We start from the raw sequence: 57,671 nt of genomic DNA on the forward strand, positions 1-57,671 counted from the left end.
CCCCAGCCCCAGGCCGGGCCGACGCCGATCGCCACGGCGCCGGGTCCCCAGCCCCAGCCGTCATCATAATCGTCGTAATAGACCGGCGCCGGCTGCACCACGACGCGCGTGCCGCCGCCGAAGCTGAGGTAGCGCGCACTGGCGAAGCCGCCCGCGACGCGGCACCAGCTGCCGGTACATGAGTCGACATTCACGCTCTGGCCCGCCCGCAGCGAGCCAATCACGGCATAGCCGGTGCCGGGACCGCTGCGGACATTGAGATCGGTGGTAACCACCGCCGGCCGAGCCGAGGCGGCGACGCTGCCGGCAAGCAGTAAGCCCGCCGCCAGCAAGAGGGATTTGGGAAACCGCATTGCACTCTCCTCACCAGCGCGGCGAGCATCGCCGCGACGTCCGCGCCTTCCCGGACCGGGAGGCGTCGACGCATGCACCTGATGAGCATGGCAACTATTTCAGGCGGAATTTGTTGCAGCTTCCCCTGCGATAGCCGCTCGTGGCTCAGAACAGGCCCGCACGCGGCCGCCAGACTACAGGACGGCCGTTGTAGCGGGGTCCGGCATCATACGGACCCTGCCAGCGCGGCCCGAGCCCGTTCGCACCGCCGCCATACCAGCGCGCCGGCTGCGGGCGCAGGCCCTCATTGCGGGTCGACCAGTAGTAATTGCCGCGCCGGTCGCCGCGATAGGCCTGCACCGGGTAGCCGGGATGCATGTTCCAGTAGGTCGGGCGCCCGCCCCAATAGCTTGGCCGCGCGCCCCAGTTGCTGGGAATGTTGCGGCCATAGAGCGAGGGCCCCCAATAGCCCGGCCCCCGGTCGCGGGTGCCGTAGGAATATTGCGGGCCGAGGCTCACGCGCCAGTTGGCGCCGATCGGGGCCGTGGCCGGCGCATTGTACCAGCCGCCGCCCCAGCCGCCTTCGCCGAAGCCGTAGCTGGCGGCGGTGGCGATCGCCTCGAAGGGCGCGGCGATATCGGCGGCGAGATTGGCGAGCGGGGACGTGTAGGTCGGGTAGGTCGCGCCGGGAATGTAGCGCGAGCCGGTATAGGCGCCGCCGAAAGTCGGGTCCGGAGCATAGGCATTGCCGTAGCCGGGCTGGGCATAGGCCTGAGCGTAGGCCGGCTGGGCATAAGCGGGCTGGGCGTAGCTCGTGCGGCCATAGCTGGCCGTCGCCGGCGCGCTGTAGCTGGCGCGGGCGTAGGTCGCGGGCTGGGCCGCGGGCGTCGGGTAGTTCGCGCCGGGCGCGCCAGAGCCCCCGGTGGAAATGTGGCGGGCGCTGACATAGCCGTACTGCGTCTGGCACCAGCTTCCCGCGCAGGACACCACGTTCACCGCCGAGCCGGCCGGCAGCGTGCCGAGAAGGTCGTAGCCGACGCCGGGACCCGAGCGCACATTGAGCGCGGAGACGGTGGTGGCGGAATAGCCCGGCCCGGTCGGCGCCGCAGCATTGTAGCGGCGCGGATCCTGATAGGCCGTGCCCGGATAGGCGGCGTTCTGCGGAAGAGCGGGCGCGGCCGGCGCCGTGGTGCCATAGGGCTGGCGGTAATTGGTGCCGAGGGTCGGCGCGGTGCCGGGGGTGATGCCGGGCGTCGCGCCCGCCTGCGCCGGCAGGAACGGGCGCTGCTGCACCGGCTGCGGCGCGAGCTGCGCGGCGGCGGGCTGGCGGTAATTCGTGCCCGGCGAGGCCAGCGCGTAGTTCGGCGCGGCATAGGCCCGCGCGGCGGCCGGCTGCGCGCCGGTATAGAGCGCGCCCTGCGCGACGAGGCGGGCGCTGACATAGCCGTACTGGGTCTGGCACCAGCTGCCGGTGCAGCTCATGATGTCGACCGGCGAGCCGGCCGGCAGCGAGCCGATCACGCCGTAGCGTGTGCCGGGACCGGAGCGGACATTGACATTGGCGCGCACGGTGGCCTGCCCGCCGGCGACGCCATAGGCGTTCGGCGCGTAGCCCGGCGCGAGGTTCGCCACGGGCTGCGCCGCGAGGCGCTGGGCGGCCGGAACGCGGTAATTGGTGTTGGAGGCGGCATAGGGAATGCCCGGGACGCCGGTGGGTACGCCACCCGCGCCGGCCATCGGCACGCCACCCTGCCCGGCCGCGCCATAGCCCATGGTGGCTTGCGCGGCGAGATTTCCGGCGTAATAGGCGGAATCCCGCGAGCCGGAGCCTGGCAGCAGCGGCTGCGCCGCCGAACTCAGCACCTGTTGCACCGGGCCACGCGACAGATGGAACAGGCTGATATAGCCCTCGTCGGTCTGGCACCAGGTATTGGCGCAGGACTGCACTTCGACCTTGGTGAAGTCCGGCAGGGTCTTGATGATGGAATATTCGACGCCGGGACCGGAGCGGACATTGGTCTCGCCGATCGTGGTGCGCGCGCCCTTCATGGTGCCGAAGCTGCCCGGCGCCCCGGTCGTCACCGGCGCCGCCGCGAGCGCGGTCGCGGCATTGGCGTCATAGCCCGGCGCGGGCGCGGCCGGCGCCGTGGTGCCATAGGGCTGGCGGTAGTTGGTGCCGAGGGTCGGCGCGGTGCCGGGGGTGATGCCGGGCGTCGCGCCCGCCTGCGCCGGCAGGAACGGGCGCTGCTGCACCGGCTGCGGGGCAAGCTGCGCGGCGGCGGGCTGTCGGTAGTTCGTGCCCGGCGAGGCCAGCGCGTAATTCGCCGCGGCATAGGCCCGCGCGGCGGCCGGCTGTGCGCCGGTATAGAGCGCGCCCTGCGCGACGAGGCGGGCGCTGACATAGCCGTACTGGGTCTGGCACCAGCTGCCGGTGCAGCTCATGATGTCGACCGGCGAGCCGGCCGGCAGCGAGCCGATCACGCCGTAGCGTGTGCCGGGACCGGAGCGGACATTGACATTGGCGCGCACGGTGGCCTGCCCGCCGGCGACGCCATAGGCATTCGGCGCGTAGCCCGGCGCGAGGTTCGCCACGGGCTGCGCCGCGAGGCGCTGGGCGGCCGGAACGCGGTAATTGGTGTTGGAGGCGGCATAGGGAATGCCCGGGACGCCGGAGGGTACGCCACCCGCGCCGGCCATCGGCACGCCACCCTGCCCGGCCGCGCCATAGCCCATGGTGGCCTGCGCGGCGAGATTTCCGGCGTAATAGGCGGAATCCCGCGAGCCGGAGCCTGGCAGCAGCGGCTGCGCCGCCGAACTCAGCACCTGTTGCACCGGGCCACGCGACAGATGGAACAGGCTGATATAGCCCTCGTCGGTCTGGCACCAGGTATTGGCGCAGGACTGCACTTCGACCTTGGTGAAGTCCGGCAGGGTCTTGATGATGGAATATTCGACGCCGGGACCGGAGCGGACATTGGTCTCGCCGATTGTGGTGCGCGCGCCCTTCATGGTGCCGAAGCTGCCCGGCGCCCCGGTCGTCACCGGCGCCGCCGCGAGCGCGCTCGCGGCATTGGCGTCATAGCCCGGCGCGGGCGCGGCCGGCGCCGTGGTGCCATAGGGCTGGCGGTAATTGGTGCCGAGGGTGGGCGCGGTGCCGGGGGTGATACCGGGGGTCGCGCCTGCCTGCGCCGGCAGGAACGGGCGCTGCTGCACCGGCTGCGGCGCGAGCTGGGCGGCGGCGGGCTGGCGGTAATTCGTGCCCGGCGAGGCCAGCGCGTAGTTCGGCACGCTGTAATTGGGCGCGGCATAGGCGCCGACCCCGTAGGCCGCGCCGGCATAGCCGCCCTGCGACAACATCCGGGCGCTGACATAGCCGTATTGCGTCTGGCACCAGCTGCCGGTGCAGCCGAGAATATCGACCGGCGATCCCGCCGGCAGCGAGGCGATGACGCTGTAGCGCGCCCCCGGACCCGAGCGCACGTTCACATTCGCCGTCGTCGTCGCAGGCACCGCCGCGGCGTGCATCGTGCCGGCCAGAACCAGCCCGGCGGACAGCGCGAAGGATGTCGTGAACCTCATAAGGTCCTCCTCGTCGCCGGGCTGCACCAGGGCGCGCAGCATCGGCAGCGTCACGCTGCCCGGAAAAGGGATTGACGGCAATCAAATGCCGCAAAGATGGTTGCCAAGGTGCAACCCGAATCAGCGAAATCCCGGGTTGCGGATCAACGCGAGGGAAGGCCATGGCCTGACGCAGCGGCGCCGGACAATGATACCGCCATGGCCGTCCCCGCTTCTCGCGCAAACGAAAATGCCCGGAGGAACCTGTCGGTCTCCGGGTCATTTCGTTTGAAAGATCAATAGCTTATCGCGAGTTCTTCCGCCATTTCACAACGGAGGGAGAGGCGCGGCGGCAGGCTCAGCCTTCCGCCTTCAGGCTCGCAATGGCGTCGGCGAGCAGCTCTTCCATGGTGCGGCGGATGCGGTGCTCGGAAATATCGAGGCCCTTGGCGTCGAAATCCGCCTTAACCTTCCGGTAGACGTCCTCGTCGCCCGCCTCTTCGAGATCGGCCTCGATCAGGGACTTGGCATAGGCCGCGGCTTCGTCGCCGGACAGGCCGAGCTTGTCGGCCGCCCACAGGCCCAGCGCGCGGTTGCGGCGGGCGCTTGCCTTGAAGCGCAGCGTCGCGTCATGCGCGAACTTGGCTTCAAAGGCATCTTCACGATTGTCGAACGTGCTCATGTCTCGCCCTCGTGCATGACTGGTCGCGGGCTTGATTATCGCGAGCCCGCCCCCAAATCAACGTCGCTGGCGTACCCAAGTGCCCCCTACGTCAATGTGACGCCGGGGCGTGGGTTGCGCGGCACGCGCGGCCGCGTTGCATACCGTCCTGTTTGTATCCGCTTCGCCAATCGGCTAGTGTCGGCGCGGGTGCTGGTGCAATGCGATACGAATCGATAAAGCGCGTCTCGTTACGCATGCGCCCGAAGCACTCAGCCGTGGACCTGCAACACCGGAGCCCCGGCATCAATGGATTTCCTCAACCGACGGTACCCCCCCATGAGCCGCCGCCGCCGCATTTACGAAGGTAAGGCGAAGGTCCTTTATGAAGGCCCCGAGCCCGGCACCTTGATCCAGCACTTCAAGGATGACGCCACCGCGTTCAACGCGAAGAAGCACGACGTCATCGACGGCAAAGGCGTGCTGAACAACCGCATCTCGGAATACGTCTTCCTGAAGCTGAACGAGATCGGCGTTCCCACCCACTTCATCAAGCGGCTGAACATGCGCGAGCAGCTCATCCGCGAAGTGGAGATCATTCCGCTCGAAGTCGTGGTGCGCAACGTTGCCGCCGGCTCGCTGTCGACCCGCCTCGGTATCGAGGAAGGCACGCAGCTCCCGCGCTCGATCATCGAGTTCTACTATAAGAACGACCAGCTCAACGACCCGATGGTGTCGGAAGAGCACATCACGGCGTTCGGCTGGGCGACGACCCAGGAGATCGACGACATCATCGCGCTCGCGATCCGCGTCAACGATTTCCTCTCGGGCCTGTTCCTCGGCGTCGGCATCCGTCTCGTCGACTTCAAGATGGAATGCGGCCGCCTGTGGGAAAACGACATGATGCGCATCGTCGTCGCCGACGAGATCAGCCCGGACTCGTGCCGGCTGTGGGACATCAAGTCGAACGACAAGCTCGACAAGGACCGCTTCCGCCGCGACATGGGCGGGCTGGTCGAAGCCTATTCGGAAGTCGCCCGCCGTCTCGGCATCATGTCCGAGAACGAGCGCTCGCCGACCGGCGGGCCGGTGCTGGTGAAGTCCGAACCCGAGAAATGAGCCGTTGAGCCGCACGCGGCGCAATGCTAGGCGGGGGCGGTAAGCCCCCGCTTTACGTTTCTGACACCCGATGCGGGTGGCTGGAGGCCCGAAAGGTTTCCCGCGGCCCGTCGCAAAGCGATGCAAAGAGCTGACCCATGAAGGCGCGCGTTCTCGTCACCCTGAAATCCGCCGTGCTCGACCCGCAGGGCAAAGCCATTGAGGGCGCGCTGCGCTCGCTCGGCGTGCCGGGTGTCGCCAGCGTCCGGCAGGGCAAGGTCTTCGATGTCGAGCTCGACGGCGACGACAAGGTCCGCGCCGAGGCGACGCTGAAGGATGCCTGCGAGAAGCTGCTCGCCAATACGGTGATCGAAAGCTACCGCATCGAGTTCGTGGGTTAGACCGATGAAATCCGCCGTCCTCGTCTTCCCCGGCTCCAATCGCGAGGGTGACGCCAAGCACGCGCTGGAGAAGGTCTCCGGCAGCCGCGTCAGCCTGGTCTGGCACGCCGAGACCGAGCTTCCGACCGGCACCGACCTCGTGGTGCTGCCCGGCGGCTTCTCCTATGGCGATTATCTGCGCTGCGGCGCCATTGCGGCCCGCGCCTCGATCATGGACGCGGTGCGCGCCCACGCCGCGCGCGGCGGCCTGGTGCTCGGCATCTGCAACGGCTTCCAGATCCTGTGCGAAAGCGGCCTGCTGCCGGGCGTGCTGGTGCGCAATGCGCGGCTGCGTTTCGTCTGCCGCGAGGCGCTGCTGAAGGTCGAGCGCACCGATACGCCTTTCACCCGCAAATACGCCAAGGGCGCCGTGGTGCGCTACCCGGTGGCGCATGGCGAGGGCAATTACGCGGCCGATGCCGAGACGCTGAAGCGGCTGGAAGGCGATGGGCGGGTGATCTTCCGCTATGTGACCGCGGACGGTCGGCGCGACGACACGCAGGTGCTGAACGGCGCGGCCAACTCCATCGCCGGCATCGCCTCGGAAAAGCTGAACGTGCTCGGCCTGATGCCGCACCCCGAGAACCATGTCGACCCGCTGCTCGGCCCGACCGACGGGCGCGGCCTGTTCGAGAGCATTGCCGGCGTGCTGGAAAAGGCGTGAGCCCCGCGCTCACCGCCCTGCCCCGCATGACGCGAAACGGAATGACGGCCCTCGCATGACCTCCCCTGAACCGAAGATCACTCCCCAGCTCGTCGCCGACCATGGGCTCAAGCCCGACGAGTATGAGCGCATCCTAAAGCTGATCGGCCGCGAGCCGAGCTTCACCGAGCTTGGCATCTTCTCGGCGATGTGGAACGAGCACTGTTCCTACAAATCCTCGCGCCTGCACCTGAAGGGCCTGCCGACCAAGGCACCCTGGGTGATCCAGGGTCCCGGCGAGAATGCCGGCGTGATCGACATCGGCGACGGGCAGGCCGCCGTGTTCAAGATGGAGAGCCACAACCACCCGTCCTATATCGAGCCCTATCAGGGCGCGGGCACGGGTGTTGGCGGCATTCTGCGCGACGTGTTCACCATGGGCGCGCGCCCCATCGCGGCGCTGAACGCGCTGCGCTTCGGCGACCCCAAGCACCCGCGCACGCGGCACCTCGTCGCCGGCGTGGTGGCGGGCATTGGCGGTTATGGCAATTCCTTCGGCGTGCCGACCGTCGGCGGCCTCGTCGGCTTCCACACCCGCTATGACGGCAACTGCCTGGTCAACGCCATGGCGGTCGGCCTCGCGGACGCCGACAAGATCTTCTACGCCAAGGCGACGGGCGTCGGCCTGCCGGTGGTTTATCTCGGTTCCAAAACCGGGCGCGACGGTATTCATGGCGCCACCATGGCCTCGGCCGAGTTCGGCGAGGGCGCGGAGGAGAAGCGGCCCACCGTGCAGGTCGGCGACCCCTTCGCCGAGAAGCTGCTGCTGGAAGCCTGCCTCGAAATCATGGAAGCGGGCTGCGTGGTCGCGATCCAGGACATGGGCGCGGCCGGCCTCACCTGCTCGGCGGTCGAGATGGGCGCCAAGGGCGACCTCGGCATTGAGCTGGACCTCGACAAGCTGCCCTGCCGCGAGGCGGGCATGAGCGCCTATGAAATGATGCTCTCCGAGAGCCAGGAGCGCATGCTCATGGTGATCGCGCCCGGCAAGGAAGCGCAGGCCGAGGCCATCTTCCGCAAATGGGGGCTCGACTTCGCCATTGTCGGGCGCACCACCGACACGCTGCGCTTCGTGGTCAAGCACAAGGGCGAAGTGAAGGCCGATCTGCCGATCAAGGAACTGGGCGACGAGGCCCCGCTCTATGACCGTCCGTGGGTCGAGACGCCCAAGCAGCAGAATGTCGATCCCGCCTCGCTGGAGATTTCCGCCACCGTGCCGGGCGCGCTGGAGCGGCTGATCGGCTCGCCGGACTTCGCCTCCAAGCGCTGGATCTGGGAGCAGTACGACCACCTCATCCTCAACAACACCGTGCAGCGCCCCGGCGGCGACGCGGCCGTGGTGCGCGTCGAGGACGGCCCGAAGGGTCTGGTCATGGCCTGCGACGTCACCCCGCGCTATTGCGAGGCCGACCCGTTCGAGGGCGGCAAGCAGGCGGTCGCGGAAGTGTGGCGCAACATCACCGCCGTCGGCGGCAAGCCGCTGGCGCTGACCGACAATCTGAACTTCGGCAACCCCGAGCGGCCCGAGATCATGGGCCAGCTCGTCGGCTGCCTGCGCGGCATCGGCGCCGCGGCGCTGGCGCTCGACTTCCCGGTCGTCTCCGGCAATGTCAGCCTCTACAACGAGACCAATGGCCGCGCGATCCTGCCGACCCCGACCATTGGCGGCGTCGGCGTGGTGGCCGATGTCGCGAAGACGGCGACGCTGGCGTTCAAGGACGATGGCGAGACCATCCTCGTGATCGGCGCCACCACCGGCTGGCTTGGCCAGTCGGCCTTCCTCTCGGAGATTCTCGACCGCGAGGATGGTGCCCCGCCCCCGGTCGATCTCGCGCTGGAGCGCAAGCACGGCGACTTCGTGCGCACGCTGATCGAGGAGGGTCTGGTGACCGCCGTGCATGACGTCTCCGATGGCGGCCTGCTGGTCGCCGTGGCCGAGATGGCGATGGCCTCTAGCATCGGCGCCACGCTGGTCGCCCCGCCCGCCGGCACGGTGCCGCACGCCTTCTGGTTCGGCGAGGATCAGGCGCGCTACATCGTGACGGTGAGCCACGCCAAGGCGCTCGTGCTGAAGCGCGCGGAAACCGCCGGAATCACGGTGGCAAAGCTCGGCGTCACCGGCTCCGACCGATTGAATATCCCCGGCGAGCGCCCAATTATCGTGGATGCGCTGCGTGAGCGTCACGAGGCGTGGCTTCCCATCTATATGGGCGCCGGCTTTTGATGTGAGGGAGCACTGACCTATGGCGATGGAAGCGGCCGAGATCGAACGGCTGATCAAGCAGGGCCTTCCCGGCGCGGATGTGTCGATCCGCGACCTTGCCGGCGACGGCAATCATTATGCCGCCACGGTGACGTGCGAGAGCTTTCGCGGAAAGAGCCGGGTGCAGCAGCACCAGATGGTCTATGCCGCGCTTCAAGGCCAGATGGGCGGCATCTTGCACGCTCTGGCACTACAGACCAATGTACCGGAATGAACGCGGCTGAGATCGGCCGTCACCCGTATTTCTCAAGGGTTCCATCATGAGCATCCATGATTTCATTGACAGCCAGGTGAAGAGCAACGACGTCGTGGTCTTCATGAAGGGCACGCCGCAGTTCCCGATGTGCGGCTTCTCCGGCCAGGTGGCGCAGATCCTGAACCATCTCGGCGTCGACTTTAAGGGCGTGAACGTGCTGGATTCCGACGAAATCCGTAACGGGATCAAGGAATACACCAGCTGGCCGACCATCCCGCAGGTGTTCGTCAAGGGCGAGTTTATCGGCGGCTGCGATATCGTGCGCGAGATGTTCCAGGCCGGCGAGTTGCAGACGCTGCTGGAAGAAAAGGGCGTCCCGGTGATGGGCCGCGCCACCGCCTGAGGCGCACCCGCCCGACAGAAATGACGAAGCCGCCCCTCGGGGCGGCTTTTGTTTTGACTGATGCATAGCGCCTCTGGCTGGAGCCTCGCATTTCCGCCGGGTCGGCCAACAAAAAAGCCGCCCGAAAGGGCGGCTTTTCCGTCTGTCGCAATCCGTTGCCGGATCAGCGCGAATAGTATTCGACCACGAGGTTCGGTTCCATCACCACCGGGTACGGCACCTCGTTGAGGTCCGGGGTGCGGACATACTTGGCCGTCAGCTTGGAGTGATCGACCTCAAGATAGTCCGGCACGTCGCGCTCGCCGGAAGCGACGGCTTCGAGAACCAGGACCAGCTGGCGGGAGGCTTCCTTCACCTCGACCACGTCGCCGACCTTCACCTTATAGCTCGGGATGTTGACGCGGCGGCCGTTCACCTTGATGTGGCCGTGGCTCACGAACTGGCGGGCGGCGAACACCGTGGGAACGAACTTGGCGCGGTACACGACGGCGTCCAGACGGCTCTCCAGGAGGCCGATCAGGTTGGCGCCGGTGTCGCCCTTGAGGCGCGAGGCTTCCACATAGATGGCGTGGAACTGCTTCTCGCCGATCGAGGCGTAGTAGCCCTTCAGCTTCTGCTTGGCGCGCAACTGCACGCCGAAGTCGGACAGCTTGCCCTTACGGCGCTGGCCGTGCTGGCCGGGGCCATATTCACGCTTGTTGATGGGGCTCTTCGGGCGACCCCAAATATTCTCGCCCATACGGCGGTCAAGCTTGTGCTTGGCCGAAACGCGCTTGCTCATTGCGCTGGTCCTCTTCGCAAGGTTGCGGGTTGGATCGCGCCCCCTCCTCTTTGGCCACGAGGACCAATGACAGGCTCCGGTCGAACGCGCCGACCGGCACCACGGGTGCGTGAAACAGCTCACGGGGCCGTTGCCAGCCCCGCGAGTGATCGGGTGCATACGCGCGCCGGACGCAAAGGTCAAGCGCGCGCAAGCGATTCCACAGGGTTCAGCCCACCGCGCCGCCCTGCGACTGCGGCGAAATGCCGGCACTCTTCGCGACCGGCTCCTCGCCGCGCGCCATGAAGGCGCTGCGCACCGGCTTCAGCACGAACATGGCGAGCAGCGCCGCCGTGGCGTTGAGCCCGACCGCGATGGCGAACACAGCGTACCAGCCATAGGCCGCCGCCACCACGCTCGCCAGCGGCACCAGCAGCGCGGCCGTGCCCTTGGCGGTGTAGAGCATGCCGGCATTGGTGGCGGCGAACTTCGAGCCGAAGGTGTCGCCGCAGGTTGCGGGGAACAGGCTGTAGATTTCGCCGAACACGCCGAAGAAGCACGCCGTCGCGAGCACGAACACCAGCGGGTTCGAGCCGTGATAGACCAGCAGCAGCAACATGACCGCGGCGGTGCCGAAGGCGATGAACATAGTGTTCTCACGCCCGATCCGGTCCGAGACATAGCCGAAGATCGGCCGCCCGAAGCCGTCGAAGATGCGGTCCAGCGAGATCGCCAGCGTCAGCGCCACCGCCTGCAGGCCGAGCAGGTTCACCGGCACGTCGGCGACGCCGAGATCGTGGGCGATCGGGCCGATCTGCGCCGCCGCCATCAGGCCGCCGGACGCGACCATGACGAACATCAGGTACAGCAGCCAGAACACCGGCTTGGAGAGCGTCTTGCTCGGCGGATAGTCCACCTTGGTCTGCGGCAGACTCAGCGCCTTCTTGGGCGGGGCGATCTTCTGGCGGGGCGGATAGAGGAACTGGGCGGCGATCAGAACGACGATACCCTGCCCGATGCCGAACCAGAAGAACGCGGTCTCATAGCCCGACGAGGCGATGACATTGGCGATCGGCACCACGGTCAGCGCCGCGCCGGCGCCGAAACCCGCCGCCGTGGCGCCCGCCGCGAGCCCGCGCCGATAGGGGAACCACTTCAGCGCGTTGCCGACGCAGGTGCCGTAGACCGAGCCGGCACCGATGCCGCCCAGCACGGCGCCCAGATACAGCATGGGCAGCGAGCCGGCATAGGAATTGACCACCCACGACACCGCGATCATCACCGCGCCGAAGGTGAGCACGATGCGCGGGCCATAGCGGTCGACGAACCAGGCCTCGACCGGCACCAGCCAGGTCTCGGTCAGCACGAAGATGGTGAAGGCGGTCTGGATCGCCGCCCGGCCCCACTGGTGCTTGGCGTCGATCGGGTCGACGAACAGCGTCCAGCCATATTGAAGATTGGCGATCATCGCCATGCAGAGAATGCCGCATCCGAGCTGAACCCACGGTTCCCACGGACGCATCGCGACGTCTTGCCTGTTCATCTTGATTCCTCAACCTGTTCACGAAACGCGGCTCTTTTGTGCGGCCGCTTTTGGTTCTGACGGGCGTCTGGCCGCCCGGCCGGAATGAAGGCGATGCCCCGCCCGCATTTTTGGGGTGGCGGACATCGTTACCTTAAGTAAATATTCCCCTTGGTAAGGGTCTAACCTTTTAGATATTATGTATTTTCAATATGCACGTCAAATATCGCGCGCGACCGGTTACCCTATCGTCAGCTCGCATAATATTCATCGGACGAATATTTGAAGATTAGATGCGTGAATTTCCGCATGTCCGCGCGGTGCTGACGTTGTGTTTCGCGAACATGAGACAGATGTCTTTTCCGGTTCGCCCGAAACGCAGGCATCATCCCTGCGTCACATGACGCAGCATCCCGCATCTGGTGGCGGTCATCGCGGTGCGTCGGCAGAGAGATAGTCTGCGGCCGGGCGCTCTAAAGCTGTGCCGTCAGCGTGTGCCGCGCAGCGCGTTCAGCACATCGAGGCTGGCATAGCCGTCGGCGGGGGTGATTCCCGCCTTCTGCTGGAAGGCGCGCACCGCGCGCATGGTCATGTTGCCAACCCGCCCGTCCACGCCGCCGGTGTCGAAGCCGGCGCGGGTCAGGCGCTTCTGCACTTCCTGGACCTCGACGAGGGTGAGCGCCCGCTCGCCGCCGGGAAACGGCGTGACGAAGCCGGGCCCGCCGAGCACGCGGTCGCCGAGATGGCACACTGCGAGCGCGTAGTTCATCGACGGGTTGTAGGAGCGCACGGCGAAGAAGTTCTGGGTCAGCAGGAAGCACGGCCCCTCCGCCCCCGTCGGCGCCCACAGTCGCGCGCGGGCCTTGGGATGGGAGAAGCTGCCACCTTCCACCGGCCGAATGCCGAGCTTGCCCCAGTCCTCGACCGTGCGGTTGGTCTTGGCGTCCGCCGCCTTCTCGGCCGAGGGCGGCATCGCCACCTCGAAGCCCCAGGGCAGGCCGCGCTGGTAATTGCCACGCTTGATGAGATAGCGCGAGCTGCCGGCCAGTGCATCGCCGACTTCATAGGGCGAGACCCGGCCGTCGCCGTCATAGTCGATGCCGAGATTGAGCCAGACCTCGGGCATCCACTGGGTGTGGCCCATGGCGCCGGCCCAGGAGCCGAGCATGCCGTCCGGCTCCGCCCAGCCGCGCTGCACGATGGCGAGCGCGTTGAGCAACTCGGTCTCCCAATATTTGCGCCGCCGCGGCTCGCCCCAGGCCAGCGCCGCCAGCGAGGGGAACACCGGGCGCATGTGGTCGGGATCGTCCACCAGCTCGCCGAACGCGCTCTCCATGCCCCACAGGCCGAGCAGCACATCCGGTTCGACGCCGAAATCCTTCTCCAGCCGCTTCAGCAGCGCGGCGTTCTTCTTCAGCGCCGCCTGCCCGGTGACGATGCGCCATTCCGAGATGCGGCGATTGAGATATTGCCAGAGCTGCTCGCGGAATTCCGGCTGCGCGCTGTCTCTCGCATAGACCGAGGTGTCCGGCTCCAGCCCGCGCATGACCCGGTCATAGACCTGGTCGGAAATGCCCCGCGCCCGTGCCCGCGCCCGGAAGGTGGCGACCCAGGCGTCGAAAGGCTGCGCCGCCGTCTGTGCCCCGGCCACGGGAATGCCGAGCAGCAGGACACCGGCGCCGCCGACGAAGGCGCGGCGGGTCAGCGTGGCGGCATCGCCGGAACGATCGAACCGTAAGGCACTCACGGCGCGTGCAGGCTCCTTGTTGTCGGCGCTCGTGCCGCTACGGCATGCTGACAAGCGATCATGACGCAGGCAAGGCCTCGCGTCACCTCGCCGGCAGTTACGCAACCGCCGGGTCGAGGGAGACGATCTCGCCGGCACGCGCCTTGCGCCCGGTGAGCCGCTCCACCATCGCCGGATCGAGCGGCGCGCCGGTGGAGAACAGGCGCAGCGGCATCGGGCTGGCGGCGAACGCCACCGGACCGAGCAGCGAGCCCATGCGCCGCGCGATAGCGGGGGCGGGATCGACCCAGCGCACCGGCCAGGGCGCGGTGCGTTCCAGCCGGTCGAGCACCAGCGGATAATGCGTGCAGGCCAGCACCACCGTATCGGTACGCGCCCGCCCTTCCCGCACGAAGCACGGCGCGATCTCCTGCGCGAACGCTTCGTCCGGCACCGGTTCGCCGGCCATCGCCGCCTCGGCCAGCGTGGCGAGGCGGGTGGAGCCGACCAGCGTCACCCGGCAGTTGCCCGCGAAATCCCGGATCAGCGCCTGTGTATAGTCGCGGCGCACCGTGCCCGGCGTTGCCAGCACGCTGACCTGCCGCGTCAGCGAGCTCTCGCAGGCCGGCTTGATGGCGGGGACCGTGCCGACGAAGGGAATGGCATAGCGCGCCCGCAGCGCCGGCAGCACGGCGGTCGAGGCGGTGTTGCAGGCGATCACGACGGCATCGGGCGCCAGACGCGCGATCAGCGCGCCGACCACGGCCAGCACGCGCGCGATCAGCTCGGGCTCGGCGAGCGGGCCATAGGGAAAGCCGGCATCGTCGGCGGCATAGATGAAGCGGGCATCGGGCCGGGTCCGCGCCAGCTCGCGGAACACCGACAGCCCGCCAAGGCCCGAATCGAAGACCAGTATGGTGGGCGCGCGCAGCGCGGTGGCGGGGACATGGTCCGGAGTGAGAGGCGACACGACTGGCGGTCCGAAGGAGTGAGCCTGACCGTAACCGGAAACGGATGAAATCTCTGCGCCCATCTGTTGCCCTCCATCCCGGGCGGGATTGTGACGCAGTTTGGTGAACGGATCGTTGCCGACTATTCCTCGCCCTCACCGGCCTCGGCGGGCGCCGCGGCGCCTTTCCCGCTCGTTCCACCCTTGGCGCTCAGCCGTGCCTTGGTGCGGGCCTCGCGCAGTGCCCGCCCCTCCACCAAGGCGGTGACCATGCCGTGCAGCGTGGCGATGTCCTGCCGCGTCAGACCCACCCGGTGGAAGATGTCGCGGATGTTGCGGGTGGTGGAGGGCTGCTTCTCCTTGGAACGGAAGAATGCCGCCTGTTCCAGTTCCCGCTCCACATGGTCGAAGAAGGCCAGCAGGTCGCCCTTGTCGGCCATCTGATAGCGGTCCGGCTGCACGAACGGCAGCGCGCCGCCGGTCGCAAGCTTGAACCACTCGTAGCAGATCACCGTCACCGCCATGGCGAGATTGAGCGAGGCGAAGGCCGGGTTGACCGGCAGGGTGACGATGACGTCGGCCAGCGACACTTCGTCGGTATAGAGCCCCGTGCGCTCACGGCCGAACAGCAGCCCGACCTCGTTGCCCGCCGCTTTCCGCGAGATGATTTCGCCGGCGAGCTGGTCGGCGCCGAACACCGGCTTCTGCATGCCGCGCTCGCGCGCCGTGGTGGCGGCGACGAAGGACAGGTCGGCGATCGCCGAGCGCACGTCGGGAAACAGCTCGGCGCCTTCGAGAATCCGGTCGGCGCCGGAGGCGAAGGTGACCGCCTTCGGATTGGGCCAGCCCTCGCGCGGATTGACGAGCCGCAGCCGCGAGACGCCGAAATTGCCCATGGCGCGCACCGCAGAGCCGATATTCTCGCCAAGCTGCGGCTCGACGAGGATCACCACCGGGCCGCCCTCGGGCCAGGGCTTGGTGCTGTCGGTTCCGGCACCGGGCATGATCTTGCGCTCCACAGGCGTTTGGATGTCTGGCCGGTCCTATAGCCGCCCCTGCCCCGCTTGCGAAGCGTGGTTGCGCCGAGTCCAAGGCATTAGCCGCGCCCTGCCCCGAAAGTTGGCCTGTTGCGTGCTTTCACTTGAGCACGCGGCGCGCTATCAACCGCGCACCGGCTCTTTCCGTGCGGGCAGGCACTTCCGCGCGGAAGGTGCCGCGGCCCATTACGACATCCGTTCCGTGCGAGGGTTAGAATTCCATGGCGAAGATCAAGGTCGCGAATCCGGTCGTCGAGCTCGACGGCGACGAGATGACCCGCATCATCTGGCAGTACATCAAGGACAAGCTGATCCATCCCTATCTCGACATCGATCTCGAATATTATGATCTGAGCGTCGAGAACCGCGATGCCACCGATGACCAGGTGACGATCGACGCCGCCGAGGCGATCAAGCGGGTGGGCGTGGGCGTGAAATGCGCGACCATCACGCCCGACGAGGCCCGCGTGAAGGAATTCAACCTCAAGAAGATGTGGCGCTCGCCGAACGGCACGATCCGCAACATCCTCGGCGGTGTGATCTTCCGCGAGCCGATCATCGCCAAGAACGTGCCGCGCCTCGTTCCGGGCTGGACCCAGCCGATCATCGTCGGCCGCCATGCCTTCGGCGACCAGTACCGCGCCACCGACTTCAAGTTCCCCGGCAAGGGCACGCTCACCATCAAGTTCGTCGGCGAGGACGGCGCGGTGATCGAGCACGAGGTCTACAAGTCGCCCGGCTCCGGCGTCGCCATGGCGATGTACAACATCGACGAATCGATCATCGAATTCGCCCGCGCCTCCCTGAACTACGGCCTGATGCGCAACTATCCGGTCTATCTCTCCACGAAGAACACGATCCTCAAGCAGTATGACGGCCGCTTCAAGGACATCTTCCAGGAGATCTACGACAAGGAATTCAAGGCTGAGTTCGAGAAGCGGAAGATCTGGTACGAACACCGCCTGATCGACGACATGGTCGCTTCCGCCCTGAAGTGGTCCGGCGGCTATGTCTGGGCCTGTAAGAACTATGACGGCGACGTGCAGTCCGACATCGTGGCGCAGGGCTTCGGCTCGCTCGGCCTGATGACCTCGGTGCTGATGACGCCCGACGGCCAGACCGTCGAGGCCGAGGCCGCCCACGGCACCGTCACCCGCCACTACCGCGAGCACCAGAAGGGCAAGGAGACCTCGACCAACTCCATCGCCTCGATCTTCGCCTGGACCCGTGGCCTCGCTCATCGCGCCAAGCTCGACAACAATGCCGACCTCGCCGCCTTCGCCAACACGCTGGAGAAGGTCTGCGTCGACACGGTCGAGAGCGGTTACATGACCAAGGACCTGGCGCTGCTGGTCGGCGCGGACCAGAAGTGGCTTTCCACCACCGGCTTCCTCGACAAGGTGTCCGAGAACCTCAGCAAGGCGCTGAGCTGACGGCGCGACCGGCCGCCCTTCGCGGCCGGGTCGCCTGCCCTCGACGAAAGACTTTTCCTGGGCCGGGAGCATCGCTTCCGGCCCTTTGTCTTTCAGCTGGTGCCGGCGCCGCTGTCGGGCAGTTCGTCGCCGGCGATATCGGTGCGCCGGCCAACGGGCTGCGGGCCGTCGGCATCGCGCGCGACCGCCTGGATGCTGGCGCGAATTTGCGGGTGGCGCCGCATGATGTCGGCGAGGTCGGCGGAATCCAGCACCAGCAGCATCGAACGCTTGCGCGCCCGCGCCGTCGCCGCGCGCCGCGACACATGCAGGAGCGCCATCTCGCCAAAGAACTGGCCTTCCGAAAGCATCACGATCTCGTCGGCGAATTCGAGCTCCACCTCGCCCGAGGCGATGAAATACATCGAGCTCGCCTCCTCGCCGCGCCGCACGATCACCTCGCCGGGATGAGCGGTATGGGCGGACAGCGCGCGGTGAATCTCCCCGATGCTCGCGGCGTCGAGATCGGCGAACAGCGGCACGCGCGCGACCATGCCCCAGGTGATGATGAAATCGCGCCGCTTGATCACCTCCACAAAGGCGGTCGCGATGATGCCGACCGGCAGGGCGATCATGATGATGCCCGACAGCATGGTCAGCCCGGCGATGATGCGGCCCGGCACCGTGACCGGGTAGACGTCGCCATAGCCGACCGTGGTCACCGTCGCCATCGACCACCACATGGCGGCGGGGATCGAGCCCAGATGCTCGGGCTGGATATGGCCTTCCGCCACATACATCGCCGAGGCGGAGAGCAGCACGGCGCCGGCCAGCAGCCAGAAGCAGGCCATGAGCGACTGCGCCTCCGAGCGCAGCACTTCGAGGAGCGACTGCATGCCGGGCGAATAGCGCGCCAGCTTGATGAAGCGCAGCAGCCGCAGGATCGCCAGCGTGCGCAGGTTGATGCCCATCATCATCGAGATCAGGAACGGCATCCAGGCCAGCAGGTCGATGATCGCGACCGGCGTCCAGAAATGCAGCCAACGCGCGCGCGCGGCCGATAATCCGCGATAGCGCGGGTTTTCCGGCGCGACCCAGATGCGCGCCAGATACTCGACCGCGAAGACGACCAGCGAGAACATCTCGAAGGCACGGAACAGCATCATCTCGCGGAGCAGCAGGCTCTCCACGGTCTCCAGCACCGCGAAGATCACATTGGCGATGATGAGGGCGATGAGCCCGAGATTGACGATTTCGGCCGTGCGGTCCTGCGCCGCGTCGCGCTCCAGTATCTGATAGCAGCGCCGGCGCTGCTGGCGCCGCCACGACGCCGAAAGCCAGCCCGAATCCGGGGCACGCATTGTCATGCCGGCCGCTCCCTCACCTTCGCCACCGCGCCTGCGTCGCCGCCCGCCAGACGCACGCCGCGCCCCGCTGCCGTCCGGCTCCCGCCCCTTCCGGACGATCCGGTCAATGCGGTTCAATACATGGCATTACTAGCGCCGGACAAGAAGGCCGATCGCGAACGCAGTTCCGCCGGGCAACGCTGGAATGCGTCGCAGTCTATGACCTGATACTGGTGCCGGCGATGACGGCTCCACCACGCTAAAAGGCGCCTCGCATCCGAGGCTCGGAAGGTCATGCCAGCCGTTCCGCCACCTTAGTCACCACGCCTGAGACACCGCCGACCGGACGCGGCGCCGCTTCACGGCGGTGGCCCCCGCTCGCTCCGCCCCGCTGCCGCCGAGTCCGGATGATCCGGTCATCACGCTTCCACGTCCGCTGTCCTGGCTGCCGGATAGGAGGCGGAAAACGATCGCGGTTCGCCTTAAGTGACTGTCATGCCTCGCGGCCTGTAACTTGCTACCAGCCCTAGGACTGACAGCGCCACCACACCGACAATCGGCTCGAATCCGCCGCACGCACGTTATGTCGGCGGCACCTTCACTTTCGCCGCCCGCCAGATGTTCGCCGCTTCCCGCTTCCACCTACCTCCCGCACCGCCCGCACGATCCGGCCATGCGGATCAGTACCCGCCGCAACCGGCCCCCAACGAGGAGGCTGAATGCGATGGCGGTACGGCCGGGCAACGTGGGAATGCGTCACGTCTATGACCTGCTACTGGTGCCGGCGCTGATGGGGCCACCACGCGGAAGTCGACTCGCATCCTAGCCGCGGATCGTCATGACGGCCGTTCCGCCCCGTTAGACACCACGCCTGAGAGACCGCCGACCGGACGCAGCGCCGCCTCGCGGCCGTCCACCCCGCTGCTGCCGCGTTCCGGATGATCCGGCCATAATGTTTCCACGCTCACCGGTCCTCGGCACCCGATATGAGCCCAATCTCGATGGCGCTTCGGTCTTAAGTAACTGCCGCGCGTCGCGGTCTATGACCTGTTACTGGCGCCGGCGCTGACGGCGCCACCACGCGGAAAGTCGGATCAAGCCCCAGGCACCGATTGCCATACGGCTCCTGCGCCACATTAGACACCAAGCCTGCGACGCCGCCGACCGGACGCAACGCCGCCTCGCGGCCGTCCACCCCGCTGCCGCCGCGTTCCGGATGATCCGGCCATTAGGCTTCCACGTTCACCGCCCCCGGCGCCGAACAACGATGCCGATCTCGATGGCAATAGTGAGCGCGCTCATCACGCACCGAACACACGGCCGAACATCAGAGGCCATTGCCGAAGCGGCGTCGATGTCCACGCTCAGCTGTCCAACGGGCCATCCGGCAATGTGCCGGGTACTCACCACATCTAAGGTCGCCCCCGCCGCACAATCATGTCCGTGTTCAGGCATCGGCCGGCGCAGCCGAACCTTCGAGCGTTCACCGCTTCAGCCGCGAGCAATGTGACGGTATCGGTCGACTGCGCGCGGACCGACCGGGATGCCCACCGTATGGTCAGCGAGCGCCGTCCAGCCGCCCATCCATCGGACATGCGCCACGTAGATGCCCGATCTCCCGGGCGAAGGCATCTGGTAATCGAGTGGAATGCCGTCCGGAGAACGGGTGTCCAAGCTCCGGGTCACACATCCTGCGGCGAGATCCAGCCAACCCGCGCGATCCGTACCTTCGGTTCCGCGCGAAGCGCATCCTCCGTGCGGAACGCAGCGGGCATCGAGCTTCCGGCAAGGCGCTAACAAGTGACGCTGGAACGCGCGCCAGCAAGTCCTGTCGCAACTGTCCCGGCAGGTCTCGCCGCCCGTCAGTATAGTAGGGGCCGATCCCCCTGTTCGACACGGCCGCCGCGCCGGTTGGGCGGGCCGCCGACCGCACCTCCTTCGCAGCACTCCCAGCGGTGACGCCGCGCGTCGCGCGCGAGCCGGTGCTCGCGCGCCTGTCAGCCGGCCAGTGCGCTTTCCACGGCGGCCAGGGCTTCCGCCGCTCGCGATCCATCCGGGCCGCCGGCCTGCGCCATGTCGGGGCGACCGCCGCCGCCCTTGCCGCCCAGCGCCTCGGCACCGCGGCGGACCAGCGCGACCGCATCGAAGCGACCGGTGAGATCGGCGGTCACGCCGACCACCAGCACGCCCTTGCCGTCCGCCGCCGTGTTGACGATGGCGACGACGCCGGAGCCCACACGCTTCTTGGCCTCGTCGGCGATCGGCTTCATGTCCTTGGCATCGACGCCGGTGACCGCGATGGGCAGGAAGCTGACACCGTTCACCGTCGCGATGTCGGGGGCCGCGGAACTCCCGCCGCCGCCGAAGGCCAGTTGGCGCTTGACCTCGCCGAGCTCGCGCTCCAGCCGGCGCCGTTCCTCGACCAGCGTGGCAATGCGCTCGCCGACATCGCCGACCGGCGCCTTCAGCAGCCCCGCCGCGGCGTGGAGCGCGCGGCTTTCCTCGGAGAGATGATGGCGCGCGGCATCCCCGGTCATCGCCTCGATGCGGCGGACACCTGCCCCGACCGCGCTCTCGCCGAGCACGGTGACCAGCCCGATATCGCCGGTGCGCGCGACATGGGTGCCGCCGCACAGTTCCACCGAATACGGTGCGCCGTTCTCCGGGCCGGTGCCCATGGAGACCACGCGGACCTCCTCGCCATATTTCTCGCCGAACAGGGCGCGCGCGCCGGATTCAATCGCTTCATCCACCGCCATCAGGCGGGTGACGACCGGCTCGTTGCGCAGCACGATGCGGTTGGCGAGATCCTCGACCTGCTGGAGCTCATCTTCCGCCAGCGGCTTGGGGTGGCTGAAATCGAAGCGCAGCCGGTCCGGCGCCACCAGCGAGCCCTTCTGGGCGACATGATCGCCGAGCACGCGGCGCAGCGCCTCGTGCAGCAGATGGGTGGCGGAGTGATTGCCACGAATCGCGGAGCGCCGAGCCGCATCGACCTGGAGCGCCAGCGGCGTGCCGATGGCGAGCGTGCCGCTCTCCACCTCGACTTCGTGAACGAAGATGTCGCCGAGCTTCTTCTGGGTGCCGATCACGCGCACGCCCAGGCCATCCTCGCCGCTCATGCGCCCGGTATCGCCGACCTGGCCGCCGGATTCGCCATAGAATGGGGTCTGGTTCAGCACCACGAGGCCGCGCGAACCCGCGCCCAGCTTAGTGACGCGGGCGCCTTCAGCCACCAGCGCCGTCACCGCGCCCTCGGCGGTCTCGGTCTCGTAGCCGAGGAATTCGGTCGCGCCGACCTCCTCGCGCACGCCGAACCACACCGTATCGGTCGCCGCCTCGCCCGAGCCGGCCCACGAGGCGCGCGCATCGGCGCGCTGGCGCTCCATCGCGGCGTTGAACGCGGTCTCGTCGACGCTGATGCCGCGGGCGCGCAGCGCGTCCTCGGTCAGATCGAGCGGGAAGCCATAGGTGTCGTAGAGCTTGAATGCTGTCTCGCCGGAGAACTTGGCGCCGGAGGACAGGCCCTCGCTCTCGGTTTCGAGGATCGACAGGCCGCGCTCCAGCGTCTTGCGGAAGCGGGTCTCCTCAAGGCGCAGCGTCTCGGTGACGAGCGCCTCGGCGCGGACGATCTCGGGATAGGCGCGGCCCATCTCGCGCACCAGCACCGGCACCAGCCGGTGCATCAGCGGATCCTGCGCGCCGAGAAGCTGGGCATGGCGCATGGCGCGGCGCATGATGCGGCGCAGCACATAGCCGCGCCCTTCATTGGAGGGCAGCACCCCGTCGGCGACCAGGAAGGTCGCGGCGCGCAGATGGTCGGCGATCACGCGATGGCTGGCCTTGCGCGGGCCATTGGCCTCGACATTGGTCATTTCCTCGACCGCGCCGATCAGGGCGCGCATCAGGTCAATCTCGTAATTGTCGTGCGTGCCCTGCAGCACCGCGGAGATGCGCTCCAGCCCCATGCCGGTATCGATCGAGGGCCGGGGCAAGGTCACGCGCTCGCCGCCGGCAAGCTGCTCGAATTGCATGAAGACGAGATTCCAGATCTCGATGAAGCGGTCGCCATCCGCGTCCGGCGAGCCGGGAGGGCCGCCGGGAATGTGCGGGCCGTGGTCGAAGAAGATTTCCGAGCACGGGCCGCACGGGCCCGTATCGCCCATCTGCCAGAAATTGTCCGAGGTCGCGATGCGGATGATCTTCTCGTCCGGCAGCCCGGCGATGCGCTTCCACAAGGAGAACGCCTCGTCGTCCTCGTGATAGACGGTGACCAGGAGCCGGTCGACCGGCAGCTCGAATTCGCGGGTGATCAGGTTCCAGGCGAACTCGATCGCATTTTCCTTGAAATAATCGCCGAAGGAGAAATTCCCCAGCATTTCAAAGAAGGTGTGATGACGGGCCGTGTAGCCGACATTGTCGAGGTCGTTGTGCTTGCCGCCCGCGCGCACGCATTTCTGCGAGGTCGCCGCGCGCTGGTAAGGCCGCTTCTCGACGCCGGTGAAAACGTTCTTGAACTGCACCATGCCGGCATTGGTGAACATCAATGTCGGATCGTTGCGCGGAACAAGCGGCGAGGAATCGACCACCTGATGACCGTTCTTCGCAAAATAATCGAGAAAGGTCGCACGTATCTCGTTAACGCCGCTCATGAACTCGTCCGCCAACTCCAAACAGCCGGCGCTGCCGCCGGGACGCGCCCAAACGCGCGCCCCCGGTTCTAACGGCGCTCAAATGGCTTGTCCAGAACGCTTCCCGACGGCTTGCCGGGGGTACCGAATGCCGGCCATGCCGTGACGCGCGGACCCGCTCATTCGTCCGCCCGGGGCCTCGCGGAAGCTCACTCCGCCTCGTCTTCCGCGTCGCCGGAACCGGCCAGAATCTGCTCGGCGATCAGGCCGGCATTCTGCCGGATCGTCGCCTCGATGCGATTGGCCACTTCCGGGTTCTGGCGCAGGAAGTTCTTGGCGTTCTCGCGCCCCTGCCCCAGGCGCTGATTGTCGTGGGAGAACCAGGCGCCCGACTTCTCGACCACCCCGGCCTTGATGCCGAGATCGATCAGTTCGCCCATCTTGGAGACGCCCTCGCCATACATGATGTCGAACTCGACCTGCTTGAAGGGCGGCGCCAGCTTGTTCTTGACCACCTTCACGCGGGTCTGGTTGCCTACCACCTCGTCGCGCTCCTTGATCGAGCCGATGCGGCGAATGTCGAGGCGGACCGAGGCGTAGAATTTCAGCGCATTGCCGCCCGTAGTCGTCTCCGGGCTGCCATACATCACGCCGATCTTCATGCGGATCTGGTTGATGAAAATCACCATGGTATTGGAACGGCTGATCGAGGCGGTGAGCTTGCGCAGCGCCTGGCTCATCAGCCGCGCCTGCATGCCGGGCTGGGAATCGCCCATCTCGCCGTCGAGTTCGGCGCGCGGGGTCAGCGCCGCCACCGAATCCACCACCAGCACGTCGACCGCACCGGAGCGCACCAGCGTATCGGCGATTTCCAGCGCCTGCTCGCCAGCGTCCGGCTGCGAGATCAGCAGACTGTCGAGGTCCACGCCGAGCTTGCGCGCATAGATCGGGTCGAGCGCGTGCTCGGCGTCGATGAAGGCGCACACCCCGCCCTTCTTCTGCGCTTCCGCGATGGTGTGGAGCGCCAGCGTGGTCTTGCCCGAGGATTCCGGCCCGAAGATTTCCACCACGCGGCCGCGCGGCAGGCCGCCGACGCCCAGCGCGATATCAAGGCCGAGTGAGCCGGTCGACACGGTCTCGATCTCGAGCACCTTGTCGTTCTTGCCGAGCCGCATGATCGAGCCCTTGCCGAAGGCCCGTTCGATCTGGCTCAGCGCGGCATCCAGCGCCTTGGTCTTGTCCATTGAAGTTCCTTCGACGAGTCGCAACGTGGATTGAGTCATTGCCGGGCTCCGGGTTGCACGCAAGGGGTGCCAATGGATTTGTCGGGCTGAGGATGATTGAACGTACATGTTTTGTTCCATGTTCGCAATCTGTTCTTTTTGAATCAGGCAGAATGTCGGGCTCGTTCGTCAGCGAAATCCGCGCTACCACTCTGCGATGGCCCCGCCGGCCGCCGTCCTCTGCGAGAGCACCCATGTCGAATGATGAAAAGCTGGCCCGGCTGCGGGCGAAATATGCCGACGTCTCCGGCTCGGTGATCTACGATTCCGCCTTCAAGCGGGTGGCCGAGCTTCAGTTCAAGGGCGACCGGCGCGTGTGGCCCTGGGCCAATGCCGCCACGCTGCTCGGCGCGCCCTATCGCCCGGAGTTGCAGGACGCGCGGGATTTCGGCGGGCTCGACATGGCGCTGGTCGGCGTGCCGATGGACCTCGGCGTCACCAACCGCGCCGGCGCCCGGCTCGGGCCGCGCGCGGTGCGGGCGATCGAGCGCATCGGGCCTTATGAGCATGTGCTCGGCATGGTGCCGGCGGCCGAGGCGAGGATCGCCGATATTGGCGACGTGCCCTTCGCCAGCCGCTTCAGCCTGGAGAGCTGCCACGCCGATATCGAGGCGTTCTACCGCAAGATCGTCGCGGCCGGGGTGATCCCGCTCAGCGTCGGCGGCGATCACTCCATCACCGGCTCGATCCTCAAGGCGGTCGGCGAGACGCGGCCGGTCGGCATGCTGCACATCGACGCCCATTGCGACACCAGCGGCGTCTATGAGGGGTCGAAGTTCCATCATGGCGGGCCGTTCCGCCAGGCGGTGCTGGACGGCACGCTCGACCCGGAGCGCACCATCCAGATCGGTATTCGCGGCGGGGCGGAGTTCCTGTGGGAGTTCTCCTATGAGAGCGGCATGACGGTGATCCACGCCGAGGAGGTCACCGGCATGGGCATTCCCGCGATCATTGAAAAGGCGAGGCAGGTGCTCGGCACCGGGCCGGTCTATGTCTCATTCGACGTCGACAGCCTCGATCCCGCCTTCGCGCCCGGCACCGGGACGCCGGAGATCGGCGGGCTGACCTCGCGCGAGGTTCTGGAAATCCTGCGCGGGCTCAATGGGCTGGATGTAATTGGTGGCGACGTGGTTGAAGTCGCGCCCCAATATGACGCCACCTCAAACACGGCCCACGCCGCCGCGCAGGTGCTGTTCGAACTGTTCTGCATGGCGGTGACGGCGATGAAGGCGCGGCGCGGCGGCTGAGGGTGGTGTGGGCGCACCGTCCTGAAATATTAACCTTCAATTAACCTTTGAAGGGTTCTCGAATTCGATTCGCGAGCACTTTGCGGTCAAGGTTTTTTGCATGGTTTCTCTCGTCTAACGCGTTGAGATTCCCACGAATCAGCTATGCTGAGAAAAATTGGCTGGGAATCGAGACATGCAATCCAAATGGCGTGCGCCTGCGTGCTATATCGGGGTCGCGGCGCTGTGTGCGCTGTATCTCGCGATCGTTCCCGGCGTCACGCTCACGGATGTCGCGGCGGGTGCGGGTATCGGTGCCGCGCTGATGTGGGCGATCAATGAATGGGAAACCGGGAAGTGGGGCGTGAAGATCGCGTTCCAGCCGGTTGTCGCCGCGCCTCAGGCCGTCGCCGCTCAGCAGGCTCAGGTTCATGCGCAGCCCGCCGCGCTGGTCGCGCCGGCAGAAGCAGCCCAGCCTGTTGCCCAGCCCTCGGCCCATGCCGAGCCGGCTCCGGCCGTGGCGCGCGAGACCGCGCCGGAAGCCAAGCGTAGCAGCCCGCCGCCGGCCACCTCGGAAAGCTGGCAGATCGACGACGCCGAGCCGAGCTGGGACCCGTCCGCGCTGGCGGAAACCTGGGCGAAGCTCCGCCGCGAGCTTTCCATCAACCCCTCTTCCTCGCGCGCCGCGCCGCCGGCCCCGGACCTGCCGCGCACCGCGCAGCTCGCCAAGGGCTCGCAGCTCGCCAAGGCGCAGCTTCCGGGACTTGCCGCCCGTTCGGCGGGGGGAACTACGGCGCCGAAGCCCGGCGCCGACGCCCGTCCGGTGAACGGTGCCCGGTCTTCGGCCCCTGCCCCGCAGCCGGCTTCCAACCTGCGCAAGCCGGCTGCCGAGCCGCCGTCACGTCTGTCGCAGACCCCGCCGCCGTCCTTCCTGCGCGCCGGGGCGATGCGTCCGCGCTGAGCCGCGCCTTTCGCGTCGTGCGGCGCCATCTCAAAAAAAGCCGGGCACGTTGCCCGGCTTTTTCATTTCGTCGGCGGCGCATAGGCCCGCTCACTCGTCGGCGGAGTAGCGCTCTTCCTTCCATGGGTCGGCGTGGTTGTGATAGCCGTTCTCCTCCCAGAAGCCGCGCTTGTCGGAGGTGCGGAACTCGATCCGCTGCAGCCATTTGGCGCTCTTCCAGAAATAGAGATGCGGCACCACGAGGCGCATCGGCCCGCCATGGGCGACGGTGAGCGCCTCGCCCTCCCAGCGATGCACCAGCATGGCGTCCTCGGCCGCGAAATCCTCCAGCGCGAGATTGGTGGTGTAGCCGTCGAAGCTGTGCAGCATGACGTGGCTCGCGCCATCCTTCGGCATCACCATGTCGAGCAGGTCGCGCACCAGCAGCCCGTCCCAGCGATTATCGTAGCGCGACCAGGTGGTGACGCAGTGTATGTCGGTCACCAGTTGCGTCTGCGCATGGGAGAGGAAGGTCGGCCAGTCCCAGGAGATCGGATTTTCCACGGCCCCGGTCACGTCGAAGCGCCAGTGGTGAAGCGGGATTTCCGGCTGGAGGCCGAGGTCGAGCACCGGCCAATCCTTGACCAGATGCTGGCCGGGTGGCAGGCGCTCATCGTCGGCGCGGGTCACCTTGCCGGTCAGGAACTTTCCGGCCTGTGCCCAGGCGCGCTTGGTGCGGGTGAGCTTGCTGTCCGGGGGCAGGTCGCCGCCGGCAAGGTCGTCGGGCACGCGCGGTTTGGGCTCGTCAGTCATCGCTGGCTCCTCGGGCAGACGGTGAGGCGATGATAACATCGCCGCGCCATTCCGGCTTCGAGGATCGCACGCCTGCGGCGTCGCGAGAAAGAGAAACGGCGGGCACGAGGCCCGCCGTCCCGGTTCGTCAGTGGCCGCTGCCGGCCGGACGGCGGCGGCGCACCATCATGTTCAGCGCCTCGACGCCGGCGGAGAACGCCATGGCGGTGTAGATGTAGCCCTTCGAGACGTGGGCGCCGAAGCCTTCCGCGATCAGCGTGGTGCCGATCAGCAGCAGGAAGCCCAGAGCCAGCATCACGATCGACGGGTTGCGATTGATGAAGTTGGCAAGCGGGCCGGCGGCCAGCAGCATGGTGAGCACCGCCACGATGACCGCGATCACCATGATCGGAATATGCTCGGTCATGCCGACGGCGGTGATGATGCTGTCGACCGAGAACACCAGGTCGAGGATCAGGATCTGCACGATCGCCGCGCTGAAGGTCATCTGCAGCGTGCCACCGAGCGCCGCTTCCTGCTCTTCATGGGGCGCCATCGCGTGATGGATTTCCTTGGTCGCCTTCCACACCAGGAACAGGCCGCCGGCGATCAGGATCAGGTCGCGCCACGAGAAGGCGTGGCCGAACACCGAGAACACCGGGTGCACCAGCTGCACGATGATCGCGACCGTCGACAGCAGGCCGAGGCGCATGATCAGCGCGAGCCCGATGCCGATGCGCCGCGCGCGCGGGCGAATGTCTTCCGGCAGCTTGTTGGTGAGAATCGAGATGAACAGCAGGTTGTCGATGCCGAGCACGACTTCCATGGCCATCAGGGTGATCAGCGCCGCCCAGGCTTCGGGGCTGGCGGCAAGTTGCAGCAGATAATCCATCATGAGTGTCCCTCCCCCGCGCTTATCAGATACACGGACGAACGGAGGCAGGGAACGTCGGTTCCCCTAGGGCACAGGCAAATTTACGGTGCTGCGGTAGCATCGGACACGGTTCTCCAGCCGGCATGACGTCGGAAATCGATCCGACATCACGCGATCGCCGGCATGGCTCGCGTCAGAGGGGCCCGGATCATCGGGTAGGCGGAATTTAGAACAGAGCCGGCTTCTTTCCAGCTGCCTCGGGCCATGACAGATTGTCGCACCCGAGCCCGCGAGCCGAACCGGCCGCTCGGGCGGTTTTGAACAGATACGACAAGTCCACTGTTTGTGTGCGACGGACGCTTTCTAGGCTCGCGGGAGCGTGTCATCGTTCGTTCATCGCCCCGAACTACAGCGGACGCGGTTTCGCCCTTGGGGCCCCTGGGAGGTTAGAATGACCCGTTTTTCCCGCCGCGACATCATGAAGGCCGGTGCCTTCGCGCTCGCCGCTCCCGCCGTTCTTCGCGCCCATGACGCGCTGGCCAGCTCCGGCTCGGTCGCCGTCTATGCCTGGGGCGACTATTTCGACAAGAACACCATCCTCGCCGACTTCACCAATGCCACGGGCATCAAGGTGAACCTGTCGACCTACGGCTCCAACGAGGAGGCCGAGAACAAGCTGCGCGCCGCTGGCGGCAAGGGCTTCGACATCCTGTTCCCCTCGGTCGACACCGGCCCGAACTACTACAAGGACAACCTGCTGCAGCCGATCGACGAGGCCAAGTTCAAGTCGGCGCAGGTCATCCCCTCGATCTACCGCAACTCGCTGACGCTCGGCGCCGCCCATCGCGGCAAGCGCTACCTCGTTCCCTTCGACTGGGGCACGGAAGGCATTACCTGGGATTCCACCAAGTTCCCCGGCAAGGTGTCGGGTGAGATTTCCTATGGCGACATGTGGCTCGCCGACCACCCCAAGCAGACCGCCATCCGCCAGAAGTCGGTGTTCAACGGCGTGGCGCTCTATCTCGACGCCAACGGCACGCTCAAGAGCAACCGCGGCCTCGACCTCTACAAGTCGGAAGCCGAGAGCCGCCGCGTGTTCGAGGGCTGCCTGAAGTTCATCCTGGAACATAAGGGCAATATCGGCGCGTACTGGAATAACGCGACGGAGGCGACAGCCGCCTTCACCGACGCCGGCTGCACCATCGGCCAGACCTGGGACACCACGGGCATCATGCTCGGCCGCAAGACCAGCCCGAACTGGAAGTACGGCATGCCCAAGGAAGGCGGCCTCGCCTGGACCGACACGCTGGCGATTCCCTCGGGCGCGGCCAATCTCGATCAGGCCTATGCCTTCGCCAACTTCCTGTACCAGCCGGAAGTCGGCGCCGTGTTCGCCAACACCACGGGCTACAACAGCTGCGCCGTGAAGGCCGAGAACTTCCTCTCGGCGGAAGCGCGCTCGGCCTTCGAGGCCGCTTACCCGGCCGGCACCATCGACAACCTGTTCTGGTGGCCGATGCAGACCGACTTCTACGCCAAGCTGCGCTCGGAGTTCGTCGAGAAGCTCACCAACAGCTGATCGCGCGGCCCGGCATGCCCGGGCCTTCCTGCCTGCAACCTCATCCCCGGGCGTGTCCCGGGGATCCATGGCGCTCCCGAGGCCCGCGGGAACATGGATGGCCGGGGAACCGCCCGGCCATGTCTCCTCACATCGCGGCTGATGGTCCATCCATGCGCGGCAAGGACGTACGTCTCGACAGGGTGATGATCCGCTTCGGCGACGCCACCGCCGTTCAGCCGCTCGATCTCACCATCGAGGCCGGCGAGTTCTTCTCGATCCTCGGCCCCTCCGGCTGCGGCAAGACCACGATCCTGCGCGCCATTTCCGGCTTCATCGAGCCGACCGAGGGCCGCGTGTTGATCGGCGGCGCGGACATGGCGGGCAAGGGTCCGAACCAGCGTCCCACCGCGCTGATCTTCCAGAACCTCGCCCTGTTCCCGCTGATGAGCGTCGCCGAGAACGTCGCCTTCGGGCTGGAGGCGCGCGGCGTCTCCAAGGCCGACCGGCTGAAGCGCGCGCAGGAGTTGCTCGATCTGGTCGCTCTCGGCGGCTATGGCGACAAGAAGCCGTCCGACCTATCCGGCGGTCAGCGCCAGCGCGTCGCCATCGCCCGCGCGCTCGCGGTCGAGCCTTCCGTGCTGCTGCTGGACGAACCGCTCTCCGCGCTCGACCTCAAGCTGCGCCAGCATATGCGCACCGAGCTGCGCGCCATCCAGCGCCGCGTCGGCATCACCTTCATCTACATCACCCACGACCAGGGCGAGGCGCTCGCCATGTCGGACCGCGTCGCGGTGATGAGCCGTGGCCGGTTGGAGCAGGTCGCGACCGCCGACCAGCTCTATGCCGAGCCCGCCACCCCCTTCGTCGCGACCTTCGTCGGCGAGCAGAACGTGCTGCGCGGCACGCTGATGCGCACCGTCGACGGCGTGGCGACGGTGGAGACCCCGCTCGGCCGCATCGAGGGCGTGCTGCGCGCGCCGGTGGCGGCGGGCGCGGAGGCGCTGGTGATGGTGCGGCCGGAGCGCATCACGCTCGGCGGAAACGGCGGCAACACCGTGCCGGCCAAGCTCGTCGCCCGCCACCTCGAAGGCCCGTCGGTCAATCTCGACTGCGAGGCCGCCGGCCAGCACATCACCGTCACCGTGCCCAACGGCCCGGCGGTGCGCGAGCTGTCGGAGGACATCGTGCTGTCCTTCGGGCGCGACGACGCGCTGGTGTTCGCGCAAGGAGCCCTCGCCAATGGCTGAAGTGTTTTCAAGCGAAGTGGCAGCCGGTTCGCGTGAAGAAGACCCGTTGGCGAATATCGCTAGCCATGGCGCGAGGAGGAGATCGCGTCATGGCTAGCCTCGCGCGCGCCTATGGCAAGTTCCTCGCGGCGCTGATCTGCGCCATCACCGTCACCTGGGTGCTGGTGCTGATCGTGGTGCCGATCGGCGCCATGCTGGAGCAGTCGCTGTGGTGGAAGGACTCGAAGGGCGACATCACGCTCAGCATCGACCGGCTCTATAATGAGATCGCGGTGATCGAGCTCGACGCCAATAGCGCGACCGACCCGTCCAAGCGCGCCGCCATCGAAACGACGCTGGACGCCAAGCGCGCCGAGATCGCGACGCTGGAGGCGCAGGAGAAGGACCCGCCCAAGACCTACGGCTTCGCCAACTTCACCCGCATGAGCGGGCTGCATTTCTATATCTTCGTGCGCACCATCTTCTACGCGCTGCTGGTGACGCTGCTGGCCTTCGTGGTGTGCTACCCCATCGCCTATTCGGTGGCGCTGGCGAGCGGGCCGCGCAAGGCGGTGATCCTCACCGTGGCGCTGATCGTGCCCTATGCGATCAACGAATTGCTGCGGGTCTATGCCTGGCTGATGATCCTGGACTATCGCGGCGTCATCAACGGCCTGCTGGCCTGGGCCGGCTTCATCGACCTCGACGCGCGCGAGTGGATTCCGTTCCTCGAAAACCCCTCCGCCGTCTTCCTGGCGATGATCTACACCTATGTGCTGTTCATGGTGTTCCCGATGGTGAACACGCTGGAGACGCTGGACCGCAACCAGATCGAAGCCGCCCGCGACCTCGGCGCCTCCACCTGGCGCATCCATCGCCGCGTGATCATCCCGCACGCCAAGCCGGGCATCGCCGTCGGCTGCATCATGACCTTCATGCTCTCGGCCGGTTCCTATTCGGTGCCGGTGATCATGACGCGCGGCCAGGGCGGCGACTGGTTCAGCCAGCTCGTCTACCGCCAGTTCTACGAGAGCAACAACTGGAACATGGGTTCGGCCTATGCGGTGTCGCTGCTGGTGGTGTGCACGGCCTTCATCCTCATCATGATGCGCCTGTTCGGCGTGGGTTTGAGGGACATCGCGAAATGAGCACCGCGACCGAGAGCCCCACCGCCCGTCTGGTGCTGAACGTCTATGTCGGGCTGTTCTGCCTCTATCTGTTCCTGCCGCTGGCGGTGATGTCGGCGGCGGCGTTCAACGCCTATCCCTACCCCTCGGTCACGCAGTGGCAGGGCTTCACGCTGGAATGGTTCGTCGCGCTCGCCCATGACCAGCGCCTGTTGCAGGGGCTGGTGAACTCGGTGATCGTGGCGCTGGGCGTGATCGCGGTGTCGATCCCGGCCGGCCTTGCCGGCGCGCTGATCCTCACCCGGCTGTCGGAGCGCTCCGGCACCTTCCTCTATTCGGTGCTGGTCTCGCCGGTGCTGACGCCCGGCATCATCCTCGGCATTTCCAGCCTGATCTTCTGGCGCGAATTCGGCGTGCCCGGCGGGCTGTTCGTGGCGGTGATGGCGCAGTCCAGCTTCATTGCCTCCTACGCCATGCTGCTGTTCCTTGCCCGCCTGCAGCGGCAGGACCGCACGCTGGAAGAGGCTGCGCTCGATCTCGGCGCCAGCCACACGCTGGTGTTCCGCCGCATCACCCTGCCCTTCCTCGCGCCGACCGCCTTCACGGCGGCGGTGGTCGCCTTCCTGCAATCCTTCGAGAACTATAACACCACCGTCTTCGCCATTGGCGGCGAGTGGACGCTGGTGACGGAAATCGCATCGCGGTTGCGATTCGGCCTCTCGCCCGTCATAAACGTGGTGGGGGTGATATTTGTCGTGTTAACGCTGGGAGCCGCGACCCTCTATGTCTGCTTTAAAGGGAAAAAGCGTCCACAATAGCCTCTACCTTGGACTGGTTTCTGCGGGGATTTTAATATCCAGTCCGTCCTTTGCTCAGAACAACGTCTTCGGCGTCTCGATCGCCAGTCAGCGCGATCCACATGACTTCAACAAGAGCGTATCGACAGTCACGGGCGTATCTTATTCCCATGTCTTCGACAACAAGCTGATCCTCGACGCATCGATGACGTATTTCGATGTGTCGAACAGCAATACATGGCATCTGAACTCGCAGATCGGCCTCGGATACCGCTACGAGTTTTCGGATGTTCTCTCGGTTGTCGGCATCGCGTCGATCGGCAGCCGCGCACAGAATACCTCCACCGATTTTCCTTATTACTCGTTGCATGGCGCGGTGGACTGGAAAATCATGCCGGCGGTAACATGGTCTGTTGTGACGTTTCGTTACCGAAATGCCTTCAACACCGACTATGAGTTCGAGACGCCCGCCCTCGGCTCGGCGCTCGGCTTCCGGATCGACGACAATAATTCCATTTCGCTCAACTATTTGCGCGAATGGGACGAGGGAAAGGTCGCGGACAACCTCTTTGGGCTCGGCTACCAGTATCACTTCTGAAGCCCCCTCACCCGAACGTGAAAGGGCCATGTCGTGACCATGCGACATGGCCCCTCTAGCTTTGGTCACCCTGCTTTTCGACCGCCTTATGGAGGTAGCGATGACCGACATCACCCGCCGCGGACTTCTCGCCGGTGCCGCCAGCCTGCCCCTCCTCGCCGGCGCGCCGGCTTTGTCGGCACTGGTCGGCGCGCCCGGCGCGGCGCAGGCGCAGACCGGCTCCGGGACGCAGGTTCCGGGCCTCTACCGCTACAAGATCGGCGATATCGAGATCACCGCGATCAATGATGGCGCGCGCAGTTTCCCGCTGGCCGACGGCTTCGTGAAGAATGCCAGCCGCGATGAGGTCAACGGCGCGCTGCAGGCGGCCTTCCTGCCGAAGGACCAGATGACCATCCAGTTCAACCCGATGCTGCTGAACACCGGCGGCAAGCGGGTGCTGATCGACACCGGCAACGGCCCGCAGGCGGCCAATGCGACGGTCGGCAAGCTGATGGCCAATCTCGCCTGGGCCGGGGTGAAGCCGGCGGACATCGACACCGTGGTCATTTCGCATTTCCACGGCGACCACATCAACGGACTGCGCGCCGAGGACGGTTCGCTCGCCTTCCCGAACGCCGAAATCCTCGTGCCCGCGCCGGAATGGGCGTTCTGGATGGACGAGGGCCAGATGAGCCGCGCCCCCGAGGCGATGAAGGGTGCCTTCGCCAATGTGCGCAAGGTGTTCAAGCACACCGACAGCCGGGTGAAACCCTATGAGTGGGACAAGGAGATCGCCCCCGGCATCACCTCGGTGAACGCCGCCGGCCATACGCCCGGCCACACCGCCTATGTCGTCGCCTCTGGCGATGCCAAGCTGTTCGTCCAGTCCGACATCACCAACACCCCCGCGCTGTTCGTGCCGAACCCGGAATGGCAGGTCACCTTCGACATGGACGCCGCCAAGGCGGTCGAGACCCGCCGCAAGGTCTACGACATGCTGGCGGCCGAGCGCATGCAGCTCACCGGCTATCATTTCTTCTTCCCCGCCACAGGCTTCGTCGAGAAGGCCGGGAATGGCTATCGGCTGGTGCCCGCCCCCTGGAACCCCGTCCTCTGAGCGCCGTGGACGACAACAAGACCGGCGCCGGAAACCTGTTTGCCGGCCTCGCCAGCCTTCCGGCGGACGACGAGCATTTCCAGGAGATCCTGGCGCGCCCGAACCTGCGCATCGAGCGCATCGTCTCGCAGGGCCAGTCGAGCCCGCCCGGCTTCTGGTACGAGCAGGCGCAGGCGGAATGGGTGCTGCTGGTCAGCGGCGAGGCGCGGCTGCGCTTTGAGGACGAGGACGCGGCGCGCCGCCTCCGGCCGGGCGATCACCTCCTCATCGCCCCGCGTCGCCGCCACCGGGTCGACGCCACGGCGGCCGGCGTACCCACCGTCTGGCTCGCCGTATGGTTCGACGAGAGCTGAGGGTGGCGATTGGCAGGCTGGCGATTGGCACGGCGATAGCTTGGGGCTATGTGTGCCGCCCACTTCTTTCGCCTTCGAGGATGCCATGACCGATAGCGCTGCCCTGCCCGACCGCCTCTCCAGCGACCCGACGAGCCCCTATTACGACGAGGAGCTTCTCGCGCGCGGCGTCGGCATCCGCTTCAAGGGCGTCGAGAAGACCAATGTCGAGGAATATTGCGTCAGCGAGGGCTGGGTCCGCGTCTCGGTCGGCAAGGCCAAGGACCGCGCCGGTAATCCGATGACGGTCAAGCTCAAGGGCCCGGTCGAGCCCTATCTGCGCGACGCCGAGGGGTGAGCTAACCCTCGGTCTCCGCCTCGATCCAGTCGAGATACGCGCCGTCGCCGCCGGTGACGGGAAGGAACAGGATCGCGGGCACCTCATAAGGATGGCGCGCGCGCACCGCCTGCGCCACCGCCTCGGCGAGGTCCTCGCGGGTCTTGAGCAGCATCACGGTTTCCTGCGCCCGCTCGATTTCGCCCTGCCAGCGATAGATCGACACCATTCCCGGCAGTATATTGACGCAGGCTGCCAGCCCGTCGGCGACGATGGCCCTGCCCGCGGCCTCGGCCTCGACGGGGCTCGGCCACGTCGTATAGATCATTACCGTGCCATCGCCGTTATGTGGCGCCATTCTCGAAACCCCGCGATCGGGCCCGTCCACGATGAACGAAGTCGCCCGTCCCGCCTCGGCTTCCGCGACAGACGCTCCCGAGGCACCAGCATATGGCCGAATCGCCTTTGTCGCGAGCGAGGCGAACGATGCCGTGGAGGCGCGCGCCGAGCTGGTCGCGCGCTATGGAAACGTCGCGCCGGAGGATGCCGACATCGTGGTGGCGCTCGGCGGCGACGGCTTCATGCTGCAGACGCTGCACCGTTTCCGCGACACCGGCATCCCGATCTACGGCATGAATCGCGGCTCGGTCGGCTTCCTGATGAATTCCTATCGTCAGGAGGACCTGCCGGCCCGCATCGCCGCCGCCCAGCGCGTGGTGATCCACCCGCTGATGATGGAGGCCACCGACACCTCCGGGCGCACCCATCGCGCTCCCGCCATCAACGAGGTGTCGCTGATCCGTCAGTCCTACCAGGCCGCCAAGCTGCGCATCGCCATCGACGGCAAGGTGCGCATGGAGGAGCTGATCTGTGACGGCGTCCTTGTGGCGACCCCGGCCGGCTCTACGGCCTACAACCTCTCCGCCCAGGGTCCGATCCTGCCGATCGGCACGCCGTTGCTGGCGGTCACGCCGATCTCGGCCTTCCGCCCGCGGCGCTGGCGCGGTGCGCTGGTGCCGGACCGCGTGCGGGTCGATATCGCGGTGCTGGAATCGGAAAAGCGCCCGGTCAATGCCACGGCGGATCATTTTCAGGTGCTGAACGCCGTCGCCGTCCGCGCGCGGCTCGATCGGAACTCGACGCTCATCATGCTGGTCGACCGCGACCACTCGATCGAGGAACGCATCCTGCGCGAGCAGTTCGACTGAGGCCGCGCGTGTCAGGCCGCGTCGCGGATCGCCTCGGCCTGCCAGCGCTGGAGCACCTCGATCAGCTTGCCGCTGCCCTGCGTCTCGCCGAGCCCGGCATATTGGTCGAGCACGCGCTCGACGATGCGGCGCTTGAGCCCGGAAGCGCCCTCGTCGACATAGCTCTCGGCCTGCATCACCTGCAGCGCGGTGCGGAAGGCGACATAGGCGCCGCGCGGCAGGCCGATCCGGTCGTAGAGCACGCGGAAGGCGGCGCCCGAACGGTCGGCCGCCAGCGCCGCCACACGGTCGGTCGGCAGGCCTGAGAGCACCGACACCGCTTCGAGGAACAACCGCACCTGCCCGGACAGCAGCGCGCGCAGCACCAGCGCCGGGGTGAGCTGGCCGTTCTCGAACATCTCCTCGACCAGACCGCGCACATCGGCGTCCTCGCGCCCGTCGACGCAGGTCAGCGTCGCGCGCTCGCAGGCCTCGCGCGCCACCCGCGCCGCGTCGGCCGTTCCCATCCAGTCGCGTTCCGAGACGAAGGCGGTGAGCGCGCCGGCGACCGCGCGGATCAGCGCGTGATGCGCGGCGGCGGGCAGGCCGGGGCGCGCCAGCAGCGCCTCGCGCATCGCCGGCAGGTGGCAGAAGCGCGCCACGATGCGCGCGAGCGCGAAGCCGGGAATATCGGCATCGGTGTTGGTCACCAGCGTCAGGCAGGCGGCGGCATGGCCCACCTCGGCGATCGCCGCCGCCACCGGCGCGGCCAGCCCCTCGCGGCTGGCGATCGCGGCCTGCCGGGCCGGGGAGCCGGTCTCGACCAGTTCGATCAGTTCGCGCTCATGCAGCACCGGCGAGCGCGCCAGCATCATCAGCCCGGCATCGCCCTCGGTCACTGCAAGCGAGAGCACGATGTCGGCGGGCACCAGCGGGTGGCGGCACAGCGCTTCCGCGAGTGCCAGCGCCATCTGCGGGGCCGGGTCGGCGATCATCAGCGGCAGCGCCTCTTCCAGCTCCGCGCGGTCCCGCGCCCCGAGATCGGCACGCAGATAGGCGCGCGCCAGCGCAGAGGCCGCCTGGGCGCGAACCTCGTCGGGAGCGGTACGGGCCCAGAGCAGAAACTGACGCACGATCATGGCAGCCACCCGTCGGATCATCTTCGGTGGTCGGATGGTGACCCGGCGCGGCTTAAGAAAGCGTTGACCATAACGGTCACGCAGGCACAAACGCCCGTCAGTCGCCGCTGCCCTCGGCGCTCACCCCGAGATCGCCGTCGCCGGAGCCGTCCATACCGCTGCCGGTATCGGCCTGTGGGGTGGCCGGGGCGGTGATCTGCTCGCCGAGTATCACCTCGACCGGGCCGTCCTTGCCCGATTCGACGTCGAACTCCTTTGAGTAGGTCTTGCCCGCATAGCGCGCGATGGCCTGGTAGCGGCCTTCCGCGAGCACGAAGGCCGGCGAGGCGCCGCTGGATTCCTTGATCGCGTCGCCGCCCGGCGACAGCACGGACCATTGCGTGTTCGGCAGCGGCTCGCCGCCCTTGGCCTGCACCAGCCTGAGCGTCACCTCGGCGGCGCGGTGATGCAACGTCGCGTCGGTGACCTTGCCGGCCGCGACCGCGATGTCGGCCTGAATCACCGCATTACCGTCGCCATAGGTCGAAACCACGTAATAGTCGCCCGCCGGCAGGATGATGAGGTCGCCAGAGCTGGCGCCGCGAAAGAACGGCCGGCTCGACGCGCGCCCTTGAAGGAAGCTGCCCTCGAAAATGTCGTAGCTGATCTTCTCCAGCGGGATCGGCTTGTCGTTGACGTCGCTTTTCAGCTCCACCGCCCCGGCCGCCATGATGATCTGCTCGCGGCGGGAATCGTCTCCCACCACGATGCGGCGCGCCACACTGGCGAGCCCGTAGGAAACGTGGACCACATAGCCGCCGGGCGACAGGAAGAACACCGGCGCCGGCTCGGCGGCCTCGGCCACCAGCGGATAGGCGCCGGAGGCTTCCGGCCGGTCGGCGAAGATGCGCCAGACCAGCCCGCGCGGCACCAGCGGGTCGGCCGAGCCGAAGCGTGCGCTCATGCCGATCGCGGCCTTGCCGGGGGGCGGCTGCGGCAGGATGGCATGCGGATCGCCGGGATTGGCCCGGCCGCCCGGCGTCAGCGGCGTCGGCGCGCCCACCTTCGGGGCCGCGAGCCCGGCCGGCTGCTGCGTGCCGACGAATGGCATGGCCTGCGCCAGCGAGCCCGAGTTCAGCGGCGCGGCGTTCAGCGGCGCGGCGTCCTGCGCGCGGGCGTGAACGCTCCCGGCCGCCAGCAGCGCCAGGGCGGCGGCCGTGGATCGAATCGCCTTGGGCAAAGAGGAGGTGGCGGGATGGATTCTGTGTCGCATGCCGCGCTTTCGTGCCTCCAAACCGGGGCGAATTCAAGTCAGGACGGGGCGGATGACGAAGGCCGGATGCAGGCCCGCCATGCCTTGGAGCGGGGCCCGCGCCATGCTACCCGAAACCTCCACCACTAAGGATGGAACCATGATCGACGCCCGCACGCTGCTGAAGACGCGCAAGAGCCCGAAAGTCTTTGATCTCACCGATCCCGGCCCCTCGCCTGCCGAGATCGAGGAGATGCTGACCATCGCCTCGCGCGTGCCCGATCACGGCAAGCTGGCGCCCTGGCGTTTCATCCTGTTCGAGGGCGAGGCGCGCGAGCGGGCCGGCGCGGTGATCGCCGGTGTGTTCGCGGCCGACAATCCGGAGGCCGATGCCGACCGCCTCGCCATCGAGCGGGCGCGGATGACGCAGGCGCCGCTGGTGATCGCCGTGGTGTCGAGTGCCGTGCCGCACGCCAAGATCCCGGAGTTCGAGCAGCTGCTATCGGGCGGCGCCGCCTGCACCCTGCTGGTGCTCGCCGCCCATGCGCTCGGCTACGCGGCGGTGTGGCTTACCGGCTGGCAGTCCTATGATCCGCGCGTGCGCGCCGGCCTCGGGCTCAAGGAGGAGGAGCGCATTGTCGGATTCGTCCACATCGGCACCCTCGCCCGGCCGCAGGACGACCGCCCGCGCCCCGCGCTCGACGCCATTGTGACGAGGTTCTGACCCGATGTTCTACGAACCCTCCCGGCGCGATCACGGCCTGCCGCACGATCCGCTGAAAGCCATCGTCGCCCCGCGCCCCATCGGGTGGATTTCCACCCTGTCGCCGGAGGGCACGCCCAATCTCGCACCCTATTCCTTCTTCAACCTCGTGAGCGAGAACCCGTCCATCCTCGCCTTCTCCAGCGACGGCTGGAAGCATTCGGTCAGCAATATCCGCGACAGCGGCGAGTTCGTCTGGAACCTCGCCACCCATGAGCTGATGGAGCAGGTGAACCTCACCTCCAAGCCGATCGGGCCAGAGGAGAGCGAGTTCGACCTCGCCGAGCTGGACACCGCGCCGTGCCGAATGGTGAAGCCGCCGCGCGTCGCCGCCTCGCCCGCCGCGCTGGAATGCGTGCTGATCGAGATCATCGAGATCAAGGACCGCCACGGCCGTTGGTCCGGCAGGCTGCTGACGCTCGGCGAGATCGTCGGCGTGCACCTCGACGAGCGCTATATCGAGGACGGGCTCGTGCGCACGGAACGGCTCCAGCCGCTCGCCCGCGCCGGCTATTTCGACTATGGCTGGACCGACAAGGTGCGCTCGATCCCTCGGCCGAAATAGCGCTTTTTCGCCCCGCCTCAGGGGTTCCGACCCGCATCCGTGCCTTTTGCGCGACAGATGCCGCATCGGCATGCGCGCGCAAGCGCATTTGATCGAACATTTCTCCCGCCGCAAGCTTATATCCGCGCGACGCCTGACGTGCGGCCGGTAAGGTTTTGTTAGGCATAATCGCAATTAACTGCTGGCATCCTGTCCGGTTGAGAGTCGTAGACCATGCGCACCCCTGATCGCCGCTCCTTTCTCACCGGCCTGTCGCTCGCCGGCGTCGCCGTCGTCCTCGGCGGCTGCAGCCGCACCACCTCGGCACGCGCCCCGGTGGAGCCCATCTCCCCCGCCATGAGCTATGCCGGTTCGGGCGGCGGCTATGGCGCGATGCAGGATCGCTACCCGATCGCCGCGATCGACACCTCCCGGCTCAACCCGGTCTATCTGCGCCGGCAGGTGCCCTATTCCGGCAAGGAGCCGCCCGGCACCATCATCGTCGACCCGCAGGCCAAGTTCCTCTACCTCGTGCAGCCCGGCGGCACCGCGATGCGCTACGGCGTCGGCGTCGGCAAGCAGGGCTTCTCCTGGTCGGGCGTCGCCACCATCAATTCCAAGCAGGAATGGCCGGACTGGTATCCGCCCAAGGAGATGATCGAGCGCCGGCCCGACATCAAGCCGCAGCTCACCAAGCTGCAGAGCGGCGACGGCGTCGCCGGCGGCCTGTCCAACCCGCTCGGCGCGCGGGCCATGTATCTGTGGCAGAACGGCAAGGACACGCTGTACCGCATCCACGGCACGCTGGAGCCCTATTCCATCGGCACCAACGTGTCCTCGGGCTGCATCCGCATGATCAACCAGGACGCCATCGACCTCTACAACCGCATCCCGGTCGGCACCAAGGTCGTGGTGCTCGGCAGCGGCGCCTCGGTCTGAGCGCCGAACGCCTGACCGCAGGATAAGCTGGCACCGAACCTTATTAGCGGTTGCGGCGCGGCTGTTGCGGTGCAACCCTCGCCTGGGGCAAGGGAGCATCAGGCATGAGCGGCCGCGTCATCACGATTGCGCAGCAGAAGGGCGGATCGGGCAAAACCACCCTCGCCGCCCATATCGCCGTCGCCGTGGCGCGGGACGGCGCGCGCGTCGCCCTGCTGGACTGCGACCCGCAGGGCAGCCTCGGCGAGTGGTTCGAGACCCGCGAGCAGACGCTGGGCGAGGACGATACCGGCCTCGTCTTCCGCACCGCCAGCGGCTGGGGCGCGCGGCGCGAGGCGCGAAGCCTAGCGCGCGACTATGATTTCGTGGTGATCGACACCCCGCCCAAATCCGACGTCGAATCCCGTCCCGCCATCGAGGTGGCCGATATCGTCACCGTGCCGGTCCAGCCGACCCCCATCGACCTGTGGGCGACCCGCCCGACGCTGGAAATGATCGCCAAGGAGGGCAAGGCCTCGCTCTTGGTGATCAACCGCGCGGTGCAGCGCGTGGCGCTGACGCAGGAAATCACCGAAGCCATTCGCGCGCTCGGCCATCCGGCGGCGGAAGTGCGGCTCGGCAACCGCACCGGCTTTGCCGCCAGCATGGGCGACGGGCTGACCATCATGGAGACCGCCCCCGGCAGCAAGGGCGCTGTGGAGGTCGAGGCGCTCGCGGTGGAACTGCGCCGCCATCTCGGCCTGTGACGCGATACGGCACCGGGATGCCGCGGGGCGAGGGCCAAGGTTGACGTCGCGGCCGTCACGCGGCAATCAGGAGAAGCTGCCGGGCAGCAAGCCATTGTTCATCGTCGCGGATTAGGTTCGCGGCTTCATGGTTCCTCGCGGTCCTACGGGACCGCCTCGATCCCGTGGGTCGCCATCGGTTTCGGCGTTCGCGGGGCTTGTACTGGTCGGATGTTGCTGTTGGTGTATCGAGCGTCGAAAGGAAAACAGGCAGGAGGCCTGCTCGCGCTCGGCAGCGCGGCGGTTCTGCTTGCCTCTTGCCTTCCGGCCGTTGCCCAGGAAAGCGCCGGCGCGGCGACCCAGCAACCCGGCCTGTTCAACTCGCTGGCAAATCTCTTCAATCCGCAGCGCACCGCCGGCGCGGAGCCGCCCACTATCGACGCCCTGCCCTATAGCGTCGCGATCGAAGTGCGTGGCGGAAATCGCGACATCACCAACGCCGTCACCGACGCCTCGAACCTTGAATCGCTGGAGTCGCGCCCGCCCTCCGGCGCCGCCGGGCTGGTGCGCCGGGCGCGGGCGGACGAGGGCAACATCAACGCCGCGCTCTATTCGCTCGGCCATTATGCCGGCACCATCCGCATCACGCTGGCCGGCAATGCGCCGGACGCGCCGAACATCTTCGAGATCGTGGAGGCCGCGCGCAAGCGTGGGCCGGTGCCGGTGCGCATCGATGTCGATCCCGGCCCGGTCTTCACCTTCGGCAAGGTGCAGATCCTCGACGCCGCAACCCATCGCCCGCTGGCCGACGCCCCTTCCCTCGATGTGCTGAACCTTCAGCCCGGCGAGCCGGCGCTGGCGAGCGCGATCGTGCGGGCTGAAGGCGTGCTGGTGGATCATTGGCGCCGCGCCGGTCACCCCTTCGCCCGCGTGGTCGACAAGGACGTCGTGGCCGACCACGCCACGCGCAAGCTGGACGTGGCGATATTGGTCTCGCCCGGCCCGGTCGCCACCTTCGGTCGCTTCACGGTCGAGGGTGCGGATTTCCTCACCCCCGGCTTCATCGAGGAGCGGGTCGAGATCGCGCCCGGCACCCCCTATTCGCCGGACGTGCTCAATCGCCTGCGCCGCCGTCTGCTGAAATACGAGTCCATCGCCAGCGTGCGCCTGATCGAGGCCGATCATCTCGCCCCGGACGGCAGCCTGCCGATCACCATCGAGGTCACCGCGCGCAAGCCGCGCTATGTCGGCTTCAGCGCGACCTATTCCAGCACGGACGGCTCGGCCATCAACGGCTATTGGGGCCATCGTAATCTGTTCGGCGGCGGCGAGACGCTGCGGCTGGATTCGCAGGTGTCGTGGTTCGGCCAGAAGCCCGAGGCGGTGCCGGATGCCGATCCGTTCGGTTATCGGCTGGCGGCCTCCTTCATGAAGCCCGGCATCTACACCCCGCAGGACGACCTGATCGCGCAGGCCGCGATCTTCCGCGAGGTGACTAACGCCTATGTGAACGAGGCCATCACGCTGCTGGCCGGCGTGCGGCATCGCTTCAATGATCAGCTCTCCATGCAGGTCAGCATCGACCTCGAAGAGTCGCGGGTCGAGGACACCACCGGCACCCATGACTATTTCATCGCCGGCGTGCCGATCGACGTGAATTATGACAACACCGACAGCGACCTCGATCCCTCGCGCGGCTGGCGGCTTTCCGGCACGGTGGAGCCCTTCGCCTATCTCGGCGATTCCGGGGGCGGGCCGGCGCTGCTGAAGGGCTCGGCCTCGACCTATTACGCGCTGGACGAGCGCAAGCGCTACATCCTCGCCGCCCGCGTCGCCGCCGGCAGCGTGCTCGGCGCCAGCCTCGACGACATCCCGCCGCAGCGGCGCTTCTATGTCGGCGGCGGCGGTTCGCTGCGCGGCTATGACTACCAGTCCGCCTCGCCTCGCAACGCCGACGGCGTGATCATCGGTGGCCGCAGCTTCTTCGAGGCCTCGGTGGAGGCGCGCATCCGGCTCACCGACACGATCGGCGTGGTGCCGTTCATGGACATGGGCTCGGCCTTCACCTCCGAGCTGCCGGACTTCGACGAGATGAAATATTCTGCCGGCATCGGCCTGCGTTACTACACCGCCATCGGCCCGCTGCGCCTCGACGTCGCCTTCCCGCTCAACCCGAGCCCGGAAGACGGCACCTACGGCATCTATGTCAGTCTGGGGCAGTCGTTCTGATGGGCAGGCGCATCCTCAAATCATTCGCCTATCTGGTCGCCGGCCTCGTCGTGCTGGTGGCGCTGCTGTTCGGCGCGATCCAGACCGGGCCCGGCAAGTCGGTGCTGGCCCGCCTCGCCTCCTCGCTGGCCTCGACGCCGGACCTGCGGATCGAGATTTCCGACATCAGCGGCTTCATCCCCTCGCAAATGGGCATCGGCACGGTGACGCTCGCGGACCGCGAGGGCGAGTTCGCGCGCATCGACGACATCCGCCTCGACTGGCGCCCGCTGGCGCTGTTCAGCGGCCGGGTCGACGTGACCGCGCTCGACATCGCCAAGGTCGCGGTCGCGCGGCGGCCGCTGCCCGCGCAAACCCCGCCCGAGCCCGCGACCGGCAATTCGACCTTTGCTCTGCCGGTCCACGTCGCCCGTTTCGCGGTGGGCGAGATCGCGCTGGCCGAGCCGGTGGTCGGGCATGAGGCGACGCTCTCGCTCCAGGCGTCCGCCGACCTCGCCGCGCTCGGTCGCGCGCTCGCGCTTGAATTCGCGGTCGAGCGCCACGACGCGCCGGGCAAGATCGCCGGCACCGCGCGCTATGCCCCCGAGAGCGGGCAGCTCGACCTCGACATCGCAGCGCAGGAACCGGCGGGTGGCCTGATCGCGCGCGCCGCCGGCATGGACGGGCTGCCGGAACTCGATGCCACGCTGAAGGGCGCCGGCACGCTGGACGCCTGGGACGGGCGGCTGAACCTCTCGGCCGGGGACGTGGCGCAGGTCGGCGGCGTTGCCGGCATCCGCGCCGTGCCGCAGGGCCATCGCCTCACCTTCGCGCTCGATGCCGACATGGCGAAGCTGCTGCCGGCAAACCTCGCCCCGCTGTTCGAGGGACGCACCGAACTTGCCGGCGCGGCGCTGGTCGATCCCGCCCGCCTCGTCACCATCGAGACCGCGACCGCGCGTGCCGCCGGCTTCGGCGCCTCCGTCACCGGCACGTTCGACGCGGCGGCCAACGCCCCCGACCTCGCCTTCCATGTGACGCTGGGAGAGGCCGCCCGGTTCGCCGCCCTGGCGCCGGGAGTGAGTTGGCAGTCGGTGGCGCTGGACGGCACGTTGAAGGGCACGCTCCAGGCGCCGTCGGCGGTGGCCAATGTGGCCGTCGGCGGCCTCACCGGCGCCGGCTACGGCGCGCAGAACCTGTCGCTGGTCGCCGGCACCGTGCCCGATGCGAGTGGCAACCTCGCCATCTCGGTCAATGGCGAAACCTCCGGCCTTTCCGCCACCGACCCACAGGTCGCGAGCGCGCTCGGCACCACCGGCCGGTTTTCCGCGACGGCTCATCGCCCGGCCGGCGGCGAGCCGGTTCTCACCGCCCTCGCCATCGAACTGACCGCCCTTACCGCCCGCTTTGCCGGCACGGCGGATGCCCGCGACATTGACGGCACGCTGCATCTGGAGCGGCTGAACCTCGCCGCACTCTCCCCGCTTGCCGGCCGCACACTGGCGGGCGAGGCGCGGGCCGACATCACCGTTGACGCCAGTGCCGATCTCACCCGGGTTAGCCTTGAGGTGAAGGGCGGCACCAGTGGCGTCTCCACCGGCATCGCCGCCGTGGACGAACTGTTCGGCCGCACCACGACGCTGGAAGGCGCGCTCGCCCGTGGCGGCGGCAATGCGATTTCCATCAACGATCTCAAGCTGATCGCCGACGGTCTTGAAGTCGACGTCAATGGCCGCATCGCCGAGACTCTGGCCAACCTCCAGGCGACCGTGGCCCTTGCCGACCTCGCCCGCCTCGACCCGCGCCTCACAGGTGCGATGAACGCGCAGGCGGCCTTCACCGGCGATCTCGCCAATCTCGGAGCGACGGCACGGATCGAGATTCCACGCGGCACCGCGATGAAGCAGCCGATCGAGGACCTCTCGCTCGACATCACCGCGACCGACCTGACCGGCAATGTCGGCGGCACCTTCCGGCTCACCGGCGACGTCGCCGGGCGCCCCGCGAGCGGCAGCGGTTCGCTCGTGAGCCAGCCCGGCACGCGCCGGCTTCAGGGCCTCGATCTCGCCATTGGCTCCGTGAACGCCAAGGGCGACCTGAATTTCGCCGAGGCGAGCGGCCTGCTCGACGGCCGCCTCACCGTCGCCGCCGGCAATCTCGCCGATCTCTCCGCCATTGCCCTCACCCAGCTCGCCGGCCGGCTCAATGCGGACGTGACGCTGAGCACGGAGAATGGCCGCCAGCGCGTCGCCGTGAAGGCCGATGGCGCGGACATCGCTGCCGCCGGCCAGAGCGTCGGCAGCGCCCGGATCGACGCCACCGTCGTCGATCCGACCGGCATTCCCCTGCTCGACGGCACCATCGACCTGAGCGGCGTCGATGCCTCCGGTGTTCGGATCGCCAGCGCCTCGATCAAGGCCAATGGTGGCACCGACGGCACCGATCTCACCGTGGACGCGCTGGCGGAGGGCACCACGCTACGCGCCGCCGGCCGCCTCACCCCACGTGAGGGCGGCGCGGTGCTGCGGCTCGATCGGCTCACCGCCGAGCGTCCGGGCCTGCGCGCCGCGGCCAACGCGCCGGCGACCTTCACGCTTGTCGACGGCACCGTGACCATCGACCGGTTTGCGCTCGCGACCGGCGGTGGCAGCGCCACGGTTTCCGGCTCGGCGGGCCAGCGGCTCGACCTGACGGTCGATCTGCGCACGCTCCCGCTGTCGCTCGCCGACCTCGCCTCGCCCGGCCTCGGTCTTTCCGGCACGCTGGCCGGCAATGCCCGCATTACCGGCACCCCCGCCGCGCCCGCCGGGAACTACGAGCTGCGCGTCACTCGGCTGTCCTCGCCCGCCCTTGCCCAGCAGGGGGCCGGCCCGTTCGACATCACCGCCCAGGGCACGCTGGCCGATGGGCGCGCTGGGGTGCGCGCCACCATTTCCGGCCAGAACCTTCAAGCGCTGACCATCACCGGCTCGGTACCGGTCGCGGCCGGCGAGCTAGATCTTGCCATTCGTGGCGCTATCAACCTCGCCATCGCCAACACCGCGCTCGCGACCTCGGGCGCGCGGGTGGCCGGCATCGCCAATATCGACGCCACGCTACGCGGCACCTTCGCGGCGCCGCGCGCCGGCGGCACGGTGCGCGTGAGCGGCGGACGCTTCGACGACAGTGTGAACGGGGTGGCGCTCGACCAGATCGCCGCCGTTCTGACCGGCACCGAGCGCTCGGTGACCCTCACCTCGTTCTCGGCGCGCACCTCCAATGGCGGCAGCCTGAACGGGCGCGGCAATGTCGGGCTGGACACCGTCGCCGGCTTCCCCGGCCGTATCGAGGTCGACCTCACCAATGCCGGGCTGATCAACAGTGACCTGATGCGGCTCGTCGCCGAGGGGCGGGTCGCGGTCGAGGGCGCCTTCCTCCGTGATCCGCGAGTCACCGGCAAGCTGGTTGTGCGGGCGCTGGACGTGAACATTCCCGACCGCTTCCCCGGCGGCGTGCAAAATTTGAACGTACGCCACGTCAATGCCGGCCCGCGCACCACGCGCCGCTCCGCCGCCAACCGCCCGTCCACGAGCCGCCGCGCCCCGGCCAGCGGCGGTATGCCGCTCGACCTCACCGTCTCGGCCCCGAACAATGTGTTCGTGCGCGGCCTCGGCATCAATGCCGAACTCGGCGGCGATATCCGCGTCACCGGCACCTCGTCCGCGCCGGTGACCAATGGCGCGTTCGAGATGCGGCGCGGCAATTTCGACATTCTCGGCCGCCGCCTCACCTTCACTCGCGGGCGCGTTGCCTTCGCCGGCACCACCGATCCCGAGCTGGACTTCGTGGCCGAGACCACAAGCGCCGACGTGACCGCGAGGATCCTGGTCACCGGTCCGGCCTCCCAGCCCGAGATCAGCTTTACCTCCACACCCACGCTGCCGCAGGACGAAGTGCTGGCGCGGCTGATGTTCGGGCGCTCCGCGGGCTCGCTTACCGCCGGTCAGGCGGTGCAGGTGGCGCAGACCATCGCCCAGTTCTCGGGCGGCGCCGGCATGCTCGACAGCGTGCGCCGCTCTCTCGGGGTCGATGCGCTCGATGTCGGCACGGATTCCGCCGGCACCGGCGGCCAGGTGGGCCTCGGCAAGCGTCTGAACGACAACATCTATCTCGGTGTGCGCCAGGGCACCAAGCCGAACTCCAGCCGGGTGACGGTGGATGTCGATGTGACCAACCGCATCCGCCTGCAAGGCGCGACCGGCGCCGACGGCTCCGCGGAAGTCGGCATCGGCGCCCAGTGGGATTATTGAGCGCCCAGCTCAAATACTCGACCATGGGCGCGGGGCGATAATCGGGGTTAGCCGTTCGTCCGACCCGCCGGGGTGGAGTGATCGTGCGTCTGAGGCGGCGTTCGCGTGGCCAATTACCATCGCCGCACCCATTAGCCGCCTTCTTTCACCCTCCGAAGCGGCAACACAGCTCCCCCTTGAGTTCCTCTCCACGATGACCGCATTCCTCAAGCGGAGGGCTGCCCGGTGCAACATAGAATACAACTAAAGGTAACGGCTTCCGCGAAGCCTGACGCGCCTGCGCACCAGACAAGATATCTCATTATCTAACGGAAATATCACTACATACCGTCATTTCCACCTGGATCATCCGCGACACACATACCAGCTTCCCTCGTTGCAAGAATTGAGATATTGCAACTATGGGGGGTATTGGGTGATGCAAGTCGAGGATCAGAATACGGCGGCGGTGCCTTCGTGCTCCTCCTGCAAGGAGGTGCTCAGGTCCGAGGTGTTCTTTTGCCCGTTTTGCGGTGCCTTGGCCGTTCCATACAGAGCTTCAGCAATTGCGACGGCCGAGGCGGCACCGCCCCCCGCATTGCCGCCCCGTCGGACTGCGGCGGCTACGCCCATCGTTCAACCGGCGAGCCGCAAGCCCCCGAAGGCCGCGCCGCCGGTCCACCCGGCGCCACCCGCCAAGCGCCCTCCCGCGCCCGTCATTCCTGAGCAGAAGATCGTACCGGCGTTGCCCATAGCGCCCTGGCCGACGGCAACCCGTAAGATCGCCGTGGCGGCGGTGATCGCGGTTGTCATCGGGGCCGGCGCGCTGGCGCTGCGCGGCGGCGGCACGTCGCGCACGCCTGCCCAGACATCCGTATCGAGCGCACCTCCCGTGGCGCACAGTCCGCCACCTATCGCGCAAGCCGTGCCGCTTCCGCCCTCGCCCACCTTGGTCTCCGAGCAGCGCACGCGCATCAACGTGCCGACGACCTGGACCGAGATCCCGATCGCGCCAGACGCATCGCGGCCCAACGTGGCGCTGGTGGCGTCCGAGCCCATTCGCGTGCGCAGCAAGGGGCAATTGTACCTCGTGGCGGGGGAGGCGCCCGTCTCCATCGACCTGAAGGGCGCCACGTCGATCGATGTACGGGCGATTTCAGCGCCAGTGTCGCTGACGGTCGTCCGTTCCGCCAATGTCGAGGGCAACTGAATGGCATCTGAGGACACGCTCTGGCCGCTGCCATCGCCCATCCCCGGCCCGGAGCTGGAATGGACGTTCCATGATCAGCGCGTGGTCGGCCTGCGGTGGAACGGCGAGGTGCTGAAGCCCGAGGATGCGCGCTTCATGCTTGGCGCCTTTCCCCGCTCCGAGTCGGGCGCGCCGTTTCCGATCCAGTTCCGCTTTGATCCGGCAACCGGCAGCGAACTCCGGCCGGAGCCGGCGTCGGGGCAGATCGCAAGCCATCCCGGCTTCGAGCGGGATGGCTTTCCGGCGATCCTCGACGCGGTCAGCTTCCGGTCCGATCCGGAGAAAGTCCGGGTCAGCATGCCGGCCGGTGCCCAGAGCGTGTTCTGTGCCGGCACGCCCTCCCGGCTGTTTTGCCTGACCAGTCACGGCAACCTGTCGTTCCGGCTGAACGAGACCACCTGGGTGGAACTGTCGCGACGGCTGGCGCCACCGACCTTGCCGCCGAACGCATTCGGCGTCTGCGCCTTTGATCAAGGCTTCGCCATGGTGCTTGGCAATAGCGCCGTGATCGCCCGCCTTGTTTCCGGACTCCCCGAACCCGTCATCACGCCCCACGACTTCGGCGACGGTGTACCCTGCGGCGCGCCGGCATTGATCGAGGATGACGTACTCGTCTTTCCGGTTGCCCGCGGCGCAACGGTCAAGCTCGCCCGCTACAAGATCGCCGCCGATGACTGGCTCGAAGACCTTGACGTCGAGGGACAGCGCACGTCCGCCGGAGCGCTGGACGTGCCGTTCCAGAACCGTTCCCGTATTCCCGACACGTTCTGGTGCGGCGCCACGGATTATCTGGTCCTGACCTCCGCCTTCGACCGGCGCGAGGCACACATCCGCTCGTTTCCCGCGGGCATGCGCACTGTACGCGGCGCGCCTCCGCTGCGGGACGAGCGCGACACGCTCCATATGCTGGTGCGCAGCGACGCGCATTACGCCCTGGTGAACCTGACCGGACGGCAGGCCCCGTTCCCTCTGGGCGGGCCCCATCTGAGTGTCGGCGAAGGTCGATATGTCGGGCGCTATTACTATCCGTCGCTCTGGAACGACGACGTGACCACGCTTCAGATAGAAGCTGGCGCCGAGCGCGCCCTGCTTCCCCTCGCCTATGGGCGAAACGATCGCGGCCGAACCGAAAGCGCCCTGCTCGTCCTCGCCGAGAACGTCTCAGAAGTCGACGATCTTTTCGCTTCGCACGGCGACAAGATCGTTACCGGAAATGTCTATTGGCATGCCGGTTCGCAGCTTCACAAGCTCAATATCACGCTGAGATTTCGGTCAAAGTACGAAATCTTGTTATACCGAGATAATGGAGGCCTTGTAATAGGATCATCTCTCACCGGCGATTTCTATAGATTTACGTTGCAATAGATCTCAGCGACAGAAATCATAGGTCACTGTAGGAATGAACCGGTATATATTGAAATTTATTGCGAGCTGCGCGCTGCTCCTGGCGGCGCTCCCGGCCAACGCGGCCTCGGTGAGGCAGGTTTATCTCATCCAGAATTCGGGATGGATGGAGCCGTATTACCTCGACCCGGCCTCGCAATTCCTCGCCCTCGCCGAGAGCCTGATCGATGCCACCCAGCTTGAAGGGGTGGACATCACGGTGGCGACCTTCAATCAGGACGGTCAGGTTCCGGGACAATCCTCGCCCAACGTATTGTATGCGGGCGCCTACGATCCGGGAGCCGTTGCCCGGAAGCTGAAGACGATCAACCTGCCGCGTCGTCCCAACGGACGTTACGCCGACGCCGACTTTCTCGGCGCCCTGCAGGCCACGCTCGGCAACCTGTTGCAGCAACAGGACGGCATCATCTGGATGCTGAGCAACAACAAGAACTCTCCGAACAACAGCCAGGATGTCGAGAACAACACGCGAGGATTCTATGAATTGCTGCGCGGTTCGGAGTTCATAACCCGGATCATCGCCTTTCCGCTGCGCATGCCCGTTTCCGGGCCCAATTTCGCCGAGAAGGGTTTCATCGTCTACGGCATCGCCTATGGTCCCGAGGGGGCGCGAGCGCTCGACGTGATCACGGGCCCCGACACGCCTCTGCGTGCGCTGTTTGCCGATCCGCCCATCTTCCTTAAGCCGCAGGAGCCGCGGACCCTCGAACTGCGCCTGCAACCTCAAGAGGTCGGCCACGGCGGCAGGATCGAGATCGAGAACGGGATTCTGGTCGTCAGCGGCCTCGACGCGGATCAGGTCTCGACGGTGGTCTTCGTGGGCGAAGTGGCCAATGTCGCCTACCCCAAGAAGATTCTGAACGGACGTGTCAGCGCGTCGTGGGAAGGGCCGCAGCAGTCCGGCTCCGTCCAAATCGATCCCCCCTATGTCCAGAACATTGGCACCGGTCAGGTGTCGGCGCCTCTGCGCTTCACGTTGACGGTGCCCGTCGTCCCGCGCCCCGACGGGCTGGAGGGCCTGCTGGCGACGGATGCCGTGGTGGATGGCGAGTTGAGCATCTCGCTGAACGACCTCAATTTCGATCTCGACGACAGCTTCATCGAGAAGGCCGCCGCGGTGTTCGGCGGAGGCATGATGGGCGAAGGCCAGCGCGCCTTCGTCGAGCAGCAGCTTCCCGACATCTTCTTCGATTTCCGCACGGTCCGCGAGCGGGTCACCACCATCCCGATCCGCTTGGCGCTGAGCTATCCGGCCTGGCCGCTTTATGCGGGGGCGGGCGGCGGGATCGCGGCCCTGCTGCTCATCATCGGCGCGCTCACGCTGGCGCTGCGGCCTCGCCCCTACAGCGTCGCGCTGGGCGGTGGCGGCGCTCAGCGGGTGACGCTGCGACCGGGCCAGCAAGTGTCGCTCCAAGGCATCGACGGCAAGTCCTATCTGCTGCGCGGCCGGCTGTTCGGCCCACCGCGCTCCCGCCAAACCTGAATTCCCCCTCGGCCTCCCACTGGAATGCGCTGAAATGACGGATGCTACGCTACGCCTCGCCCAGTCCGATTTCAAAATTCCGGCGCCGCGCCAAAATCAATCTGCCCCGCCGGGCGGCACGGGTGCGCCTCCGGCCGCGCAGGCCTCAAAACCAGCGACCTCCGCACCGTCTCAGTCCTCGACCCTGTCTTTCGACGTGAAGCTCGGCAAGTCCATCTCGACCAACGAGATCGCCCTCGGCGCGGTGATCTTCGTCGTTCTGCTGGTGCCCTATTTCTTCGTGAAGATGTCGGTGACGCGCGGGCTCCAGTCCCGTTACGCCGCACCCGGCGTGGCCTCCGAAGCGGGGTGGCTTCTGTTTAGCTGGCTGGCCTTCACCACGCTGATATTGATCGCCGGCTTCATCGCGGACATCTGGACCCAGTATGTCCTGCTCGTCCCGGCCACGCTCATTTCGCTGGCGCTGCTCGTTCTCTTCCTGAGGAAGCGAAGCGCAGCTCTGAAGACGCGGCGCTGAGCGTGGGGGCGTACATGAACGAGACAGCGAATACCGACGCACCAAACCGCAGCTCGGACGTGCTGCTTGACGTCATGCCCACCGTGTTCGTCGCGCTGGGCGGCACCGGCATGGAGGTCCTGCTTCGCCTGCGGCGGCGCATCCTGCAGCACAATTGGGCCGGGCGGAGCCTGATGTCGCTCGACGAATTCCCGCCGGCCCGGTTCGTCTATTTCGATACCGACACAGCCGAGGCGCGCGAAAGCGGACGAGCCGGCGCGACGGACGTTCTGGGCTCGCGCGTGGCCTTCGCCCGTGGCGGAGAGACGATCCAGAAGAAGGTGGATACCGCACACTACATCGCCGAAATACAGAACTACCCGATCATTCAGGACTGGCTCCCGAAAGGGGAGCTCGACAAGATCGACACCGAGAAGGGCGCCGGCCAGATCCGCGCGATCTCAAGGCTGCTGTTCTTCGACGAATTCACCAACTTCATGAACCTCGTCCGCACCCAGGCGGATCGCGTCACCCAGAACGTGACCAACGAGGCGGCCTTGCGCAGCCTCGGCCTCAAGACCGGCACCAATCTGCGTGTCGTGGTGGTTGGCTCCAGCGCCGGCGGCACAGGCTCCGGCGCGTTCATCGATGTGGGCTATGCGCTGCGCTCGATGCGGGCGCCCCGCGTCGACCAGCTCGACCTGTTCCTGATGCTTCCGGGTGGCTATCGCGACGCCAACAAGGATCGCGTGTTTGCCAATACCTATGCCGCGCTGTCCGAGCTCGAATTCGCCATGCGCGGCACCCGCAAGCCGCCTTACGTCACACGCTGGACCGACTTCGACAAGCCGGAGCCGGATGTGCCGGCTCCTTACAAGGATGTCTACCTGTTCGATCGGCAGAACATTGCCGGCCAGCAGACAGGCAACAAGGAGGACATCTTTGACATGGTGGCCGACATCCTCTTCGAGGATTTCGGCTCCAGCGATTTCGCCCGCCGGAAGCGCTCCGTGGCGGTCAACCAGCAACGCCACAAGCTCGGAAGTTATGTGCCTAACCTGCCGGAATGGCTGCGGGGAGGCCTGTTCTATTCCCGCGCCTATTCGGCGATCGGGCAGACGACGCTGATTTCGAAGGCCAGCATTCAGGTCGAGGAACACCTATCGCGCAATAGCGGCTCCATGGTCCGCGCCTTCTTCGGCATGGCGCTTCAGGGACAGGCCCGGCTTGCCACCACGGAGGAGCGCGACGCCTTTCTTCAGGAGCGCCTGCGGCTGCGGGGCCAAGCCTTCCACGACGACTATGATGAGCGCGCGCGCTTCGAACAGGCGCCGATCACTGACTATGCCCTGGTCGACCACCTGTTGCTGCGCGCCGACAAGAGCGCGGTGACCGTCACGCTCGCCTCGGAGATCGAGCAGGATGTTGCGGGCATCCTCGCGCGCATTCCCGACCACAAGGCGTGGGAAGCCGAGATCCGAAAGCTTGTCGACGTGCGCCAGAGGGACGTCGAAGGACGCGTCGGCGAGGGCGCCACGTACGGACCCAAGGGCGCCGAGATCGCCGCTCAAAGGGCGCGGCTCGAAACCGCGCTCCTGCGGCGGGGAAATGACGAAGGCAGCCTGCGCGCCGAGCTCTACAATATTCTCGACGATCAGGAGCGCGGGGGACTGGAATACACCATCGACCTCGTGGCGAAGATACAGGCGCGGCTTGAAGAGTCCGGCACCGGCATCGTCACCCGCCTGCTCGAAGCGGAGGAGGCCTACGCCAAGCGGGCGAACCGTCTTCATGCCGAACAGCTTCAGGCGTCGATCGACCGGGTGAAGCAGGCCGCCGAGAGCAGTTTCCTGACGGGCGGCGGCCGGAAGGCGGCCGAGAAATATCTCAATCAGGTGCGCGACGATCTGATCGCGACCCTCCAGGCGCGCTTGCGGAGCATCGCCTGCCGCGAGGCCATCGCCCTTCTGCACCGTGTGTCCCAGTTCCTCGGCTCGCCCAATGGCGTCGACGAGAAAACCGGGGAGACGGTCTGGTCCGGTCTGATCGGCGAATTCCAGACCGGCCGCCGGCGGGTGCGGCAGCTCATCGCCATGATCGATGGCGATACGGCCCGCCTGCAGGATGCGCTGAGCCGAGGCGACGGCGGGACGTTCTTCGTCATAAAGGACAAGGGGGTCGAGCTTCCTCCCGAGAACGCCGTGCGGCAGCTCGAATGGGCGCGTGAAGCCTTCGAGGGCATCGGCGGCTCACGCGAGATCTTCGCCAAGTTGGAAAATGAGGACGGGCGCCTGGAAATCCTCGGGCTGCTGCGTTCGATCACCAACAAGCGGCTCGGCGACTATCGCCAGCGCATTCCCTCCGTCGTCGATGCACTGCGCCAGCTTCCGGTCCACGAACAGCAGCGCCTGATGGAGCTGCTGATCGCCCGCGCCATGCCGTGGATCTACACGGATTTCAGCCGGAGCTTCCGGCCGGAGAACGAGCACTACAAGATGTTCATCGCCGTGGACGACACCAAGGCGTTTCGTGCCGAATTCGACGAGATGGCGCGCTCGCGCCTCCCCGGACAATCGGGCCTCACCTCGCTCGCCTACGAAGAATCGGGCGTGCCCGGCCGGATCGTCTGCTATTGCGAGCTCTCCGGGATTCCGCTCGACGCGATCGCGTCGATCCGCTCGGAATGGAGTCCGTCCTATCTGCGGGAGCAGAGCCGCCCCGACGCGCTTCCGTTGCACAATCACAAGGACGACCTGCGGTTTCCTGATCCGATCGTTCCCACCTCCGCCGAACTGGAAGACCTGAGAGAACGGATCGCGCTGTTCCTCGAAGGCGTCATGCTCGGCGCCCTGCGCTTCAGTTCCGCGCGGCGCATCTATGAGATGGAGGTGGCCCGGAGCCATTGGGACCCGGTGGGGGACGAGAAATATCTGCGTCGCCGTGGATTCCAGACCAGCCAGAAGACCCGGTTGACGGAGCACATCCGGCGCGCCAAGGAGCGCTTCGGCTATGTTCAGTTCCTGGCGATGTCGGCCTTGGCCGGCTGGTTCGCCAAGCGCGTCTATGCCGAGCGGCCGTTCGAGGAAAGCGAACGCGGCGCGCTGCTCCGTCGCGGCGGCATCGGCCATCACACCTGCCTGCAGATGGAAAAGGACTTCCGGCTCCAGGCTGAGCGGATCGGCGGCAGCCTGCCCGGCGGGCGCACCCCGGAGGATGTCATCGACATGCTTCACGACGAGGTCGCCCAGTGGACGACCAATATTCCCGGCACGCTGGATGACGTCGAGGATACCGAAGTCGGCCGCGACCCGCGCGATCCTCCGGCACGGCAGGCGACCGAGAAGCGAACCATCAACTGGGCTGTTTTCGACGAGGCCCGGCTTCTGCAGCTGATCACGGGCCATGGTGGGGAGATTCCGGGAACCCAGCCTTCTCGCTGGCCCGATTCAGCTCCCGTCGCGCCCCCGCCCCCGCCTGCCCAGACCGCGCCGCGCTATTGGCTGTTCAACGCCGTGGGCCAGGTCGTGGGACCGTTCGAGGTGTCGGCGTTCCAGATGCTGGGGCAACTCGGGCAGTTGAGCGCCGAGATGAAGGTCTGCCCAGAAGGCTCGCAGCAATGGGTGAGCATTCGCGACATCCCTACCCTCGCCCTGCTGCTTCAGACGGCTGGCGCCCCGCCGCCGGCTCCGCCCCCTCCGGTCGCCTGATCCGCCAATAATTCAATGGGAGACGTATCTTGAACACGCTTAAGCTTGCACGAAATTCCTTTCTTCTCCTCAGCGTTGCCGCGCTTCTCGGCGCCTGCCAGACCAATTCGGTCGGCCGGAAGACCGCGGCGGGCGCCGGAATCGGAGCCGCCATCGGCGGCCTGGGCTGCGCGGCGCTTGGCGGAAATGCGGGCACCTGCGTCGCCATTGCCGGCGTCGGCGCTCTGATCGGCGGCTCGATCGGCGCGCAGATGGATGCGCGCGACCGCGCTGAACGCGATGCCGCGCTCCAGCGTGCCCGTACGTCGTCGCAGACGGTGTACTGGCGCAACGGCAATACCGGAAATAGCGGCTCTATCACGCCGCTGCGCGCAGTCGTCGAGGATGGCCGCGCATGCCAGCTGGTCAAGGAAACCTATGTGAAGGAAGGCCAGGTCGTCACCGAAGAGCATTCGGTCTGCTCTTGAGGCGGCGCGTCGACGTGAGCCTGACCCAGCGTGCGACCGGCCGCCGTCGGGCCGGCCGGCTGCACGTTCTGCCAACGCTTCTCGCACTCTCATGTCCGGCCTGCGCGGCCGCGACGCTGGAAGAGGTCTACGAGAACGCCCGGCGGCATCCGATACCGGCGGCGGCAACGGCCGTGGGGACCGGATTTTTCGTGGCGCCGACTACTGTTCTGACCAGCGCGCATGTTCTGGCGGGCTGCGAATCCTTTGGCGTCGAGAACCAACATCTGGGCTGGCTGCCGGCCCAGCTTGAGCGCGTCATCGCGGACCGCGACGCCGCGCTCCTCTCCGTGTCGGCGCCCTCGGGGGATATCCTCCATCTCGCGGCGGAAGCGGCGCGCGGCCCCTTAACCATACTGGGCTTCCCCGCGACCGCCGGCGGCGCCACCGAGCCGGTTCGCGCCAGGGCGGAGCCGGTCGGGATGAGGGATGGCCCGGTTCTCCTGCTCGCGGGGGATGTTCCTGCCGGCTTTTCCGGCGGTCCGGTCCTGGATGGGAAGGGTCGGGTCATTGCCATCCTCACCGGTCGAATGAACGGCGCGCGCCGGGCACTCGTAGCCTCGCCCATCGTAGCCCTTCACGACGTGTTCAG

The 57,671-nt window shown here is 67.1% G+C and carries 47 protein-coding genes (1 of these 47 running past the window's edge); 31 read left to right on the plus strand and 16 right to left on the minus strand.

The features are described from left to right. The 3 genes from VRZ77_RS14015 to VRZ77_RS14025 form a co-directional block, all read right to left on the minus strand. A partial coding sequence (locus VRZ77_RS14015; protein WP_414593260.1) for an SH3 domain-containing protein occupies nt 1-353 on the minus strand: 353 nt, incomplete at its 3' end. A 145-nt stretch (nt 354-498) separates the two neighbouring features. Then, a complete protein-coding gene (locus VRZ77_RS14020; protein WP_414593261.1) occupies nt 499-3,912 on the minus strand; it encodes an SH3 domain-containing protein in 3,414 nt (1,137 codons plus the stop codon). Between the two features lie 337 nt (nt 3,913-4,249). Further along, nucleotides 4,250-4,573, minus strand: a complete 324-nt coding sequence (locus tag VRZ77_RS14025) for a DUF1476 domain-containing protein (RefSeq protein WP_414593262.1) — start codon at nt 4,571-4,573, stop codon at nt 4,250-4,252. Nucleotides 4,574-4,861: 288 nt separating this feature from the next. Here VRZ77_RS14025 and purC point away from each other — a divergent pair, with 288 nt between their 5' ends. The 6 genes from purC (at nt 4,862) to grxD (ending at nt 9,655) form a co-directional block, all read left to right on the plus strand. Then, nucleotides 4,862-5,671 (plus strand): phosphoribosylaminoimidazolesuccinocarboxamide synthase, encoded by an 810-nt coding sequence (purC, locus tag VRZ77_RS14030; RefSeq protein ID WP_241616492.1) that lies wholly within the window; start codon nt 4,862-4,864, stop codon nt 5,669-5,671. A gap of 137 nt (nt 5,672-5,808) precedes the next feature. Continuing rightward, nucleotides 5,809-6,051 (plus strand): phosphoribosylformylglycinamidine synthase subunit PurS, encoded by a 243-nt coding sequence (gene purS, locus VRZ77_RS14035; RefSeq protein ID WP_241616491.1) that lies wholly within the window; start codon nt 5,809-5,811, stop codon nt 6,049-6,051. Between the two features lie 4 nt (nt 6,052-6,055). Continuing rightward, entirely contained in the window at nt 6,056-6,754 is a 699-nt protein-coding gene (purQ, locus tag VRZ77_RS14040; protein WP_414593263.1) for a phosphoribosylformylglycinamidine synthase subunit PurQ, read from the plus strand. Between the two features lie 55 nt (nt 6,755-6,809). Further along, complete coding sequence (gene purL, locus VRZ77_RS14045; protein ID WP_414593264.1) at nt 6,810-9,017, plus strand: phosphoribosylformylglycinamidine synthase subunit PurL; 2,208 nt, start codon at nt 6,810-6,812, stop codon at nt 9,015-9,017. Nucleotides 9,018-9,036: 19 nt separating this feature from the next. After that, the gene (locus VRZ77_RS14050) at nt 9,037-9,270 is read left to right on the plus strand and encodes a BolA family protein (protein ID WP_414593265.1); all 234 of its coding nucleotides are present in this window, start codon (nt 9,037-9,039) and stop codon (nt 9,268-9,270) included. Nucleotides 9,271-9,316: 46 nt separating this feature from the next. Beyond that, nucleotides 9,317-9,655 (plus strand): Grx4 family monothiol glutaredoxin, encoded by a 339-nt coding sequence (grxD, locus tag VRZ77_RS14055; RefSeq protein ID WP_414593266.1) that lies wholly within the window; start codon nt 9,317-9,319, stop codon nt 9,653-9,655. 163 nt (nt 9,656-9,818) lie between these two features. On the opposite strand, the gene rpsD is transcribed toward grxD, so the two are convergent. From rpsD to VRZ77_RS14080, 5 genes are all read right to left on the minus strand, one after another. Continuing rightward, nucleotides 9,819-10,436 carry a 30S ribosomal protein S4 gene (rpsD, locus tag VRZ77_RS14060; protein ID WP_414593267.1) on the minus strand — a complete coding sequence of 206 codons (618 nt, stop codon included), beginning with the start codon at nt 10,434-10,436 and terminating at the stop codon, nt 9,819-9,821. A 208-nt stretch (nt 10,437-10,644) separates the two neighbouring features. Then, nucleotides 10,645-11,958, minus strand: a complete 1,314-nt coding sequence (gene oxlT / locus VRZ77_RS14065; protein WP_414593268.1) for an oxalate/formate MFS antiporter — start codon at nt 11,956-11,958, stop codon at nt 10,645-10,647. Nucleotides 11,959-12,424: 466 nt separating this feature from the next. After that, nucleotides 12,425-13,684 carry a lytic murein transglycosylase gene (locus tag VRZ77_RS14070; RefSeq protein WP_414593269.1) on the minus strand — a complete coding sequence of 420 codons (1,260 nt, stop codon included), beginning with the start codon at nt 13,682-13,684 and terminating at the stop codon, nt 12,425-12,427. Nucleotides 13,685-13,781: 97 nt separating this feature from the next. Continuing rightward, the gene (gene murI, locus VRZ77_RS14075; protein ID WP_414593270.1) at nt 13,782-14,633 is read right to left on the minus strand and encodes a glutamate racemase; all 852 of its coding nucleotides are present in this window, start codon (nt 14,631-14,633) and stop codon (nt 13,782-13,784) included. Between the two features lie 122 nt (nt 14,634-14,755). Then, entirely contained in the window at nt 14,756-15,616 is an 861-nt protein-coding gene (locus VRZ77_RS14080; protein WP_414593271.1) for an RNA methyltransferase, read from the minus strand. Between the two features lie 254 nt (nt 15,617-15,870). On the opposite strand from VRZ77_RS14080, the gene VRZ77_RS14085 reads away from it, so the two are divergent. Then, the gene (locus tag VRZ77_RS14085) at nt 15,871-17,082 is read left to right on the plus strand and encodes an NADP-dependent isocitrate dehydrogenase (protein WP_414593272.1); all 1,212 of its coding nucleotides are present in this window, start codon (nt 15,871-15,873) and stop codon (nt 17,080-17,082) included. Nucleotides 17,083-17,174: 92 nt separating this feature from the next. Here VRZ77_RS14085 and VRZ77_RS14090 read toward each other — a convergent pair whose 3' ends face one another. From VRZ77_RS14090 to recA, 3 genes are all read right to left on the minus strand, one after another. Then, on the minus strand, nt 17,175-18,428 hold the full coding sequence (locus VRZ77_RS14090; RefSeq protein ID WP_414593273.1) for a cyclic nucleotide-gated ion channel: 1,254 nt from the start codon (nt 18,426-18,428) through the stop codon (nt 17,175-17,177). A gap of 1,976 nt (nt 18,429-20,404) precedes the next feature. Continuing rightward, nucleotides 20,405-23,059 (minus strand): alanine--tRNA ligase, encoded by a 2,655-nt coding sequence (gene alaS / locus VRZ77_RS14095; RefSeq protein ID WP_414593274.1) that lies wholly within the window; start codon nt 23,057-23,059, stop codon nt 20,405-20,407. 188 nt (nt 23,060-23,247) lie between these two features. After that, nucleotides 23,248-24,321, minus strand: coding sequence for a recombinase RecA (recA, locus tag VRZ77_RS14100; protein WP_414593275.1), 1,074 nt, complete (start codon nt 24,319-24,321; stop codon nt 23,248-23,250). 194 nt (nt 24,322-24,515) lie between these two features. Here recA and speB point away from each other — a divergent pair, with 194 nt between their 5' ends. Continuing rightward, the gene (speB, locus tag VRZ77_RS14105) at nt 24,516-25,568 is read left to right on the plus strand and encodes an agmatinase (RefSeq protein WP_414593276.1); all 1,053 of its coding nucleotides are present in this window, start codon (nt 24,516-24,518) and stop codon (nt 25,566-25,568) included. 175 nt (nt 25,569-25,743) lie between these two features. Further along, a complete protein-coding gene (locus VRZ77_RS14110; RefSeq protein ID WP_414593277.1) occupies nt 25,744-26,508 on the plus strand; it encodes a hypothetical protein in 765 nt (254 codons plus the stop codon). Nucleotides 26,509-26,598: 90 nt separating this feature from the next. On the opposite strand, the gene VRZ77_RS14115 is transcribed toward VRZ77_RS14110, so the two are convergent. Continuing rightward, the gene (locus tag VRZ77_RS14115; RefSeq protein WP_414593278.1) at nt 26,599-27,300 is read right to left on the minus strand and encodes a sulfite oxidase-like oxidoreductase; all 702 of its coding nucleotides are present in this window, start codon (nt 27,298-27,300) and stop codon (nt 26,599-26,601) included. Between the two features lie 127 nt (nt 27,301-27,427). Further along, nucleotides 27,428-28,171, minus strand: coding sequence for a TerC family protein (locus VRZ77_RS14120; protein ID WP_414593326.1), 744 nt, complete (start codon nt 28,169-28,171; stop codon nt 27,428-27,430). Between the two features lie 433 nt (nt 28,172-28,604). Here VRZ77_RS14120 and VRZ77_RS14125 point away from each other — a divergent pair, with 433 nt between their 5' ends. From VRZ77_RS14125 to VRZ77_RS14160, 8 genes are all read left to right on the plus strand, one after another. Next, nucleotides 28,605-29,732 (plus strand): extracellular solute-binding protein, encoded by a 1,128-nt coding sequence (locus VRZ77_RS14125; RefSeq protein ID WP_414593279.1) that lies wholly within the window; start codon nt 28,605-28,607, stop codon nt 29,730-29,732. A gap of 152 nt (nt 29,733-29,884) precedes the next feature. Continuing rightward, nucleotides 29,885-30,961 carry an ABC transporter ATP-binding protein gene (locus VRZ77_RS14130; protein WP_414593327.1) on the plus strand — a complete coding sequence of 359 codons (1,077 nt, stop codon included), beginning with the start codon at nt 29,885-29,887 and terminating at the stop codon, nt 30,959-30,961. Between the two features lie 89 nt (nt 30,962-31,050). Next, nucleotides 31,051-32,088, plus strand: coding sequence for an ABC transporter permease (locus VRZ77_RS14135; RefSeq protein ID WP_414593280.1), 1,038 nt, complete (start codon nt 31,051-31,053; stop codon nt 32,086-32,088). Next, a complete protein-coding gene (locus VRZ77_RS14140) occupies nt 32,085-32,885 on the plus strand; it encodes an ABC transporter permease (RefSeq protein ID WP_414593281.1) in 801 nt (266 codons plus the stop codon). Before VRZ77_RS14135 ends, VRZ77_RS14140 begins: the two co-directional genes overlap by 4 nt. Continuing rightward, the gene (locus tag VRZ77_RS14145) at nt 32,851-33,462 is read left to right on the plus strand and encodes a hypothetical protein (protein ID WP_414593282.1); all 612 of its coding nucleotides are present in this window, start codon (nt 32,851-32,853) and stop codon (nt 33,460-33,462) included. The genes VRZ77_RS14140 and VRZ77_RS14145 overlap by 35 nt, the downstream gene beginning before the upstream one ends. A gap of 100 nt (nt 33,463-33,562) precedes the next feature. Beyond that, nucleotides 33,563-34,561, plus strand: coding sequence for an MBL fold metallo-hydrolase (locus tag VRZ77_RS14150; RefSeq protein ID WP_414593283.1), 999 nt, complete (start codon nt 33,563-33,565; stop codon nt 34,559-34,561). A 5-nt stretch (nt 34,562-34,566) separates the two neighbouring features. After that, the gene (locus VRZ77_RS14155) at nt 34,567-34,914 is read left to right on the plus strand and encodes a cupin domain-containing protein (protein ID WP_414593284.1); all 348 of its coding nucleotides are present in this window, start codon (nt 34,567-34,569) and stop codon (nt 34,912-34,914) included. A gap of 85 nt (nt 34,915-34,999) precedes the next feature. Then, nucleotides 35,000-35,251 (plus strand): DUF3297 family protein, encoded by a 252-nt coding sequence (locus VRZ77_RS14160; RefSeq protein ID WP_414593285.1) that lies wholly within the window; start codon nt 35,000-35,002, stop codon nt 35,249-35,251. A gap of 1 nt (nt 35,252) precedes the next feature. Here the strand turns inward: VRZ77_RS14160 and cutA are convergent, their stop codons facing one another. Continuing rightward, nucleotides 35,253-35,558, minus strand: coding sequence for a divalent-cation tolerance protein CutA (cutA, locus tag VRZ77_RS14165; protein ID WP_414593286.1), 306 nt, complete (start codon nt 35,556-35,558; stop codon nt 35,253-35,255). A 61-nt stretch (nt 35,559-35,619) separates the two neighbouring features. Here cutA and VRZ77_RS14170 point away from each other — a divergent pair, with 61 nt between their 5' ends. Beyond that, nucleotides 35,620-36,438 carry an NAD kinase gene (locus VRZ77_RS14170; protein WP_414593287.1) on the plus strand — a complete coding sequence of 273 codons (819 nt, stop codon included), beginning with the start codon at nt 35,620-35,622 and terminating at the stop codon, nt 36,436-36,438. A gap of 11 nt (nt 36,439-36,449) precedes the next feature. Here VRZ77_RS14170 and VRZ77_RS14175 read toward each other — a convergent pair whose 3' ends face one another. Continuing rightward, nucleotides 36,450-37,556 (minus strand): DUF2336 domain-containing protein, encoded by a 1,107-nt coding sequence (locus tag VRZ77_RS14175; RefSeq protein WP_414593288.1) that lies wholly within the window; start codon nt 37,554-37,556, stop codon nt 36,450-36,452. Nucleotides 37,557-37,653: 97 nt separating this feature from the next. Further along, on the minus strand, nt 37,654-38,808 hold the full coding sequence (locus VRZ77_RS14180) for a hypothetical protein (protein WP_414593289.1): 1,155 nt from the start codon (nt 38,806-38,808) through the stop codon (nt 37,654-37,656). A 139-nt stretch (nt 38,809-38,947) separates the two neighbouring features. On the opposite strand from VRZ77_RS14180, the gene VRZ77_RS14185 reads away from it, so the two are divergent. From VRZ77_RS14185 to VRZ77_RS14245, 13 genes are all read left to right on the plus strand, one after another. After that, the gene (locus VRZ77_RS14185) at nt 38,948-39,511 is read left to right on the plus strand and encodes a nitroreductase (protein ID WP_414593290.1); all 564 of its coding nucleotides are present in this window, start codon (nt 38,948-38,950) and stop codon (nt 39,509-39,511) included. 4 nt (nt 39,512-39,515) lie between these two features. Beyond that, on the plus strand, nt 39,516-40,115 hold the full coding sequence (locus VRZ77_RS14190; RefSeq protein ID WP_414593291.1) for a flavin reductase family protein: 600 nt from the start codon (nt 39,516-39,518) through the stop codon (nt 40,113-40,115). A gap of 213 nt (nt 40,116-40,328) precedes the next feature. Further along, on the plus strand, nt 40,329-41,033 hold the full coding sequence (locus VRZ77_RS14195) for a L,D-transpeptidase (protein WP_414593292.1): 705 nt from the start codon (nt 40,329-40,331) through the stop codon (nt 41,031-41,033). A gap of 104 nt (nt 41,034-41,137) precedes the next feature. Continuing rightward, a complete protein-coding gene (gene parA, locus VRZ77_RS14200) occupies nt 41,138-41,779 on the plus strand; it encodes a ParA family partition ATPase (RefSeq protein ID WP_414593293.1) in 642 nt (213 codons plus the stop codon). Nucleotides 41,780-42,001: 222 nt separating this feature from the next. Then, nucleotides 42,002-43,987 carry an autotransporter assembly complex protein TamA gene (locus VRZ77_RS14205; RefSeq protein ID WP_414593328.1) on the plus strand — a complete coding sequence of 662 codons (1,986 nt, stop codon included), beginning with the start codon at nt 42,002-42,004 and terminating at the stop codon, nt 43,985-43,987. Then, nucleotides 43,987-48,255, plus strand: coding sequence for a translocation/assembly module TamB domain-containing protein (locus VRZ77_RS14210; protein ID WP_414593294.1), 4,269 nt, complete (start codon nt 43,987-43,989; stop codon nt 48,253-48,255). The genes VRZ77_RS14205 and VRZ77_RS14210 overlap by 1 nt, the downstream gene beginning before the upstream one ends. Before the next feature lie 766 nt (nt 48,256-49,021). Continuing rightward, entirely contained in the window at nt 49,022-49,444 is a 423-nt protein-coding gene (locus VRZ77_RS14215) for a hypothetical protein (protein WP_414593295.1), read from the plus strand. Then, a complete protein-coding gene (locus tag VRZ77_RS14220) occupies nt 49,445-50,848 on the plus strand; it encodes a hypothetical protein (RefSeq protein ID WP_414593296.1) in 1,404 nt (467 codons plus the stop codon). Nucleotides 50,849-50,882: 34 nt separating this feature from the next. Continuing rightward, the gene (locus VRZ77_RS14225) at nt 50,883-52,370 is read left to right on the plus strand and encodes a hypothetical protein (RefSeq protein ID WP_414593297.1); all 1,488 of its coding nucleotides are present in this window, start codon (nt 50,883-50,885) and stop codon (nt 52,368-52,370) included. A gap of 34 nt (nt 52,371-52,404) precedes the next feature. Continuing rightward, the gene (locus VRZ77_RS14230; RefSeq protein WP_414593298.1) at nt 52,405-52,887 is read left to right on the plus strand and encodes a hypothetical protein; all 483 of its coding nucleotides are present in this window, start codon (nt 52,405-52,407) and stop codon (nt 52,885-52,887) included. A gap of 14 nt (nt 52,888-52,901) precedes the next feature. After that, nucleotides 52,902-56,573: a tubulin-like doman-containing protein gene (locus VRZ77_RS14235; protein WP_414593299.1), complete on the plus strand. Its 3,672-nt coding sequence runs from the start codon at nt 52,902-52,904 to the stop codon at nt 56,571-56,573. Between the two features lie 29 nt (nt 56,574-56,602). Further along, nucleotides 56,603-57,040: an RT0821/Lpp0805 family surface protein gene (locus tag VRZ77_RS14240; RefSeq protein WP_414593300.1), complete on the plus strand. Its 438-nt coding sequence runs from the start codon at nt 56,603-56,605 to the stop codon at nt 57,038-57,040. A 14-nt stretch (nt 57,041-57,054) separates the two neighbouring features. Continuing rightward, nucleotides 57,055-57,671 carry the 5' portion of a S1 family peptidase gene (locus VRZ77_RS14245; protein WP_414593301.1) on the plus strand. 82 nt of this gene lie beyond the right edge of the window, so 617 of the gene's 699 nt are visible here — the first part of the coding sequence; the start codon lies at nt 57,055-57,057; the stop codon falls past the right edge of the window.

It is taken from the genome of Ancylobacter sp. G4_0304, assembly GCF_047501495.1.
GTDB lineage: Bacteria > Pseudomonadota > Alphaproteobacteria > Rhizobiales > Xanthobacteraceae > Ancylobacter.

What these genes read in the sequence shown, in the direction of transcription:
- VRZ77_RS14180 (WP_414593289.1), bottom strand. Translation starts at nt 38,808, where the DNA reads ATGCGACACAGAATCCATCCCGCCACCTCCTCTTTGCCCAAGGCGATT.
- VRZ77_RS14225 (WP_414593297.1), top strand. Translation starts at nt 50,883, where the DNA reads ATGAACCGGTATATATTGAAATTTATTGCGAGCTGCGCGCTGCTCCTG.
- VRZ77_RS14210 (WP_414593294.1), top strand. Translation starts at nt 43,987, where the DNA reads ATGGGCAGGCGCATCCTCAAATCATTCGCCTATCTGGTCGCCGGCCTC.
- VRZ77_RS14090 (WP_414593273.1), bottom strand. Translation starts at nt 18,428, where the DNA reads ATGACAATGCGTGCCCCGGATTCGGGCTGGCTTTCGGCGTCGTGGCGG.
- VRZ77_RS14050 (WP_414593265.1), top strand. Translation starts at nt 9,037, where the DNA reads ATGGCGATGGAAGCGGCCGAGATCGAACGGCTGATCAAGCAGGGCCTT.
- VRZ77_RS14140 (WP_414593281.1), top strand. Translation starts at nt 32,085, where the DNA reads ATGAGCACCGCGACCGAGAGCCCCACCGCCCGTCTGGTGCTGAACGTC.
- grxD (WP_414593266.1), top strand. Translation starts at nt 9,317, where the DNA reads ATGAGCATCCATGATTTCATTGACAGCCAGGTGAAGAGCAACGACGTC.
- VRZ77_RS14150 (WP_414593283.1), top strand. Translation starts at nt 33,563, where the DNA reads ATGACCGACATCACCCGCCGCGGACTTCTCGCCGGTGCCGCCAGCCTG.
- VRZ77_RS14115 (WP_414593278.1), bottom strand. Translation starts at nt 27,300, where the DNA reads ATGACTGACGAGCCCAAACCGCGCGTGCCCGACGACCTTGCCGGCGGC.
- parA (WP_414593293.1), top strand. Translation starts at nt 41,138, where the DNA reads ATGAGCGGCCGCGTCATCACGATTGCGCAGCAGAAGGGCGGATCGGGC.
- cutA (WP_414593286.1), bottom strand. Translation starts at nt 35,558, where the DNA reads ATGATCTATACGACGTGGCCGAGCCCCGTCGAGGCCGAGGCCGCGGGC.
- VRZ77_RS14120 (WP_414593326.1), bottom strand. Translation starts at nt 28,171, where the DNA reads ATGGATTATCTGCTGCAACTTGCCGCCAGCCCCGAAGCCTGGGCGGCG.
- VRZ77_RS14195 (WP_414593292.1), top strand. Translation starts at nt 40,329, where the DNA reads ATGCGCACCCCTGATCGCCGCTCCTTTCTCACCGGCCTGTCGCTCGCC.
- VRZ77_RS14130 (WP_414593327.1), top strand. Translation starts at nt 29,885, where the DNA reads ATGCGCGGCAAGGACGTACGTCTCGACAGGGTGATGATCCGCTTCGGC.
- VRZ77_RS14085 (WP_414593272.1), top strand. Translation starts at nt 15,871, where the DNA reads ATGGCGAAGATCAAGGTCGCGAATCCGGTCGTCGAGCTCGACGGCGAC.
- purC (WP_241616492.1), top strand. Translation starts at nt 4,862, where the DNA reads ATGGATTTCCTCAACCGACGGTACCCCCCCATGAGCCGCCGCCGCCGC.
- VRZ77_RS14185 (WP_414593290.1), top strand. Translation starts at nt 38,948, where the DNA reads ATGATCGACGCCCGCACGCTGCTGAAGACGCGCAAGAGCCCGAAAGTC.
- VRZ77_RS14190 (WP_414593291.1), top strand. Translation starts at nt 39,516, where the DNA reads ATGTTCTACGAACCCTCCCGGCGCGATCACGGCCTGCCGCACGATCCG.
- purL (WP_414593264.1), top strand. Translation starts at nt 6,810, where the DNA reads ATGACCTCCCCTGAACCGAAGATCACTCCCCAGCTCGTCGCCGACCAT.
- purS (WP_241616491.1), top strand. Translation starts at nt 5,809, where the DNA reads ATGAAGGCGCGCGTTCTCGTCACCCTGAAATCCGCCGTGCTCGACCCG.
- alaS (WP_414593274.1), bottom strand. Translation starts at nt 23,059, where the DNA reads ATGAGCGGCGTTAACGAGATACGTGCGACCTTTCTCGATTATTTTGCG.
- speB (WP_414593276.1), top strand. Translation starts at nt 24,516, where the DNA reads ATGTCGAATGATGAAAAGCTGGCCCGGCTGCGGGCGAAATATGCCGAC.
- VRZ77_RS14145 (WP_414593282.1), top strand. Translation starts at nt 32,851, where the DNA reads ATGTCTGCTTTAAAGGGAAAAAGCGTCCACAATAGCCTCTACCTTGGA.
- VRZ77_RS14125 (WP_414593279.1), top strand. Translation starts at nt 28,605, where the DNA reads ATGACCCGTTTTTCCCGCCGCGACATCATGAAGGCCGGTGCCTTCGCG.
- VRZ77_RS14175 (WP_414593288.1), bottom strand. Translation starts at nt 37,556, where the DNA reads ATGATCGTGCGTCAGTTTCTGCTCTGGGCCCGTACCGCTCCCGACGAG.
- VRZ77_RS14020 (WP_414593261.1), bottom strand. Translation starts at nt 3,912, where the DNA reads ATGAGGTTCACGACATCCTTCGCGCTGTCCGCCGGGCTGGTTCTGGCC.
- VRZ77_RS14025 (WP_414593262.1), bottom strand. Translation starts at nt 4,573, where the DNA reads ATGAGCACGTTCGACAATCGTGAAGATGCCTTTGAAGCCAAGTTCGCG.
- VRZ77_RS14220 (WP_414593296.1), top strand. Translation starts at nt 49,445, where the DNA reads ATGGCATCTGAGGACACGCTCTGGCCGCTGCCATCGCCCATCCCCGGC.
- VRZ77_RS14160 (WP_414593285.1), top strand. Translation starts at nt 35,000, where the DNA reads ATGACCGATAGCGCTGCCCTGCCCGACCGCCTCTCCAGCGACCCGACG.
- VRZ77_RS14170 (WP_414593287.1), top strand. Translation starts at nt 35,620, where the DNA reads ATGAACGAAGTCGCCCGTCCCGCCTCGGCTTCCGCGACAGACGCTCCC.
- VRZ77_RS14110 (WP_414593277.1), top strand. Translation starts at nt 25,744, where the DNA reads ATGCAATCCAAATGGCGTGCGCCTGCGTGCTATATCGGGGTCGCGGCG.
- VRZ77_RS14230 (WP_414593298.1), top strand. Translation starts at nt 52,405, where the DNA reads ATGACGGATGCTACGCTACGCCTCGCCCAGTCCGATTTCAAAATTCCG.
- oxlT (WP_414593268.1), bottom strand. Translation starts at nt 11,958, where the DNA reads ATGAACAGGCAAGACGTCGCGATGCGTCCGTGGGAACCGTGGGTTCAG.
- VRZ77_RS14135 (WP_414593280.1), top strand. Translation starts at nt 31,051, where the DNA reads ATGGCTAGCCTCGCGCGCGCCTATGGCAAGTTCCTCGCGGCGCTGATC.
- rpsD (WP_414593267.1), bottom strand. Translation starts at nt 10,436, where the DNA reads ATGAGCAAGCGCGTTTCGGCCAAGCACAAGCTTGACCGCCGTATGGGC.
- VRZ77_RS14235 (WP_414593299.1), top strand. Translation starts at nt 52,902, where the DNA reads ATGAACGAGACAGCGAATACCGACGCACCAAACCGCAGCTCGGACGTG.
- purQ (WP_414593263.1), top strand. Translation starts at nt 6,056, where the DNA reads ATGAAATCCGCCGTCCTCGTCTTCCCCGGCTCCAATCGCGAGGGTGAC.
- recA (WP_414593275.1), bottom strand. Translation starts at nt 24,321, where the DNA reads ATGACTCAATCCACGTTGCGACTCGTCGAAGGAACTTCAATGGACAAG.
- VRZ77_RS14080 (WP_414593271.1), bottom strand. Translation starts at nt 15,616, where the DNA reads ATGCCCGGTGCCGGAACCGACAGCACCAAGCCCTGGCCCGAGGGCGGC.